Genomic DNA, 57,671 nt, shown 5'->3' on the forward strand with positions numbered 1-57,671 from the left:
CAAGAAACCCGCCCAATCTCATATAAGCGCAGAACGCCACTTGACCAGACAAGCGGATGAGAAGCATTATCATCCGCTGCTTTTCTCGGTCGAGTACTCCACGGTGAGTCAATCGCGTTTAAACGAAGTTTTTGTCTCTCATAGATCCATTCTGCTGCGCACTCTGCAGCGGATTGTCAGTAATCCCAGTACCGCAGAGGACCTGCTTCAGGAAACATATCTGCGGGTAACCGGTGCGTTGAGCAGCCGGGCCATCGAGCATCTGGAACCGTTCATTTTTCAGACCGCACGCAATCTGGCGCTGGATCACCTGCGCGCACGACGCGTACGAGACCGCACGCTCGCCGATGACGCGACGACGGCTGAGATGGAAAACGTCAGTGCCCCGATAACATCGCTGGAAGATGCAACCCACGCTAAACGCATGGTCGAAGGTCTCAGTAAAAGCCTCGCCACTTTGACGCCTCGCCAACAACGGATTTTCAGCCTCAGCCGCCTTCAGGGCCTCAGTTACGTGGAGATAGCGCAACAGCTTGGTGTGTCCGCGAGCACCGTGCAGAAGGAGCTGAAATTGATCATGGCGATCTGTGTGGCTGTTGCAACAAGGCTTGACCACCCTTGAACGTTGCAGCAGTCTGCGGCAAATCCGGCTTCGGCCGACACGTACAAGAACGACCGAGGACTTCCCGTGAAGGACCCTGAATTCCATCGCGCACGCGCCATCGCCGAAGAAGTGTTGAGCGACAGCGTGATGGATCAAGCCTTGAACTGGCTGATCGAGCTGGATGACAGCGACGAGCAACAACAGGCCCGCTTTCAGGCCTGGCTGGCAGCCGCCCCTGCCCATCGAGAGGCCTTTGCCAAGGTTCAGGCGATCTGGCACTCACAACCGGTTGCTCTGGCGGCAGTCGAATTGGACGCCAGCCAGCCATCACGCTGGCGCCGTCTGCGTTCCCGCTGGATACCTGTGGCAACCGCCGCAGTGCTGCTGATTGGAGTATTCAGCTTCAGTAATCTGGGTCTTCGCATGCAGGCTGATCACTTGACGGTAGTCGGTGAACGTCAGCGCCTGCAACTCGATGACGGCTCCAAAGTGTTGCTCAACACCAACTCAGCCTTTTCAAGCGATGTGACGGACACAAGCCGGGTTGCCAAACTGCTTCAAGGTGAAGCGTTCTTCGAAGTGCCGGTCAGTCAGGGGCCGCCGTTGGAGGTGCTTGCAGGCGCAGTTAGCATGCGCGCCAATGACAGCGCTTTTGCCGTGCGCTACCTGGATGGCGTTGCGCAAATCCAGGTGCAGCGCGGGGCACTGGATGTTCGTGCTTCGAAGGGTAACGACGCGGTAAAGCTCGCCGGTGGCGACAGTATCCGGGTAGGACCTGAAGGCTTCAGTCATCGACAAACGCTTGACCAGACCAAGGATCTGGCCTGGATTCAGGGTCGACTGGTGTTTGATAACTGCCCCATGGGCGAAGTCCTCGCAGAGCTGCGCCGCTACTACCCCGGCTGGATCGTCAACACCAACAGCAAACTGAACGGCGTTGCAGTGACCGGAAACTACCGTCTGGACAACCCGGTGGACGTGGTTCGCTCCCTGGCGCACATCACGTCAGCCCAACTGCATGAACTGCCTGCACTGGTCATTCTCAACTAAATAAAATTATTTTTACTCGATAGCCATCCGTCGCGCGTCTCGTCTTAGCCAATGCAACTGATTCGTATTAACGACAGCTGCAGAATACTAAAAAGACTGCACAACGGAGCCCCATCGACAATGCGTAATCCCGCCACGCCCCATGCGTCCCGCACCGCCGGGCTGCACAAGTCTGCACTCTCGCTGTTGACCCTGGCGATTATGTCCGCCGCTGGCTGGTCCGGCCCATTGCATGCGGCCACTGCCAGCGAAGCCGACACAACAGCGGCACCGACCCGGACTGCCGGGGTTTATGCATTCAACATCGCGCAGCAGCCACTGGCCTCGGCACTTAACGAATTCAGCCGCATTACCGGCTGGCAAGTAGGGGTTTCTTCCGAGCTGGCCAATAACGTCACCTCACCCGGTGTACGCGGCTCGCTGTCGCCAGCCAACGCACTGGAAAAAATGCTGGCCGGTTCGAACCTGAACTATCGCGCTGTGGGCAATAACAACGTGGTGCTGGAAAAGCGCAGCGCCGGGGTTGTCGCCCTGGACCAGATCACGGTCAGTGCAACGCGTCAGGCGCAGGATGTTGCCTCAGTCCCCAGCTCGGTGTCGGTGCATGAGCGCGCAGAACTGGATCGGCAGAACGTAAACACCATTCGCGACCTTGTGCGTTATGAGCCCGGGGTTTCCGTGGGCGGTGCAGGCCAGCGCTCCGGCACAACCGGCTACAACATCCGCGGAATCGATGGCAACCGGATCCTGACCCAGGTCGATGGCGTCGAAGTGCCGGACAACTATTTCTCCGGTCCGTATGCCAACACCCACCGTAATTACGTCGACCCGGAAATCGTCAAACGCGTCGAAATTCTGCGCGGCCCGGCGTCGGCGCTCTATGGCAGCAGCGCCATTGGTGGCGCGGTCAGTTACTACACGCTGGATGCCAATGACATCATCAAAGACGGCAAGGATGTAGGTGCGCGCCTGAAAACCGGCTACAGCTCGGCCGATGAAAGCTGGCTGACCTCGGGTACTTTTGCCGGCCGCCAGGGCGACTTCGACGGACTCCTGCACCTGAGCCAGCGCAACGGTCACGAGACCGAGTCCTATGGCAGTACTGGTGGCACAGGGCTGGAGCGCACTGAAGCCAACCCGGAAGATGCGCGTACCACCAACATTCTGGCCAAACTGGGCTGGAACTATGGCGAAGGCTCCCGCCTGGGCCTGACCTACGAAAAGTACAAAGATGATCGCGATACCAACCAACTGAGCGCAGTCGGTGGCCTGTTCACTGGCGGCGTAGGCACCGGCTTGAATTTTTACCGTGGGCGCACCGGGAACGACACTATCAGCCGTGAGCGGTTTGGTCTGGAAAACAGCTTCGAGCTCAATAGCCTGCTGGTCGACAACGTGAAGCTGAGTCTGAATTATCAGATCGCCAAGACCGACCAGACCACGCTGGAACGTTATTTCCCCATCACTCGCGATGTGTGGCGCTCACGGGAAACCACTTACAAGGATCGACAGTGGATTCTGGATGCTCAACTGGACAAGGCGTTCAGCATTGGCGATACCGAGCACTTGTTAACCTACGGCACCACACTCAAGCAACAGAAAGTCACCGGCCTGCGCACCGGCGGTGAAGTCTGCGCTTCGACAGCAGGTTTCGGTACTTGCAGAGCGGTGGGCCAGCCTCTTCCACAGAATACGCTGGCGCCCGCCAGTGATTTCCCGGATCCCACCATCAACACCTACAGCCTGTTTGCTCAGGATGAAATCCGCTGGAATAACTGGACGTTTTTGCCGGGAGCACGCTACGACTACACCCGTCTGGATCCGCACATCACCGAGGAATTCCTCACCACCGTTGGAGCAGATCGGGACAGTGTCAGCGACGAGAGCAAAAAATGGCACCGCGTATCACCCAAGCTGGGCATCACTTACGCCTTCAATGATCAGTACACCTGGTATGGCCAGTATGCAGAGGGTTTCCGGACGCCGAGCGCCAAGGCGCTTTACGGACGCTTCGAAAACCTGCAAAGCGGATACACCGTCGAGCCCAACCCTGACCTTGAGCCGGAAAAGAGCAAGAGCTATGAAACCGGACTGCGTGGCCGCTTTGAAGCTGGCTCCTTCGACGTTGCGGTGTTTTACAACAAATACCGCGACTTCATTGATGAAGACCAGATTCAGCCTGGCACTGCAACCGGAGCGAGCTTTCGGGCGAACAACATCGCTCACGCCACCATCAAGGGCGTTGAACTCAAAGGCCGCCTGAACCTGGATACATTTGGCGCACCACAAGGCCTTTATACCCAGGGCGCGGTCAGCTATCTGTATGGCCGTAACAACGACAGCGGAGAGCCGCTCAATAGCATCAACCCACTGACCGGCGTATTCGGTCTCGGCTATGAACAGGATAACTATGGCGGCCTGCTCAGCTGGACACTGGTCAAACGCAAGGACCGTGTGAGTGACCTTGATTTCAACGAGCCAGACGGTTCATCGAGCCCGTTCAAGACGCCAAGTTTCGGTGTTCTGGACCTCAGCGGGTACTACAAGGTCACCAACGATGTAACCGTGAATGCGGGCCTGTACAACCTGACTGACAAAAAATACTGGCGATGGGACGACGTGCGCGGCTATGACAACGCTGGCGAAGCGGCCGTCACCGCTCCGGCCAACCTGGATCGCCTGACTCAGCCCGGCCGCAACTTCAGCGTCAACGTGGTCTGGGATATCTGATTAAGCAATGCCCCCACGGACTGTACGTCGTGGGACCGGCTTCAGCCGGGAAGAGGCCCTTACAGTCACAGAAAATGATTCGTCGGGTATACCGCTTTCCCGGCTAAAGCCGGTCCCACGATTTTTACGCTTCAAGGGTGAGCCATACGTCTATTCAACAGCCTCTTCATTTTTTGCCAGGGAAGAACCCAAATGACCTCCGAACACAATCGCCCTGCCCTGCGTTCTCAGCGCCTGAACCAGATTACCCATGCGCCACACGAGCAACTCGACAAGGCAGTGAAAGCCAATGCGCCTTTTGAAACACTGGAAAGCTACAAGCGCTTCGTCGTTGCCCAGTATTTGTTCCAGGCTGAACTGCAGGATCTGTACAACGACGCAGAGCTAAAGAAAATCGTCCCTGATCTGCCTGCACGCTGCCGTGCAGAACAGGCTAAAGCCGATCTTGCCGACCTGAACACCGACACTCCCCCCGCAATCGCCGGTGCGGTGCAAAACCCGACCAAGGCCCAGGCCATGGGCTGGCTGTTCGTGTCAGAGGGTTCCAAACTCGGTGCGGCATTTTTGATCAAGCGTGCCGCTGCGCTGAACCTGAGTGAAACCTTCGGTGCGCGGCACCTGGGCGAGCCTGCGGGGGGCCGCGCGGAGGGCTGGAAAAGCTTCATCAGAACGCTGGACGGACTGGACCTTACCGAACAGGAAGAGGCTCAGGCGGATCAAGCTGCCATCGCCGCCTTCGAGCGTTTCAATGTGCTGCTGCAACACGCCTACGCCCACGCGCCAAAGGTCGAGTCGGTTCAAGCATGAAAAAACGCCCGGTGCTGTTAAGCTGGCCGGGCTTTCTGAACCTGCCTGTAGTGACCATGACCTCCAAACCACCCGGTTCCAGACTCTCGCGCCTTCTGTTTGGCATGCTCGCTTATATCAGCCTCGGTATAGGCATCGCGGCTATTTTCATCCCTGGCTTGCCCACCACCGAGTTCATCCTGCTGGCTGCGTGGGCGGCCACAAAAAGCTCGCCGCGGCTGAGTGCGTGGCTGGAAAACCATAAGCTGTTCGGGCCTATCCTGAGCAATTGGCGCAACGGACGCCGGGTCACGCGTAAAGCCAAGATCAGCGCAACTGTCAGCATGCTGGTCTGTGCAGCTGTGATGCTTTACCTGATGCACGGCTGGCCGGTATATGCAGCCATTGGTGGCATGGTACTAGGCAACCTGTGGATCTGGTCGCGACCAGAGCCGGTAAGCGACGTCCCCTGATCCACGTCATGCCCCTGTCACTCCCGGTGATCTAAGGTTGGTGCTCAACCGAACGTCAATAGACTCATAGGGTCTACCGGAACACTCACCGATCAATCAAGGGGCACTGACATGTTCGAACCAGGCCATTTGCACATTACCCGCGCGCCGCTGCAGGCGTCGGATTTTGGCTACGACATCCATATCCATTACGAGGTCAGCGAAAATCCTGAGGAAGGCAAGTGCATGCATTTCAAGATGCAGGGCGAAGTCGGGGGTAAAGCGTTTGAGGATGAGTTCGAACTGCCAAAAGACCTGGCTTGCAACTTTGCCCATAATGCCAACCAGATCGCGGTCAAACACGGAATGCCGCCCACGGCCCTGGTACCGCTGGCGATGCATGAGGAATATGACCGGATGTTCAAGGACGTTCACGACAAGCTGGGCATTGAACCGGGCGAGCCGGTGAAGCCTGAACATTTGGTTTGAAAATTTGCTCCTGATGAGTCGCCATCGCTGCATCGCGTTGCTCGTGAGCTCTTACAGAAATGATCTAGGAGCACACGAGCAACGCGAGGCAGCTATGGCAGCCGCTTAGTCAATACAGAATCTGGTCCCGGCAACCCAAACCCACTTCCTGACTCCGTAGCAATTGATTACTGGCATAATCGCCCCCCTCTTCGCCCAGAATCTTTAGCGTCCCATGCGTATACACGTCAGTTTCATCGACCGCGTCGGCATCACTCAGGAAGTCCTGGCCATTCTGGGTGGGCGCAATCTGAATCTGGATGCGGTAGAAATGGTGCCGCCCAACGTTTACATCGACGCTCCCACTCTCAGCCATCAAGTGCTGGAGGAACTCAAGGACGCGCTGTTCCGCGTGCGTGGCGTTGAAGCCATCACGGTCGTTGATATTCTTCCCGGCCAACGCCGTCACCTGCAACTGGATGCACTGCTGGCGGCCATGACCGATCCGGTATTGGCGCTGGACAGTGCCGGGCATGTGTTGCTGGCCAACCCGGCGTTGATCGCGCTGATTGGGCGCGAGCCTGCCGGTGAACCGGTGGCCGAATTGTTTGCCGATCCGGGTCTGCATAGCGCGCTGCTGGAAAACGGCTTTCGTTTACCCCTGCGTGAAGTCACCCTCAACGGCGAAGCTTTGCTGCTGGATGCCACGCCAATCACTGATGCAGGCGCGCTGCTTACCCTCTACCAGCCGAGCCGAATTGGCGAACGTCTGTCGGCATTGCACCACGACCATGCAGAAGGCTTCGACGCTCTGCTGGGCGAGTCTACGGCTATCCGCACGTTGAAGGCCCGTGCGCAAAGGGTTGCAGCACTGGATGCGCCGTTGTTGATCCAGGGTGAAACCGGCACCGGCAAGGAGCTGGTGGCTCGCGCCTGCCACGCGACCAGCGCCCGACACTCCGCGCCTTTCCTGGCGCTTAATTGCGCCGCCCTGCCGGAAAACCTCGCCGAAAGCGAACTCTTCGGTTACGCCCCCGGCGCGTTCACCGGCGCACAACGGGGCGGCAAACCGGGGCTGATGGAACTGGCGAATCAGGGCACAGTGTTTCTCGATGAAATCGGCGAGATGTCACCGTACCTGCAAGCCAAACTGTTGCGTTTCCTCAACGACGGCAGCTTCAGGCGCGTTGGCGGGGATAAGGAAGTAAAGGTCAATGTGCGCATCCTCAGTGCGACGCACCGCAACCTGGAGAAAATGGTCAGCGAAGGCACCTTCCGCGAAGACCTGTTTTACCGCCTGAACGTGCTCAATCTGGAAGTCCCGCCCTTGCGTGATCGCGGACAGGACATCCTGCTGCTGGCGCGCTACTTCATGGAACAGGCCTGCGCACAGATTCAGCGTCCAGTCTGCCGCCTCGCGACCGGCACCTACCCGGCATTACTGGGCAACCGCTGGCCGGGCAATGTACGTCAGTTACAGAACGTGATTTTTCGCGCGGCGGCGATCAGTGAAAGCAATCTGGTAGACATCGGTGATCTGGATATCGCCGGCACGGCCGTTGCCGGTGAAATTGATGGCGAAGTCGGCAGCCTTGAACAGGCCGTGGACTCATTCGAAAAAGCCTTGCTGGAAAAGCTCTACGCCGACTATCCGTCGACCCGACAACTGGCGGCGCGCTTGCAGACCTCGCACACCGCCATTGCCCATCGCCTACGTAAATACGGAATTCCCGCAAAAGCCTGATCGATGATCAGGCCTCGGCGAGCATGTTCCGATAGATCGGCAGGATCGTATCCCGGGTCAGTGGTGCAAGATTCAGTTGTCCATGACTGTCGGCGCTGACCCACACGATTTCTTCAATTTCGGCCGCGGGCACCACCTGGACATTGGTGCGCACTTCAAACAATTCGCAACGCACCTCGAACCCCGGTTCATTGGCGGCAGGTGCCGCGAAGGAGCCCAGGTAACCGGCGCTGGCCGGATCGATACGCAACCCAAGTTCTTCCTCAAGCTCACGAGCCAGCGCCTGGGCAGCAGACTCACCGGCGTCAATCTTGCCACCCGGCTGCATGAACGCCTGCGTGCCACGCTTGCGTACCAGCAAGGTCCGCCCGTCCGCCCCGATCAACAACGCCGCAGCGATATGAATCAGCTTCATGAAAAGATCTCGGTCTTGAGTTGTCGCGCTTCGTCGGCTCGCTCAAGTGCCAGCGCGATCAAACGATCAATCAGGCCGGAGTAGGACAAGTCTGTGGCCTGCCAGAGTTTGGGGTACATGCTGATCGAGGTGAAACCGGGAATGGTGTTCACTTCATTGATGATGATGTCCCGCGCGTCAGTGACAAAGAAGTCCACCCGTGCCAGACCGGCACAGCCCAGCACTTGATACGCACGCAGTGCAACGTCACGCACCTCGTCGCTGACATCGGACGCCAGTTCAGCAGGGATCGCGATACGCGCCTGATCACCGTTCAGGTATTTGGTGTCGTAGGCGTAGAACTCGTCATTGGCGATCACTTCACCGCAGACACTGACTTGCGGCTGACGGTTGCCGAGTACAGCGCATTCGACTTCACGTCCAACGATGCCTTTTTCGATCAACACCTTGTGGTCGTACTCAAAGGCCAGCGCCAGAGCGGCGACATAACCGGCTTCATCGGTGACTTTGCTGACGCCCACCGACGAGCCCTGGCTCGCGGGTTTGACAAATATCGGCAAGCCAAGCTGCGCAACGACGGTCGCGTACTCCACCGATTCCCCAGGACTGACCACCACGAATGGCGCCACAGCGATACCGGCATCGCGCAGCAACCGTTTGGTCACGTCTTTGTCCATGCAGGCTGCGGAGGCGAGTACGTCCGGGCCAACAAAAGGAATCGCCATCAAGCGCAACAGCCCCTGCAACGAACCGTCTTCGCCGAATGCACCGTGAATCAAAGGGAACACAACGTCGATGCGCGGCAACTCTACGCCCGACTCCACTTCCACAAATTGCCCACCCAGACTGCCCGGCAGTAACGACAGGCGCTTGCCCGAAGCACTTAGGCTGATCTTTGCCGGGTCGCTGGCATTGAGCAGGTAATCGCTTTCATCGAAGCGCAGCCAGCGGCCCGACTTGTCGATGCCGATCAACGTCAGATCGTGGGTGCCGCGGTCGATCGCATTGATCACGTTCCTGGCTGACTGCAGCGAGACTTCGTGTTCGCTGGATTGTCCGCCGAAGAGGATGGCGACTGATTTTTTCAAAGCGACAACTCCTGATTTACAGGCCGCAGAGTCAAAAGCAAATTCGCCTTTTAGTCCAGCGGCGATGCGTGCATCTGGTCGTCAGAAGTCAAAGAAAAGGCAAAAAAAATCTCACGCCATGGAAGATCAGGTTTTGATCATCCATGCCGTGAGACCGATACCGCGTCATTCAGCTTCGGCGGTGTCTTTCTTCGCGCCAGAGCCAAACGTGGCAAAGCGCTTATTGAAGCCCGCAATCCGGCCTTCAGTGGTGGTTTTACGCTGCTGCCCGGTGTACATCGGGTGCGAAGCGCTGGACACGTCGAGGGCTACGTAAGGATAGGTTTCGCCGTCGCTGTGTTTTTGCGTGCGATCGGTATCGACCGTCGAACCGATGAGGAAGAACACATCAGCCGCCGTGTCATGGAACAGCACTTGTCGGTAGGTTGGGTGGATATCAGGTCTCATGATGCCTCCAGCTAGTCAGTTGATATTTGAGTTACAACATAACATATCAGTCGTTCCCGACCAAAATCGATTGTTGTGACTTGCATCATTCGTGAACTTGATTAGGCCGACACTAGCCGCTAAGGTTCGCCCGCCGTTGCTGGATCAACGGTCCGGGACTGGTCTCCTGGCGTATTGGCCGGATGGAAACAAGCCATGTCTCAACCAGATCACTATCAAATACCCCTGCAAGCCTATAGCCGCCTGATCGAAGCAAGGGACTCGCTGCGTCTGCTCGACGGTTATGTCAACAAGACTGACGTGCTGTGCAACCCATCAATGTTGGTTGGATACGTATCGATGCTGCAAAGCGCACTCCAGGAAGTGATCGCTGCCAGCACGCCATCGCAACCTCGCGATACGTTTATGCGCAAGGCAGATGAGTTGGGCTTTGTCGCGCTCAACCCGAAAGAACAGACATTGATCGAACATCTGCGCTGGACCAGCCTTGAGGGGCGAGAAGATGTTTATGAAATGGCCGAACGCATGCGCCGCATCAAGCCGTGGGTGCTGGAGGACTGAATCAGCCCCTCGGCACCGCTCAATCCGCATCATTCAGCTATCCTCAATCCTGCCGATAGCTCTTCAGAAACCAGAAGGCAATTCCTGCTTTATTGCACCCTGACGCACAACCTGCTGAACAGCCGCAGCAGAGCTGCGCGACCAGGCAAAGCGCTGCGCCACGAATACAAAAAATCAAATCGAAAAACCGCCGTCATTAGCCCAGGAAACCGTATGAGTCTGTCGATTCTCAGTCGTTACGCCTTCTTCGTTGGTTGTGTGCTTTTCACCCTGTTGAGCATCCCGTTCTGGCACCACGAATGGCTGTGGCCCTTCACGCTGCTGACCGGTTTACTATCGCTGGTGGGGATAATCGATCTGCTGCAGTCGCCCCATTCGGTGCGACGCAACTACCCGATTCTCGGCAACATTCGCTACGCCGTAGAAGCCATACGCCCGGAGATCCGTCAGTACCTGCTGGAGTCCGACAGCGATGCCCTGCCCTTCTCCCGCGCACAGCGGTCGCTGGTCTACTCGCGGGCCAAGAACGAGTCGGCCGACCGGCCGTTCGGCACGCTGATTGATGTGTACCAGGCCGGCTTCGAATTCATCAGCCACTCCATGCGACCTGCACCGCTGAGCGATCCGAACGCTTTTCGGGTGATCGTCGGTGGTCCGCAATGCACGCAACCGTACTCGGCCTCGATTTTCAATATTTCGGCAATGAGCTTTGGGTCACTCAGCGCGAATGCCATTCGTGCCTTGAACCAGGGCGCGAAGCTTGGCAACTTCGCCCATGACACCGGTGAAGGCAGCATCAGCCCCTATCACCGCGAACACGGCGGAGACCTGACATGGGAGCTGGGCAGCGGGTATTTCGGTTGCAGGACGGCAGATGGTCGCTTTGATCCGCAACGTTTTGCCGCGCAGGCCAACGACCCTCAGGTGCGGATGATCGAAATCAAGATGAGCCAGGGTGCCAAGCCGGGCCACGGCGGTATTCTGCCCAAACACAAAGTCACCAAGGAAATCGCCGAGACCCGCGGCATCATGATGGGCGAAGACTGCGTGTCACCATCACGCCACAGCGCTTTCTCCACGCCGTGCGAACTGATGCAGTTCATTGCTCAGTTGCGCGAGTTGTCGGGCGGTAAACCGGTGGGCTTCAAGTTCTGCCTGGGCCATCCATGGGAGTTTATGGGCATTGCCAAGGCCATGCTCGAAACCGGCATCCTGCCGGACTTCATCGTGGTCGACGGTACCGAAGGCGGCACCGGCGCCGCCCCCGTGGAGTTTACCGATCACATGGGCGTGCCTATGCGCGAAGGCTTGCTGTTTGTGCACAACACGCTTGTTGGCCTGAACCTGCGAGACAAGATCAAACTGGGCGCAAGCGGCAAGATCGTTAGCGCCTTCGATATCGCCAGCGTATTGGCCATCGGCGCCGACTGGGCCAACTCGGCACGCGGCTTCATGTTCGCCATTGGCTGCATTCAGTCGCAATCGTGCCACACCAACAAATGCCCCACCGGAGTCGCGACTCAAGATGCTCTGCGTCAACGTGCACTGGTGGTGCCAGACAAGGCTCAGCGGGTCTTCAATTTCCATCGCAATACGCTCAAAGGTCTGGCCGAAATGCTCGCGGCAGCAGGCCTGGATCATCCTTCGCAACTGGAAGCCAAGCATCTGGTGCGGCGCATGTCAGCTACCGAAATCAAACTGTTTTCCCAGTCTCATGTCTTTCTGGAACCGGGGCAGTTGTTGACTGGCGAGGTGGACGGCAGTTTTTATTCAAACATGTGGCAGATGGCGCGGGCTGATAGTTTTGAGCCTAATGCGATTGCCTGACACGTACATCAACAGCGTCATTGGCCCCTCCGCTCAGGCTGGTAGGTGGTTACATTCTTCAATTGAATGTAACCACCGCCTTCCCCTTGGTAAATATCATAGAACCTGTTATCAACTACTTTTGTTTTTTCATTCAAGGCATTGAATACTGTGCTCGGCAGCCCCCTGACATTTTCGATACCCACAGCTGGAAGCTGCTCCGGGATAAACAGAACATTTCGATTCAAAACATAACTGAGTGCGGGCACCTCACGGAACGTATCGGCACTGGCTGGCAACCACTTCTGCGCACTCTCGGGAGGCACTAAATACAGATAGTTGATTTCCCGCAGTTCAACTCTGGAGTTGATATCGTAAGCTAACGAGTGCAGCACACTGTCTTCCAGTTTTTTTTGCGTGAGCAATACCCGGCCGAACATGAAAGAAAAAGAGAGCATACACAGCACTGGCACGATTAGCACATAACGTGCTGCGCCACTCACACGCCCCAAAAGTGAATGCGCAAAGAGCATAACGCCCATTAACAGGGAAGAGAGTCCAATCAAGACTCTCGCAGCAGGATCAAAAATCTTTAATAGCAACGTAAACCCCGGAACAGTCATAACCAAGAGCGGGATGGCCATGAAGTAGAGGCTCAGCAACACCGCTTTCTGGCTCGAAGGAATGGCACGTTTCAAGATACCGGGGACTGCAAAGAGATAACCAAGCGCAGCCGTTATAATTAGCGTCACACACAACCATTGATTACCCGGGTTTACCAACAGTGCAATCCGGTCAATCACAGTGTGCAGGCGTGTCATTATTTCCGTCAGCCAATGCGCATCAATCGGAACAAAAGGAATGCGTTCATCACTCATCAGCGGATACACGGTCATCCCATACATTACTAGAGCCATTACAACGTGCGCCGCTCTAAGATAGATTGACCTCATGACCTGATCAAACGGCAAACCGCGCGATATAGCGTACGCGGCCTCAACACAGTAAAGGCCAAGCAATATATTGAATGTCAACTGATTGATCGCCAACCCCACAACAATCAACAGTGCTGGAATCCACAATTTCAGGCTACTCCGTCCAGATTCATAGGCGACGGAGTAAATGACTGCGGATATTCCGATCATGACGGCAGGACCGTCGTACTGATAAATGAATATACCCAGTGAAAAAGGGCTATAAAACAACGGCAGTAACACCAGGCAATCCGTCAGCTTGCATTGCAAGAAATAATGGTATGCCAGCGCACGTAATCCAAAGGCAGCCGAAGGCACAGCGAAAAGGTAGGCGAGCGGGAACAGATTAGGGGTTTCGGAGGTAAAACTCAGCGCGCGATAAAAAAACTCTATCAATATTCTCCCTTCATTGCGCCAATTACTCTCAATCAACAACAAGGCCCGCTGATTATCGTCATAAAAAAGATAATCCACCTGAACAATCGGAAAAACAAAGACACTGACGGCAAACAGATAAAACCAGAATACCTCTCTCCGCGACAACTCCTTACTGAGTACGCTGCTCATTATCCATCTCCGCCTTACGCAGATTATTCATGAGCACCCACTGTGCTCTGCACGACGTAACGCGGCCTGTGTTTAACCTCCATATACATTCGGCCCACATATTCGCCGAGTATGCCAATACCGATGAGTTGAATACCGCTTAGAAGTAATAGTATGGTCATCAGCAGCGAATATTCCGGTATTTCGTGCCCTAGCACCCACCCGTCCACCGCACGGTAAACCCCATGGCAAACCGCAAATAACGAAAGCGTACAGCCGACATAGGTCCAGATTCGGAGCGGTAATGTGCTGAAAGAAGTGACGCCATCAAGTGCCAGATGCCACAGCTTCCTTGCATTGAATTTGGTTTCCCCCGCGATCCGCACGGCGCGATCATAGTCAACAATCACCGTGTGGAATCCGGCCCAGGAAAGTAAGCCTTTCATGAACAACTCATGCTCCGGCAGCGCTTTTATAACGTCCACAACCTTACGATCCATTAAACGGAAGTCACCGACGTTTGCTTCAATCCGTGTACTGCCGATGACATTCATAACGCGATAAAACAGCGCAGCTGTGTAACGCTTCAGACGACTGTCAGCTGAACGGTCCTGACGTCTGGCCAACACGACATCAGCACCTCGTTGCCACTCATTGATCATGCGTGGAATGACGCTTATCGGGTCCTGCAAATCCACATCAATAGGAATGACTGCATCGCCACTGGAATATTCGAGACCGGCTAGAAGAGCAGCCTCTTTACCAAAATTGCGGGACAAATTAACCAGCAACACGTCGTTGTCCTCGGCGATGAGCTGCCGGATCACTTGCTGCGTTGGATCGGTGCTGCCGTCGTTGATGAAGACAATCTCCAGAACAATCCCTTGCAACCCCGGTTCCTGGCGGACAGCCTGGTAAAACAGGGGAATAGACAAGGCCTCGTTGAAAACCGGCGCTATCAACGAGATTTTCAAGAGTGCCTCCTGAAAATCAAATACCTGGAACAGCAATAGCCAAGACCCAGGCTAAGCCCTGAAGAAACAACCACCGTCACTAGTAGCGGTGTTTGTTGCCGATCTGAAATATGGCCAACAATGAAGCTCAGCGCCCCCATGAGCGACATGAAAAGCAGATAGCCCGACCATGACAATCGTGCGCTGAAGGTATAAAGAGCATTGGCGTAAAACGAGAAGGACGCAGCAGCGACAAAGCCAGCGACATTGCCCAACGATTGAGGGGCGTGCCATCCAAGGCACAGGGCAAAAAACACCGTCCAATGGATGACGGTGTTGGAGATGCCCACCAACACGTAACGTAAAAACCCCTTCATATCTGGTGTCATTCGTGCCTCACCCTGGCTGTACTTAATGTACCGGCTTCCCTGACAACCGACAGCACAGCTGGATGACCCCCTAAGTAAAGAACAACGCCTTGAACGGCGTATGACCAATGGTCGGAGCCCCTATTGAGGGCATCACAGGCATCGAGACATTCTGTAATTAGCTTGCCTTTGCATTTGCGCTAAAAATCCTCCACCCTGCCGCGCCGCCGAACCCGTCAGGGACACCCTGAGTGACCGGCGGCGCGGAACCTAGAGCCCTCGCGGCTGATCTTTATCCATTACGACATTAAAGAGCCTACCGTTATGACTAACGGACGCGACCTGCGCATCGACTTCTTTCGGGGCCTGGCGCTGATCTTCATTTTCTGGGATCACGTGCCTGACAACCCTCTTGCCCAATTGACCGTACGCAACTTCGGCTTCAGTGACGCTGCGGAAATTTTCGTCTTCCTGGCGGGTTACGCCGCGATCCTTGCCTACGGCCGCATTGCCCAGCGCGACGGCTTTGTGGTTTCGACCGTACGAATATTGCGCCGGACATGGGTGCTCTACGTCGTGCACATTTTCCTGCTGACGCTGTTGATGGGCATTGTTTTCGTTGCCAATCATTACGTCGAAACCCGCGACATGATTCAGGAGATGGGCCTGCAACATTTTGTCGCTGACCCGCAGCAAGCCCTGGCTGATCAGTTGCTGCTGCGCTTCAAACCCAACCTGACCGACCCACTGCCGCTGTACATTCTGCTGTTGCTGGCCTTGCCGGTAATCCTGCCGATGATGTTACGAAACATGACCCTGACCGTCGGCCTGTCGATCGGGCTATACCTGATGGTGCCGCTGGAAGGCTGGAATATTTCCGCCTATGAGGGCGGCGGCGTCTGGTACTTCAACCCGGTGGCGTGGCAATTGTTGTTCGTGCTCGGCGGTGCCTGCGCGCTGACGTCCGAGGCCAAACCGGCAATCAAAGTCGATCAACGTCCCCTCACGCAACAGCCGCTGTTCATGCTTTGCGCCTTGTATGTGCTGGCTGCAGCAGTCATGGCGTTCTCCTGGAAATTTCCGGCATTGCATCCGGTGCTGATGCCGCAGTTCGTTGCCGACGGCTTGTATCCGATCAACAAGACTGATCTGGGGCCGATGCGTTTGCTGCATTTCCTGGCGCTGGCCTATTGCGTCGCCAAACTGCTGCCAGCCCGTAACACGTGGGTGCAGAGCTGGCCTGCGCAGCAGACGTGCCGAATGGGTCGCTACTCATTGGAAATCTTCTGTCTGGGAGTATTGCTCGCACCGATGGCGGACATGATCAACGCGCTGGCCGTTGACACCTGGCCGATGCAAGTCTGCACCGCCATCGTCGGTCTGGGGCTGATGATGTTGATGGCTGCCTGGCTCGACTTTAATAAACGTCTTGGCAAACCCAAACCCGCTAACGCGGTCGCTGTTTGAGAACAGCGTCTCAATAAGAGTCCCTCTCGGAAGTTTCCCACAGCGTTATCAGGCCAAGTTTTACAACAACCGGCCGCTACGCAAAGGGAGACAACCAACCAAGAGAGGGAATTCTCGTGAACATCAATGCCGTTGTATCAAATCCAGTAAAACTGCCCGTGTCTGTGCCTGTCCCCAACAAGGTTGAACAGGAGGTGAAAGCGACTGCCGTGAAGCCGGAGCGCATCCTGACGGGAGCGGAGAAATTTGCGAAGGAGTTTTATACGAAGGAGGAGGAGCCGTGGAAAAAACTGACGGAACCCGAGTCGTCAGGGTCAGGGAGTATCCCAACAACAAGAAAGGAATATGTGAAGGAACAGTATTTTCGATCAGACTTAGTGCTTAAAAAGCAGCACAGAATATTTAACGGGTTCATGGAAGAGCTTCACTTCATGGACCCTGACGTAGCAGTAAAAAACTGGAGTTACACGTTAGGACCTGATGGGGAAGTGAAGGTCCTGGACCCTAAAGGGAATCTTACTGATGCTGAAACCGATCGTTTGACCGCCGCGATGAATAAATTTAAAAACTTCAAAAGCAACATTCAAGACCACGCCAAAATAATCATGCGCATGGTCGACCATGACACCGAAACATTCGGCAACAAATATGATGTTAGCCTCCTTAACTTCCACAAAATCATTGACTACGGCACAATAAATTTCATAAAACTCGAGCGTAACGAAGACTGGAAAGATCAAATCCTGTCAAATCGGGAAATATTTAAAAATCCGCTAATAGATGAGCATGTATAGGAACGAGAAGCTCTACCCCAAAAGGGTAGAGCATCATGACACTTTAATACCTTTCCCAATTAACTAAAAAACGCTTACAAATATGCCCAAAACCGTGAGAATGCAGGCTATCAGCTAGTTCACCAAGCAGAACGTTAGCACCTGTATAAAAACCAACTTTGTACCGAGTCGCCCAAGTCGCTCGATTTTTATCTATTTTCTGTGTGAAATTATTAGCCAAGTCACCCCCCTCACACTTTCCAAACTCGAGCAATTTAGAAGCTTTACCATCACTACCAGAGATCAAAAAGATCGGATCTCGACTTCCCGTACCGTGGTGATTGAAATCCAGTTTCAACACTCCGCCCTCCAGAGGAGCACCTTTCGAGTCCCAGAATTTGACTTCAAGCAGTGCCTTTTCGATCGCTTGGGTAACAAGCAAAGTCGGAGTACCGTATGGAATCCTCAACAATCCGTCTTCGTGATGCAGGTTATAGTCACGCCACGGATAGGAACCAAGCACAACGCTATAAGCCGCATTCTCCACCTGCGCGCCCTCCACCGCGCTCACACGAATATTAACAACGGAGCCAGCATCCAGCCCGCGAAAGGCTTCTGGAAATGAAACAGCTTTGACCTTCCAGTCACTGCCGTTCACCTGATACTCGACTTTCCACAGCTGATTAAGCATCTTCGGCTCCGGCGTCCCCAGCAATACATCCTGACCCCGAATAGATGTAAAACTATAGTGGTGCACCGATCGGGCATTTTCCAGTACCTCTTGAATCTGGTGAATCTTGTCCGATAGCACAATAAACTCTGGTGCCTCTACCGCATTCTGTTCTTCGGGCACTAGCTCGGGCTCGATAGTCGACTGCGACTCCAGACCTAACTCAACAGGTTCGCTACCCATATTGATCTGCTCTTCGACGACCACGTCCGTAACAGTCGGATCATCGCAGTCAGCAGCCTGCGCCAATAGCTGGCACGAAGAAGCTAACAAAACTGCAGACGCGAGTGTGCTGAAAACCCATTTCTTGTTCATGATATTTCCTGAATAATTAAATTGCTATTTAGATGTTTTATGTCAAGCACTGTTGTTACTGACAAAATCGACGTAACCAGCGTTTAACATTCGAGTCAACAATCAACACCCAAAATCAGACACTTCCTACACAAGCGATTTATTAGCGTATTTTCCTACTCACTTACTCTTCGCTTACACCGTAAAGTTGCAGGGAAACGAAGAAGAGCGCTGTCATTCAGCTCGAGACTTTTATCAGCGCAAGCATTTAAAAAATCCCGGCCCCGGCCGATAAACCTTACGAGCCGCTGATGGACCTGCGGCCTGAGCACGCCAGGGATTGGTAAGCAGCCTGCCGCTGCTCAGGAAGCGCCCTAAAGCCCTAGACAATTTTTCCCGCAATCCCGGTCAGCGACTAAGCTTGAGTCAGGTGCGATTAACAGGTTTAACCGGGCCAATCGAAAATGGGCGTTTTACGGCATGCTGATACGAAACAGACGGTGATTACAGCGGACCGTAGCGACCGCGCTCCCATGCCGAAAGCCCCTCGCCGCAAAAGTTACGTGTGGCGCGTGTTTTGGGTTTTGCTGCTGATGGGGATTGCGGCGCTGGCTGTTGCGATGGTGATCGAGTCACGCAGCTCGCGCTTGCAGGCGCTGGAGTTCAATCGCTTTGCGGCAAACTTGAGCTACTCGATGCATCCGGGCCCGAGTGATTCGATGCTTTACCCTGGTGAAGGCCCCTTCGACAAGCGACTGGGTTACTCATCACTGAACGAGTTTCTACCGCGCCTGCTCAAGCGCGACTATCTGATCACCGAACAGGTCCGCTTTTCCCCCGATTTGTTGGCCTACGCCAGACGTGGCTTCTTCGTCCCTTATGAAGAGAAGATTCAGGCAGGGCTGTCGATCACTGATTGCCGCGGCGTCGACCTCTATCAATTCCGTTACCCGCAGCAGTTCTACTCAAGCTTTGCTGCCATCCCGCCGTTACTGGTACACAGCCTGCTGTTTATCGAAAACCGGGATTTGCTCGACCCACAAGAACCTATGGCCAACCCGGCGGTGGACTGGCCCCGTTTTGCCAAGGCAGCGATTTCTCAAGTCTCGAAGCTGATCGGTTTGCCGGGGCAATCAGCGGGCGGCAGTACGCTGGCTACGCAGTTGGAAAAGTATCGGCATTCCCCCGACGGGCTGACGCTGTCGGGTTCGGAAAAAATTCGGCAAATGATTTCCGCCAGCGTGCGCGCGTATCAGCCGGGCCAGCAAACCCTTGAGGCTCGTCAACGAGTAGTGCGCGATTACCTGAATAGCGTACCGCTGTCGGCAGTACCGGGGCATGGCGAAGTACATGGCATGGCGGAGGGGCTACGGGTCTGGTACGGGGCTGACTTCGTCAAGACCAATCAAGTACTCGCCTCCAACGCCAACGACCCGCAAAGTCTCGCGGCGCGCGGTCTGGCATTGCGTGAAGTGTTATCGCTGGTTATCGCTCAACGTCGGCCCTCGCACTATCTGGCGAAAGGTCGTACCGAGCTGGCGGAGTTGACGGACAGCCACATTCGTCTGTTGGCACAAAATCAGGTGATCGATAGCGCTCTGGCCAACGCTGCACTCAAGGCCGACCTGAACTATCGCAACTGGGCTGAACAACCGACTATTCAGCCCATCGAGACTAATAAAGGTATCAGCGTTGCCCGCAGTCGGTTATCGGGGCTGCTCAATCGTCCGCTGTACGATCTGGACCGCCTTGATCTTTCGGCCACCAGCACCTTGCAAAGCGAACTGCAAAACAATGTCAGTCAGTACCTGAAAGATCTCGCGGACCCGGCCTTTGCTGCACAAGTCGGGCTGCTGGGCGAGCGCTTGTTGACCCCCGCCAGTACAACCCAGGTGCGTTACAGCTTTACGCTGTTCGAACGCGGCCCGGATGGATCAAGGGTAAGGGTGCAGACCGACAGCACCGATCAACCTTTCGACATCAACGAAGGCAGCAAGCTGGAACTCGGCTCCACCGCAAAAATGCGGGTAATGACGACCTACCTGGAAATCATTGCCGAACTGCATGACCGGTATGCCGCACAAAGTGTCAGCGCGCTGAACAAGGAGCCGGTAGCGGACCAGGATCGTCTAACGCGCTGGGCGCTGGATTATCTGATCCAGAACAAGGATCGCGACCTGGCGAAGATGCTTTCAGCAGCCCTGGACCGGCGCTACTCGGCCAGCCCGGCAGAAAGCTTCTTCACCGGTGGCGGCATGCATCACTTCAACAACTTCCGCAAAGAGGACAACAACCGCTTGCCGACTTTGCGCGAATCACTGCGCGAGTCGATCAACCTGCCGTTCATCCGGCTGATGCGCGACATCGTGCGCTATAGCACCTATCAAGGGCCGAACAACAGCGCCGAGTTGCTCAAGGATGATGACGATCCGCGCCGTCAGGAATACCTGAGTCGTTTTGCTGATCGTGAAGGTTCGGTGTTCCTGCTGCGTTTCTGGAAGCGCTACAAGGATAAGACTACTCAGGAGCGGCTCGATACGTTCCTGGACGGTATCAATCCGACGGCGATAAGGCTTGCCGCTGTGCACCGTTACCTGCTGCCGGGTGCCAGTCAGGCTAACTTCAACACCTTCATCCGCGCGCACCTGGCCGAAGAGAAGGTGGGGCCGAAGCTGAGCGAGAAGCGTCTGGCTGATTTGTATGAAAGCTACGGCCCGGGCAAATACAACCTGCCGGATCAGGGCTACATCGCCAAGGCTCACCCGCTGGACCTATGGCTGGTGGGTTACTTGCTGCAACACCCGGATGCGCAATTCAAGGATGCCGTTGCCGCCAGCCGTTATGAGCGCCAGGAAGTGTACGGCTGGCTTTTCAAGAGTCGGCACAAGAGCGCTCGTGACAGCCGCATTCGCACCATGATGGAGGTCGAGGCCTTCCTCGATATTCATCAGCGCTGGCAGCGTGTCGGTTATCCGTTTGACCATCTGGTGCCGTCACTGGCCACTGCAATCGGCAGCTCAGGCGACCGCCCCGCTGCGCTGGCTGAACTGATTGGCATCATCCAGAACGACGGTATTCGCTTGCCAACCCTGCGCATCGACAGCCTGCATTTTGCTGCCGACACGCCTTACGAAACCCGATTGGCCAATAACCCGGAGCTGGGCCAGCGTGTCTTGCCTTCGGCAGTTGCCGCAGCAATGCGCGAGGCATTGTCGCAAGTGGTCGACAGCGGCACTGCCAAACGTGTGTCCGGCAGCTTCAAATTGCAGGACGGCTCAATCCTGGCTATGGGTGGCAAAACAGGGACAGGCGATAACCGTATTGAGAGCATCGGTTCTGGCGGACGTATTCTCAGTTCACGCGCGATCAACCGGACGGCCACTTTCGTGTTCTATCTGGGCGACAACCACTACGGCACCCTGACTGCGTTCGTTCCGGGCCGGGCGGCCGAGGGCTTCCGGTTCACCTCGGCGTTGCCCGTGCAAGTGCTCAAGGGCATGGCGCCAATCCTGAATCCGTATCTGGAGCCCGGCGGCCACACGCTCTGTAAGCCGACCACGCCACTGTAAGAGCTCACGAGCAACGCGAGGCAGCGATTGCGGTTTGCCCGACACACCGTCATCGCTGGCTCGCGTTGCTCGTGAGTTCCTACAACCATTCAATAAATTTTCTCAAGGCCGCAAACGAGAACCGTTCGTCTTTATCCCTTGCACAATCTTTAAGATATATCTTAAGGTATATCTAACTTGTACCAGGAGATGAAGACATGCGTGATGACCCTCACGACAATGACCACCGTCCATCTCATCGCGAGCATGGCGATGGGCGAGATGGTTTTGAAAAACGGCCTGGCCGGGAACGCGGTGGACGCGGGCCTCGCGTATTCGCGCCGGGCGATCTGAAATTGCTGCTGCTGGCGTTGATTGCCGAACAGCCTTGTCATGGCTACGACCTGATCCGCCAGATCGAAGGCATGTTCGACGGCGCCTATAGCCCAAGCCCTGGCGTGATCTACCCAACCCTGACCTTCCTTGAAGAAAGCGAGCTGATCGAAGGCGATGCCCAAGGCGGCAAAAAACACTACGCCGTTACCGACGCCGGTCGAGCCTCATTGGCAGAGCAGAAAGTCGCGCTCGATGGCGTGAAGATGCGCATCGACGTCAGCAAGCGTTCGTTGCGCGGTCATGACCGTCCCGCAGAAATCCATGAAGCCGTGCACAACCTGCGCCATGCCTTGCAACTGCATCACGGTCGCTGGAGCCCGGCAGAAATCATCCGGGTTCGCGACCTGCTCAATAACACCGCCAAAGCCATTGTTGATGGCCCCCACATCCATTCGGAGAAGCCGGTATGAATTCACAGCAATCCATTCATCGCGTCAGCCATGAGATCAAACGCCGCAAACTTGAAGTGCTGCGAGTGGTAGACGTAACACCTAAAATGCGCCGAATCACCCTGCACGGCCCGGATCTGGCCGGTTTCATCAGCCTGGGTACCGATGACCACGTGAAGCTGATTTTCGCCACCACGCCTGAAGAACAGGCCGCGCTGGATAATTTCATTCCGGGCTCGCCGAGCGATGGGCCAAAACCGGTCATGCGTGATTACACCCCGCGCCGCTACGATGCGCACAGTGGCGAACTGGACATCGATTTTGTACTGCACGGCGAAGGCCCTGCGGCGACCTGGGCAGCGCAGGCTCAACCGGGACAGTTCCTGAATATCGCGGGGCCACGGGGTTCGATGATCGTGCCGGATATCTTCGAGAGCTATCTGCTGATCGGCGATGAAACCGCCCTACCCGCCATTGCCCGACGTCTTGAAGCATTGCCTGCCAACCGCAGCGCGCTGGTCGTGGTCGAAGTTGCGGACTCAGGTGAACAACAGGTTTTCGACAGCCAGGCCCAGGTCGACGTGATCTGGATCGTCCGGGGCGAACAGGATCTGGTGGACGTCACCCGCCGCCTGGAAATGTCAGAAGGCAAGCTGTACGCCTGGATCGCAACCGAATCACTGCTATCGCGCAAACTGCGCCGCGTACTGCTCGGTGAGTTCGGACTGGAAGAAGAGTTTGTGAAGGCAGCAGGGTACTGGCGGCTGGATGGGAATGATGAGGGCTGATGGACATGTAGCTCTCATCGAACAAACTACAGCTAGCTGATTTGGAATGCTTTTTCTGTAGGAGCTGCCGAAGGCTGCGAAGCATTTCTGCTGATAAACCGCGATCGCACCTTCGGCAGCTCCTACAAGTCCTGTGTTTGCCGCGAAACTGTGCGGTGCAATAGAAACCGGGCCAGCTCTACAGGCTCAGCGTCTAGCGCTGAATCTGTCCACCCCAAGCAACACCAGCGCAATCACGATAAACCCGATCAGCACTCCACCCGCGTTGGTGAACGCCTGCACATAGCCGATGTTGCCAACGTTGATAAACGGATACATGTAATCGCCAATCGAGCTGCCGCGCAGCAGTACGTAAGAAAAGTAGATCACCGGGTAAAGAATCCACAGAAGCACGTGCTCGATCCGCAACATCCCCTTGGGCACGTACAGCCACCAGTACAGCAGGAACACCAACGGCATGACGTCGTGCAGCAACTCGTCAGCCACAAATTGCCAACCTTCCGGGTGCCACAGATGGCGCAGCAATACGTTATAAGCGAGCCCGACCAAAACAATGCTTGCCGCGATACCACTGCACACTACCGGGTGCCGGAAGAATCGATGCGCGGCCGAGGTTCTGGCACTTAGCGCACAGCTCAGAACCACCGCCACCAAGGTGTTGCTCCACACGGTGAAAAAGCTGAAAAACCGCACCAGCCCACCAATCAGGCTCGCGTCATCGGCCCAGCGTGCAATGAAAACAAGGTAGAGCTGAATGGCCAGTCCTGACCACCCGAGGCAGGCGGCAATCATCGTGTAACAGCGCTGTCCTTGCGCACTTTTCAGGTGTTGGAAGTACATCGTTTTTCCTTGAAGCCCAGTCTTCGAACCAGGCGAAATTACCAGCCTTTGCTGCGGTGCAACTTCACGTACAACGCCTCGACCTTTTCCCTGGCCCAAGGCGTCTTGCGCAGAAACGTCAGGCTGGACTTGATGCTTGGATCGCTCTTGAAGCAGCGAATATCAATGCGTTCAGCCAGACCCGACCACTCGTAGTGCTCAACCAGTGCGTTGAGAATTTGTTCCAGCGTTACGCCGTGCAAAGGGTTGGAGTGAGGTGTAGTCATGCGAAACCTTCAAGCTGAATGGATAGGGGGCACTTCCCGGAAGCTGCGCACCTTAGCCGAGCCTTCAGACAGCGGGAAGAGCTTAGCGTGCGAAGAGTTTGGCTCGGCAGTCAGCTAGCGCCCACTTCAAATGTAGGACGTGTCCGAAAAGTTCCCTTTTCAGCCGATAAAGAGATGTTATATTGTAACAACAACTTGCCATCTCAACGCTTCACCGGGCGCCTCAGAATGCGCTCGTCTGCCAAGGAACTTCGCATGTCTAGTCCCTCCAAATACTTGCTCTGGCGCCTCACGCCAATGGCGGCTGCCATGCTGCTTGCCTCAACTGCGCACGCTGCCAGCATCGTGGACCTAGAGCCGCAGGTAATTACCGCCAACCCGTTGGGCAGTGACCAATTGGCATCTCCGGCAACGGTGCTGGAGGGCGATAATCTGACGCTCCAACAAAAAGGCAGCCTGGGCGAAACACTCAACAAACAGCCGGGGGTTTCGTCTTCCTGGTTTGGGCCCGGAGCCAGTCGACCGATTATTCGTGGGCTGGACGGCGACCGGATTCGCATCCTGCGCAATGGTGTCGGTGCGCTGGACGCCTCGTCGCTGTCCTACGATCACGCCGTCCCGCTGGACCCGGTGAACGTCGAGCGTATTGAAGTCGTGCGGGGGCCGGCGGCACTGTTGTATGGCGGCAGCGCCATCGGCGGCGTAGTGAACACGTTCGACAATCGCATTCCGACTGAGGCCATTGAGGGCATTCACGGTGCCGGTGAACTGCGTTATGGCGGTGCGGACACAACTCGCAGCAGCGCGGGCAAGCTGGAAGCCGGTAATGGTCAGTTCGCGTTGCACATCGACGCCAATGCTCGAGAGTTTAACGACCTGCGCATCCCGGGCTATGCCCGTACCAGCGAGCAAGGTGCTGCCGAAGAAGGCAACGACAAGAAACATCGACTGAACAACAGCAACGGTCGTCAGGATGGCGGCGCGGTGGGCGGTTCCTACACATGGGACGACGGCTACGCGGGTGTGTCCTACAGCAACTACGACTCCAATTACGGCTCGCCGGCAGAAGAAGATGTGCGCATTCGCATGGAGCAGGAGCACTACGCTTTTGCCTCGGAAATCCGTAATTTGTCGGGCCCGTTCAGCTCGGTAAAACTGGACGCCGGGTACACCGAATATGAACACCGTGAAATTGAAGGCGGCGAAGTCGGCACTACGTTCAGGAACAAAGGTTACGAAGCCCGCGTCGAAGCGCGTCATCAACCCATCGGCCCACTTGAAGGCGTGATCGGCGCGCAAGTGACCCGTGGCGAGTTCTCTGCGCTGGGCGAAGAAGCATTCGTGCCGCAGACCGATACTGACGCGGGCGCGCTGTTCATCCTCGAAGAACTGCAAGCGACCGAGCGCCTCAAGCTGAGTCTGGGCGGTCGCATCGAGCACACCACTGTCGACCCGGACGCCAAAGGTAACGAGCGCTTCGCCAGCACCGACAACTCCAGCAGTTTCACCGCTGGCAGTCTGTCATCCGGCGCGGTCTACACCCTGACGCCCGTCTGGTCGCTGGCCGCAACTCTGGGTTATACCGAGCGCGCACCGACCTTCTACGAGCTCTACGCCAACGGCGCGCACGTTGCCACTGGCACATACGAACGCGGCGATGCAGGGCTGTCCAAAGAAAAAGCCGTGTCCAGCGATCTGGCCTTACGTTTTGACAATGGCACCCACAAGGGCAGCGTTGGTGTGTTCTACAGCCACTTCTCCAATTACATCGGCCTATTGAGCACAGGTCGGACGCTGAATGACGACGGCGAAGAGGACGCAGACGGGATCCCTGAATACAACTACTCAGGCGTTCGTGCGAGGTTCAGCGGCGTTGAAGCGCAGGACCACTGGAAGCTGGGAGAAAATCAGTACGGCAGCCTGGCGCTGGAGCTTTCCGGTGACTACACACGCGCGAAAAACCTGGACACAGGAGAAGCCTTGCCGCGTATTGCTCCGTTGCGCTTGAACAGTGGCCTGCTGTGGGAGCTGGACAAGTGGCAAGCGCGGATAGATGTGGAACACGCCAGCTCACAGCGTAGAGTTCCAGATAATGAAACCGGCACGGATGGCTACACATCGCTCGGCGCCAGCGCCGGGTACAATTTCAATCTGGGCGGCAGCCAGTGGCTGGCCTTTGTCAACGGCGAGAACCTGACTAACCAGACAGTGCGCTACGCCAGTTCAATCCTGCGCGACATAGCTCCGGCGCCGGGGCGCAGTGTAGAAGTGGGATTGCGGACGACGTTCTGATAAATCCGCGCCCCTGTTGGAGCGGGACTTGCTCGCGATAGCGTCAGATCAGACGATGACTTGTTAAAAGAAAATCGAATCGCGAGCAAGCTCACTCCACAGGACATCGTTGCAGTTGGACAGCTCGGGCCGTGGACCTCTGGTGCTATCGGCCCGGCGTAGCCTTTGCCGCACTGTTGCAATCCCCGCAATGATCCATGTCAGTTTTGTTGCTGTTTACTAACTCGTTAGCCCCCTATCATTACACCCCGCCAGCTGAACCGATTTTGCAACTGCTTTCGCAGTGCAGAACCGCGGCATAGCGCCGCACGCCTTTCCTGAATAACTCAAAAGAACGATACCTATGTCTGCCGACCCGAGACGTTTTTTGGCTTTTGCCCTGCCCTGCCCTTCACGCCTTAACTTTGCCGCAAGGCTCTGTGGACTTGCCGTCGCAGGTCTGGCCAGTTGCGCACAGGCTGCACCTGCATTTGACAGTGATTCGCCATGGATGCTGGGCGACTGGGCAGGCAAGCGAACCGAGCTGTCGCAACAGGGCTACGATTTCAAACTCGATTACACCGCAGAGATGGGTTCCAACCTGCATGGCGGTTACAGCCACGACAACGCTGTGCGTTACAGCGATCAATACGCCCTCGGCGCCCATCTCGATCTGCAGAAGATCCTCGGCTGGCATGATGCCGAGTTCCAGTTGACGGTGAATAATCGCAACGGCGACAACATCAGCAACGACCGCGTCAGTGACCCGCGCACGGGAACGCTGTCTTCCTCACAGGAAGTCTGGGGCCGTGGCAGCGTTACGCGTCTGACGCAGCTGTGGTATCAGCAAAAATTCCTTGATCAGGCCTTGAGCGTGAAGCTCGGCCGATTCAATCAGGGCGAGGATTTCGGCAGCTTCCCCTGCGACTTCCAGAACCTTTCACTGTGCGGTTCCCAGGTGGGTAACTGGGATGGCGGTACTGTGTACAACTGGCCGATAAGCCAGTGGGCAATGCGCATCAAATACCAAATCACCCCGGAATTTTTCGCCCAGGTCGGCGCATTCGAGCAAAACCCTTCGAATCTGGAAAACGACAACGGCTTCAAACTCAGTGACAGCGGCACCCAAGGGGCGGTCTTGCCCGTCGAGCTGGTCTGGTCGCCCAAGGTCGATGGTCTGCCGGGTGAATATCGCGCAGGCTATTACTACAGCACCGCCGACAGCCAGGACGTTTACAAGAGCAGCAATGGCCAGTCGGCAGCGCTTACTGACGGTACCTATCGCAGTGCATCGAGCAAACACGGCATGTGGTTGAACCTGCTGCAGCAGGTTACCAGTCGCGACAACGACCCAAGCCGCGGCTTGAGCGTATTCGCCAACGGCACGATGCACGACAAGAAGACCAACATGGTCGACAACTACGTAGCGCTCGGTGCGTTCTACAAAGGCCCGTTTGATGCCCGCCCCAAAGACGACATCGGCCTTGCTGTCTCGCGCATCCACGTCAACCCGGCCTACCGCAAAAACGCCGCCGCCCTTAATCAGGCAGCCGCCGTTTACGACTACAACGATAGGGCTTTCACGCCCCTGCAGGACACCGAATACAACGCCGAGCTGTATTACGGCGTGCACCTGACCAACTGGCTGACGGTGCGCCCGAATCTGCAGTTCGTGCGCCATCCCGGTGGGGTCGACAAAGTGGACGATGCGCTGGTGGCAGGCCTAAAAATTCAGTCGTCGTTCTGACCGACGGCTGATTTCTGCTGTCATTAGTTCGTATCAACAACTAGTTTCAAAGTATTGCAGAGAATTCTTCAGCGAATCCTGCGCGAATAACAAAGCTTCATCACTTAAATCTGTCCTTGGAGATTCACACTATGAGCACTGACGGTGCTTTGAGTAAAAATCGCCTGCTACCGACGTTGCTCGGGCTGGTGATACTGCTGATGGGCCTGGTCCTGCTGGGTCTGGGCGTCAAACTGCTGCAACTGGGCGGGTCGCTGTATTACCTGCTGGCCGGCATTGGCTTCGCGGTGACGGGCATTCTGCTCATCACTGGACGCCGTGCGGCTTTCGGCCTGTACGCAGCAATCCTGTTCGCCAGCACCGTCTGGGCATTGTGGGAAGTGGGTCTGGACTGGTGGCAACTGGTGCCGCGTCTGGCACTGTGGTTTGCCTTGGGCATCGTGATGCTGCTGCCATGGTTCCGTCGTCCGGTACTGCGTGGTCAGCCAGGCGGTAAAGGCACCGGCGCACTGACCGTTGCGGTAGTGCTGGCAGGTCTCACTGCATTGGCCAGCCAGTTCACCAACCCTGGTGAACTCAAGGGCCAACTGGACCGCGACACTGCGGGCACGACAAGCGCCGCGCCAGCCATGCCGGACGGCGACTGGCAGTCTTACGGCCGCACCGCTTTCGGCGACCGTTACTCACCACTGGCGCAGATCACTCCGGATAACGCCAACAAGCTGGTACCCGCCTGGACTTATCGCACTGGCGACATTCCAGGCCCGAACGATCCGGGCGAAACCACAGCTGAAAACACGCCGCTCAAAGTCAACGGCATGCTCTACGTGTGTACGCCGCATAGCCAGGTGATTGCTCTTGATCCGGACACCGGCAAGGAAATCTGGCGCTACGATCCGAAGATCAGCACTCAGAATGCTGCCAACTTCAAAGGCTGGGCACACATGACCTGCCGTGGCGTGTCGTACCACGATGACGCTGCCTATGCCGCAGCGCCAGCGCAGAGCCCGGCAACACCGGCTGTCGCTTCCAACGCGAGCAACGTTTGCCCACGTCGCATCTTCCTGCCGACTGCTGATACCCGCCTGATCGCGCTGAACGCCGACACGGGCAAGGTCTGTGAAGACTTCGGCAACAAAGGCGCCATCGACCTGAGCGCCAACATCGGCACTTTCGCGGCGGGCGGTTACTACTCCACGTCGCCACCTGCAGTGACCAAGGACCTGGTGGTAATTGGCGGTCACGTGACCGACAACGTCTCCACCGACGAGCCTTCCGGCGTGATCCGTGCATTCGACGTCCACACCGGTCGTCTGGTGTGGAACTGGGACAGCGGCAACCCGGACGATACGACTCCGCTTGCTGAAGGCAAGTCCTATACACGTAACTCGCCTAACATGTGGTCGATGTTCGCCGTCGACGAGAAACTCGGCATGCTCTACTTGCCGATGGGTAACCAGACTCCAGATCAGTGGGGCGGTGACCGTACTGACGAGTCGGAGAAATACAGCGCCAGCATCGTCGCCCTGGACATCGCTACCGGCAAAGTCCGCTGGAACATGCAACTGACTCACCATGACCTGTGGGACATGGACGTGGGCGGTCAGCCGACCCTCATGGACATGAAAACAGCCGACGGCATCAAGCCTGCGGTATTGGTATCGACCAAGCAGGGCAGCATCTACGTGCTGGACCGCAGCAATGGTCAGCCGATCATCCCGATCAATGAGATACCGGTTCCCGGCGGCGCAGTGGCGGGCGACCGTACCTCGCCAACCCAACCCAAGTCCGACCTGAACTTCATGCCGCCGCCGTTGAAAGAACGCGACATGTGGGGCGTAACGCCGTTCGACCAGGCGCTGTGTCGGATCGACTTCAAATCCCTGCGCTACGAAGGCCCGTTCACTCCGCCATCGCTGCAAGGTTCGATCGTTTATCCAGGTAACTTCGGCGTATTCGACTGGGGCGGCATTTCGGTTGACCCGGTGCGTCAGATCGCCTTCGTCAACCCGAGCTACATGGCGTTCCGCTCCAAACTCGTGCCGGCCGCAGAAGTGGAAGGCGGGCCTGGTCGTAAAAGCGAAACCGAAGGCGTACAGCCGAACAAAGGCGCGCCATACGGCGTGATTCTCGAAGCGTTGCTGTCGCCAATGGGTCTGCCTTGCCAGGCACCTGCGTGGGGTTATGTGGCTGCCGTGGATCTGACCAATCATCAAACCATCTGGAAACACAAAAACGGCACCGTGCGTGACAGCTCGCCGGTTCCGATCCCGTTGAGCATGGGCGTTCCAAGCCTGGGCGGTACGTTCACCACCGCCGGTGGCGTCGCCTTCCTCAGCGGTACGCTTGATCAATACCTGCGTGCTTACGACGTTCGTAACGGCAAGCAACTGTGGGAAGGTCGTCTGCCAGCAGGCGCGCAAACCACACCGATGACCTACACCGGCAAGGACGGCAAGCAATACGTGCTCGTCGTGGCCGGCGGTCATGGCTCGCTGGGCACCAAGCAAGGCGACTACGTGATGGCGTTCAAACTGCCGGATTGATGTTTCGCTGACGCAATAAAAAGGCGGCCATCGAAAGATGGCCGCCTTTTTTGCGGACGATTTTTACCCTGCCTGAAATTGTTGCCCGGCTTATTCCCACAGAGGCTGTAGCAGGTTGACCGCGCTATCGTGCTTCGCGAGCAAGGTCGGCTCCCGCACCCTGGCTTGAATGGTGAGTTACTGCCTGTCTCTACCGCGTTTTTCGCCCTGCCCGCAGGATATCGCTCCAGCGCCTGACCAGATAATTGTGCTCATCCATCACCGAATTCCACACCGCAATATGGCCCATGCGCTGTTCATAGGAGCCGCCATCACGTACCTCTCCGGCGTCAATCAGCGGCAGGCCGTCGCTGCCGAGCAGTTGCTCACGGGCAGGCAGGCCCTCGTACCAGTAATCCCATTCTGCCGCACTCAGGTGATCGCGGCTGCGTGCCGGGTTACCGATGTAATAACCCTGGCGTGCCATGACTGCACCCGGCCAGCCGGACAGCCACCAGTTGAGGTACGCGTAGGCAGCATCGAGTACCGGACCTTTGGCATGGCGCGAGAGCGACAAACCGCCGAACCAGCCGCGATAGCCTTCACGGGGCACCGCAACGCGGTACTTCACGCCAGCTCGATGCAGCCGCACCAGGGTGGGCGACCAGAGGCTTTGAATATCAATGGTCGGGCTGAGCATCAACTCTGCAGCCTCTTCATCATCGGACCAGAACGCGCCGAAATGCCCTTCCTGCTGTTTGCGCACCAAGACATCGGCAAGTACGTCGATTTCCTCGATGCTCATGTTGCCGATGTCTTTGAACTGCGCCAGGCCTGCGCCCTGCAACGCCAGCGCTGCATCCAGCGCACCAATGGCCGCATCGCTTTGCAGGGCGATACGTCCCCCCCAGGCTGGATCAAGTAGCCAGCCCCAGCTCTCATGATCACTGTCCAGCCCGACGGGCACGCGCTCCGGGCGATAGGCAAAGCTATCGGCATTGTGTGTTAGCGGCAGCATACTGATGCGCTCGCTGACCGTACTTCCCAGCGTGCCATCATGCTGCACGAACAGACGCTCGCTGGGGACGCTGCCACTGCCAAGCCGATCCGAGGGCCGCAATCGCCCGCGCTTGGGCAAGTCATTGATCTCATGCCAGAGAGCGATGCGCCGGGTATCGATGGGCTGGATGGCACGCGCCGGCCACACAAAGTCGACGTTGTGGAACCACTGATCGTAAAGGTCATAGCTGTCGGGCTGCATCACCGCAATGCGTTGCGCGGTCTGCACGTCGTGCACCTGATACTCCAGGCAGATACCCAGTTCCTGCTCGGCACGCTCACGGATTGATTCAAGCAACGTGACCGATGTACCCAGGACGCGAAGCGTGATGGTCATGCTGCGGTCTCGCTGATGGCCGGAGCGAAGCAGCGGGCAAAGACATCAAACGAACGGCGCAACAGCTCAGGGTCGAGGCCGCGCAGGATAAACACCAGCCGCGAACTGTGATCGTCCCCTGGCCAGGCCGACAGGTGCACGGGTGCATGCAGGCAATGCTGCACACCATGAATCACGATAGGGGCTTGGCTGGCATTCACGTTGAGCAGTCCTTTGACTCGAAGGATTCGTTCACCGTGGCATCGTAACATCATCGACAGCCAGACCCCGAAACCGACCCAATCCAGTGGCTGCTCGAACCTCAAGCAGCACACTTGCGCATCACCATGCTTTGACGCGGTGGATTGCACGCGATGCAACTGCCAGCGTGCCACCTCCTGGGCAGGCTCTACATCGAGCACACCTTCGCCCAGCAATAACTGATCGCCGCTGTGAACCTGCGCGGTATCCATCATGAGCGCGGAGAAATTCAGTGCCTGCAGATGTGCTCGCAACTCAGTCAGCGATGGCTCATCCACCAGATCAGTCTTGCTCAGTAACAAACGATCCGCCGCAGCCACCTGCGCCAGCCACTCCGGGTGCAAACGCTCCTGCAGGGTGGCGTGACAGGCATCTACCAGGGTCACAATCAGCCCCACATGAAAACGCCCGCGCAGTTGCGGATCGTTGCTCAGGGTCGCGAGGATCGGCGCCGGGTTCGCCAGGCCAGTGGTTTCCAGAATCACGCGGCGAAACGGCGGGATCTCGCCCTTGGCGCGCCGGGCAAGCAGGCCCATCAACGCGTCCTTGAGTTCGCCGCGAATGGAGCAACAGACACAGCCACTGGGCAGCAATACGGTGTCGGGCGCGACTTCCTCAACCAGCAGATGATCGATACCCACGTCGCCGAATTCATTGATCAGCAACGCTGTATCACCGAGGTTTTCGTCCTGCAACAGTCGCTTGAGCAAGGTGGTCTTGCCGCTGCCGAGGAAGCCGGTAATAACGTTCAACGCGATGCTCATGATGACCTCTGCAAATGATCCAGCACGAGGGGGTCAAGCGGGTCCAGCTGTCGACCGATCAGCAGTTCGGCTTTCTCCAATAGCTGATCGAGGCCTGACGCCAGCTCCTGCTTGCCGGTGGCACCAAGCAACAGGTAAGACGAGCCCTGAAAGTCTTCAACCTTGAGGCGAAACGGCGCCACCACTCTGTTGATCGCCGCGATACGGCGCAGGCGTTCACGCCGCCGGGGCAATTCACCGCCCAGCGGGTCGCTCCAGTGCACGTCTTCGCCCAGCAGGCCGCACAATCCACACATCAGGTGATCCTCATTTGCTCACTAGGGCATCACATCGCCAGAATTCGGCCCGAGCGTCTGGCCGACAAAAAGATTGCCGCCTGGCTCACTGGCCAGAAGCACCGCTACTGGCGCGACTTCTTCGGCCAGACCGAAACGTCCCAGGGGCAACTCGGCAGCCTTGGCGATTTTCCAGGCGCTGCTGATCCCCGACACCAATGGCGTTTCAATCGGGCCAGGCGCGATGGCGTTGACCAGCACGTTGTCCTTGGCCACTTCCAGCGCCAGCGACTTGGTAAAGCCGATCACCCCGGCTTTGGCCGCAGCGTAGTGAGTGAGCTCGGCGCCGCCCTTGATACCCAGTTGCGAAGCAACGCTGATGATGCGCCCCCACCCTTGGGCCAGCATGTGCGGCAGTGCACGCTGACTCGCCACGAAGACACTGGTCAGGTCTACACGCAACATGTCGTTCCACATCTCGATGCTCAAATCGACACAGCGCGCCTGGGTGAGCATGCCTGCGTTATTGACCAGGATGTCGATGCCACCGAAGTGCTCGACGCAGGCGTCGATACTGGCTCGCGCGCCTTCGACACTGCCGACGTCGGCGACGCACTCGTGCACCTGCGCGCCCAATTGACGGCACTCCTGGGCGACTTTCGCCAGGCTCATCGGATCGCGATCGCCCAACAGCAATTGTGCGCCTTCGACTGCATAGGCGCGGGCGATGGCAGCACCAATCCCGCTGCCTGCGCCCGTGATGACGGCGCGTTTGTTGATCAGTTGTTGCATACGCGGATTTCCTGTTCAGTTCTGCAGGAGCGACCGGGGTGGCGCTCCTACAGAAAAAGCATTTCCAGTTCAGATCGTTTTTCGTGTTTGATTCCGCGATTCGGACTGGCGAATTACTCAGGCCAACGCACCGTCAGCCCTCCATCAATCACAATGCTTTGTCCGGTCAGGTAGCTGGCCTCGTCGCTGCACAGGAAACGCACCAGTGAGGCGACTTCATCGGCCCGCCCCACTCGGCCAAGCGGGATCGCTTTGGCTGCCTGAGCGAGGCCTTCCGGGCCCAGGGAATTTTTGCTGTCCAGGGATTGCGGCGTCTCGATCAAGCCGGGAATCACCGCATTGCAGCGAATACCCCGGCCAGCCAACTCCACCGCCAATGAACGGCACAGCCCGGGCACGCCGGCCTTGGCGGCGGCGTAGTGAGCATGGTCCTGCCAGCCGTATACCCCGCCGGCAATAGACGAAATCGCCACCAGCGCGCCGCCCTCGCTCATGTGCCTGACTGCGGCGCGGAAGGTACGCATCACGCCGGTCAGATCCACATCGAGCATCTCGTTCCAGAGCTCGTCTGTCATTTCCAGCAGAGGCGCACGGCGCAGCAGGCCTGCGTTGGCCACGGCGTAATCGATGCGGCCGAAGGTTTTGAACGCCTGATCGGCCAGCGCATCCACCGATTGCGTGCGGGTGACGTCTAACGCCACCATCAGGCACTCACCACCCACTGCTTCCACCAGGCGAACCGTTTCCTGAGGATCGTGAGGATCAGCTGGATAAAAACCGCCCATCACTGCCACGCCCTTTTGCGCGAACGCGACGGCCAGCGCTTGCCCGATGCCGCTGGCGGCACCGGTGATCACTGCAACTTTACGGGTCATGTGCAATTCCTTATTTCACGGTTTCCGGACGGACATGTCGGGCGGCAAACATCAGCGCACCGGAGAGGAAGCAAGGCAGCGCGCCGAAGTACAAAGCGGAGGTCTGCCAGTCGCCACCAGCGCTCAGTACAGACGTGGCGCCGAAACCGGCAATGACCGCGCCGATAGGCCCCATGGCGTGGATGATTGCGCCGCCAGTAGCGCGGATGCTGGTGGGGAAGCTTTCGCTGATGAAGAACAAGGCCGCCGAGTAAGGGCCGATCAGGAAAAACAGACCCAGGCTGTAAAGGCCGATCACCGTAGGCATGTTGCTCGGGCCGTAGAGCATCGCGGCAAAGGACAGCCCGCCGAGCATCCAGCCCAGACCGATGACGTTGCGACGACCAATCTTGTCGCCCATCCAGCCGTGGCTCAGATAACCGCAGTAACCCACCAGGTTGGACAACACCAGAATGATCAGCGAGTTCTCGAAGGACACGTGATGCACACTGACAATCACTGACGTACCGAGCACGCTGAACACCTGGATCGCTGCCCAGTTGAGCAGAATGGCCGCACCAATCACCAGAGTTGCACGGCGCGATGTGCCACGAAACGCCGCGGCAAGCCCCGCCGTGCGGTGCTCTTCGTAATCCACGCCATAAGTCAGCGCCACGGCTTGAGCCTGGCTCACATCACCGGCTTTACGCAGTTGGGTAATGCGCTGATGGATCTGGAACTGCGGACTCTCCTTGAGTTTGCGCGCCAGAATCGCGATGACGATGGCCGGGATCGCCGCAAAAACGAAGCAGCCTTGCCAGCCGATGATGGGCAACAACACCGCAGTCAGGCCCGCAGCAATCAATGCCCCGACCGGCCAGCCACCTTGCACCAGGCTGTAAATAAAGCCGCGACGTTTAGCCAGACGCGGGTCGTCGGAGGCCGCGTAGATTTCACTCAGGTAAGTCGCGTTGACCGTTTCTTCCGCATAGCCCAGGCCACCCAGTGAACGGATCAGAATCAACGGCGATTTCCCCCACGAACCACCAATCGCCGTCAGCGCCGAACAAATTGCCGAACCGCTGACGGTGAAGATAATGCCCATGCGTCGACCCAAGCGATCTACCAACGGCCCGATGGCCAGGGCGACTACTGCGGTCCCCACCGCCACCCAGGTGGCAATCTCGGCTTGCTCGACTTCACTCCAGGCAAAATGCCGACCGATTTCCGGCAACAGCGTGCCAAACAGAATGAAATCGTACACCGCAAAAACCCACGCGAAGAATGCGATCCAGGTAGCGAATCGCACTTCGTCTGGAGTCAATTGCTGGGGTTTCCAGCCAGTCAGGTCAAGCTTGTTGTAAATAGACATGAGTGACGCCTCGGACAGGCCAATGAATCAGCGGTTACGTGGGTTACGGCGGATAAAGTCGTCGGCGATTTCGTCGAAGGTGACGAACTTGACGCCCTCATGGCTCTGAATGTGTTCGATCAAACGCTCCAGCATCAACAGCACCTGCGGGCGACCGGAGACGTCCGGGTGGATAGTCATGGTGAACACCGCGTGCTCGTGTTCGCGATAGACCCAGTCGAACTGGTCGCGCCACATTTCTTCCAGATGGCGGGGGTTGACGAAGCCATGGCTGTTGGGAGCTTTCTTGATGAACATCATGGGCGGCAGGTCATCGAGGTACCAGTTGGCCGGAATCTCCACCAGATCGGTTTCTTCACCGCGCACCAAGGGTTTCATCCAGGTGTCGGGATGCTGGCTGTAATCAATACTGGTCCACTTGTCGCCAACCCGGACGTAGTACGGATGGAAATCGTTGTGCATCAGGCTGTGGTCGTACTTGATGCCTTTTTTGAGCAGCAATTCGTTGGTGACGTTGCTGAATTCCCACCAAGGTGCGACGTAACCGGTCGGACGTTTGCCGGTCATTTGCGTGATCAGCTCGATGGACTTGTCGAGGACGATCTCTTCCTGCTCCGGCGTCATGGCAATCGGGTTTTCGTGGCTGTAACCGTGCACACCGACTTCATGACCGGCATCGACCACAGCCTTCATTTGCTCGGGGAAGGTTTCCATGGAATGGCCGGGAATGAACCAGGTGGTGCGCAAGCCATAACGCTCGAACAGTTTAAGCAGACGCGGCGCACCCACTTCACCCGCGAACAAGCCACGGGAGATGTCATCCGGAGAATCCTCACCGCCGTAGGAACCCAGCCAGCCCGCTACCGCATCAACATCGACACCAAATGCACACAAGATCTCTTTAGCCATTTTGCTACTCCTGCTTGTTGATCAGACCGGCGCTAACCCATTCAGTACTGGCTGCCGGGGTTTCAGTGATTGCTGTTCGAGTTCACTCAGGCCTTGGCCATTGCCGCTTCGACGGCCAGCGCGGCGCGCAACAGACGCGCGTCTTCCCCCGCTGGCGCGCTGAGCAACAGCCCTGTCGGCAAACCGCGCTCGTCATGGCCGCTGGGCAAGGAAATGCCCGGCATGTTCAGCAGGCTGCCGGGCATGGTCAGGCGCAAGGTGGCCAGATTGGTCTGGAAAAACAGCTCGTCGTCCGCCAGCAAAGGCGCCAGCGGCGGGGCCACATGGGCCACGCTCGGGGTCAGCAGAAAGGCGCCGTCGAGTTCCAGGCTGAGTTGCTCCTGTAATTGCTCACGGCGGCTATAAAGTTTGAGTAGCTGGCTGGCGGGCATGTGCCGGGCCGTCTCAAGGCGTATGCGCACCCGGGGATCGAGCTGGCTGGCCGCATCGCTGTCGAGCAGGTTCTGGTGCAACGCGAACGCCTCAGCAGCGCCCAGCCAGCCGTGCTGTTGAATCAGCTGCAAGGTGGCCTGGAAGGCGGCGCACGGCCGCATCTCGACCAGCGCACCGGCTTCATGCAACCGCGCAACCGCCTGCATCAGGTTGTTGCGCACAGCAGGCTCGACACGTTCGTCCTGCAAAACCACCTCATCGACCCAGAAGCGCTGCCCGACCAGGCTGCGCGGTATCTGCGAAGTCGGCTTGTTACGGGCACGCAGCACATCATCAATAACGATGACGTCACGTACGCTGCGGGTCAGCGGACCGACGCTGTCCAGGGTATGGGCCAAGGGAAAAACACCCTCCCGACTGTAACGTCGAGTGGTGCTGCGGAACCCTACCAGGCCATTGAAAGCGGCCGGAATGCGGATTGAGCCCGCGGTGTCGGTCCCCATGGCGATAGGCACAATGCCCGCAGCGACGGCGACCGCCGAACCGGAAGACGATCCACCGGGAATGCGAGGTTGATCATCGCTGCACGGATTGATCGGCGTGCCGAAATGCGGGTTGAGGCCCAACCCCGAGTAAGCAAACTCACTGAGGTTGGTTTTCCCCAAACTGACCATGCCCGCCCGCGCCAGGAGGCCAGTGGTGGGTGCATCCAGCAGCGCAGCCCCAAGGTTGTTACGCACAGCGGCACCGGCGGTGGTGACGGTACCAGCGACATCAAACAAGTCTTTCCAGGCAACGGGTATTCCATCGAATGGGCTTAGAGGCTGCCCCGCCTGCCAACGAGCCGCAGAGGCCTTGGCCTCACGACGAGCACGTTCGACGCTCAGGGAGATAAATACGTGATCAGTGCGCTGGGCCTGTTGCAAGGCCAGCTCGAGTGCCTGCACCGGATCATTGCGACCCGATGCAAATTCCTCAGCCGTTGCACTGGCATCCGTCGACCTGCCTTGGCTAGTGCTTTTGATCATCAGCATTCAGCCTCGATAAAAATGTACTAATTAATAAAATGTACATTTAACAAAGGCAGAATCCATGCCAAAGATGAGTCAGCTTTTCAGCGTTGGTAGGATCAGAACGTCCCAAAACATCGCAAACGATTACGCCAGAGCGCTTTCAATCTTGTGGATGACTGAATATTTGAGTGAGCATTTTTGCAAAACGTATCTTCATCGCAAAAAATGTACTTTTCATAAAAGATACGTTTAGGTGCATATTAGTAACAGTGAGCCCCACGAATGTGCATCGCACGTAGCCCGAGGTGACAAACGGACTTATGTGCGAGAATCCGCCGTCGATCATTTAGAGAAACTCAGGAAACCGATGTCAGGAGACGATTCGCGCACGGCTTCACGCTATGCCACGATCCGGCAGGTGTTACGCGACGCCATTGTCAGCGGAGCGGCGAGCACCGGCCTGGTGCTGCTTGAAGCACCGCTTGCCGACCTTTTCGGCACCAGCCGAGTGCCGGTGCGCAAGGCGCTGAACCTGCTGCATGACGAGGGGTTGATCTGTCGATTTGATGGCCGTGGGTATCTGGTCAATCCAGAAGGCACGGAGGTTGAGCCACTGCGCCTGACCCTCAGTCATAAACAGTTTGGTCTGGATAGCAGTGAAGAGCTGGTCGATACCCGCCCGTTGGGCGAGCGCATTTACGATGAAATCAGCGCGGCGATTTCAAGCTGCATGGCCTTCGGACACTACCGGCTGGACGAAAAAAGCGCAGCGCAGTATTACGGCGTCAGCCGCGCCGTGGTGCGTGAGGCGCTGATGCGTTTGCGTGATCGCGGGCTGGTGGAAAAGGAACCCTACTCGCAATGGCTGGCCGGCCCGCTGACGGCGCGCGAAGTGACTGAAGACTACGAGCTGCGTGCCTGCCTGGAGCCCGAGGCCTTGCGCCAGACTGCCCCGGGCCTGAGTCGCGAAACGCTGGAAGCGATGCTTGAGCGGATCGTCCAGGCGCAAAACGCCGAACACTGCAGCCTTGAAGATATCGAGCGCATAGAAGAAGACCTGCACCAGCATTGCCTGGCCGACCTGCAGAATCGCAAGATCGCCACGCTGATTCGCCAGGGGCAAAGTCCGATGATTATCAGCCGGATCTTCTACCGGCTCCTGGGCATCGGTGCCGACGAAGCGATGCTGGCCGAACATCGCCTGATTATCGAACTGCTGCTGCATGGCGCGTTCGACGCCGCAGCACTTAACCTCAAGGAACACCTGCAACGCGCGCGACAGCGCATGCTGCAACGCCTTAAAGTGCTGTCGGTATTGCCGGAACAGGAAGTGCCCGGGTATTTGACGCGGTTGAGTTGAGGTCCGGCTTCAGCCGGGAGAGCCATTCTGCCTAGCTGGCGCCTTCCCGGCTAAAGCCATTACTACTTCTCGATCACTTCCCCGCGCATCGGTGCCAGCCGGGCAATCAAACGATTCTGGTCTGGTACCGAAATACCTTCGGCGTCCATGGCATCGATCAGGTCCTCAACCAGCGCATTGAAATCACTGCGCGTCAGGTTCTGACCCTTGTGGGCTTCAGCCATGGTGTCGCCTGTGTATTTGCACGGGCCACCGGCCTCGACACACAGCTGCTCAACCAGCTTGTCGCGCAGGCGCACGATATCGATTTTTTTGAAGCGCTCGCCGATGCGCTCATCTTTTACCGCAATGATGAGCATGCCTTCGACAATGCGCTGAATCCCGGCGCGCTGTCCAAGCGCCTGATAAAGGCTGTCATCCTTGGGCGGTTGCTGAGCGCAGCCAGCTAACAACACAATCAAAAAAAAGCTGAGCAGGCGCATGATCAGAAACTCCCCTGAATGGACAGATAAGCTCCGTTCTGGTTTTCCAGCGTGGCGATTTCTCCCAGCTTCGCGTAAGCCAGTACCACGGAGAGGTGTTTGTTAGGGAAATATCCCACGAACAAATCAGCCCAATCACTCTCACCGGCGAACGACAGGTTGTCCGGCTTTTCACGGTATTCAACTCCGACAGCCCAGCGCGGGTTGAACAGTACTGCGACCGAACCTTCCTTGAGCACGCTACGGGTATCGCGACGATCACCGCCGAAGCCAAGCAGACCGGTTTCATTGGCGCGGCTGTAGCGCACGCCACCATTGACCACCAGGTTGTAGCCGAATGCAGCGCCCATGAAGAGGCGACTGGCGGTCAGATAGCCCTCGACATCCGAATCGCGTTTGGCACCAATAAGGCTGGGGATCAGGAAGTCATTCTGCTTCTTGTATTCGATGCCCAGCGACACCTGCGGCAGGCTGTCGTAAATCAGGTCGCCGAACAGGCGCACCTTCACGCCAAAGATATCTTGAGTCAGGTTGTCTTCCGGCAGGCTGAGGTCCTTCTGCAACGTGCCCAGATCAAAGCGCTGGTGAGCGTAGGACAGCTCCACGCGGTTGTCATACGCGACCGACATGCCTGCCACGTCCAGCGTGTAATCCGGCAGGTCTACATGAGTCGCGAAAACGCTGGTGCCCCACTCGTCCTGTTCGCCATAACCGGTGAGCACGGCCCACGGCGTAATACCGCCACCCGCTGCGCCTTCGATGCTTGAAGCGCCTCCCGTAGCGATCAAACGACCATTGTCAGCCTCTGCAAACGGTATGAAGGCACTCAGAACACAACTCAGCACAACTGAAGTTTTTTTGTAATTCATAGCTTAATGAACCATCAGACTGGGTGAAGACAAGGACTTGGCCATCCAGGCTTCGAAGGCGACCGCAGGCAACGGACGGCTGATCAGATAGCCCTGAGCCGTGTCGCAGTGCCAACGCTCCAGTAACTTGAGACTGTGTTCGTATTCAACGCCCTCGGCGACCACCTTGAGACCCAGGTTATGGCTCATCTCAATGGTGGAACGCACGATCACTGCGTCTTCACTGGTTTCATCCAGGTTACGCACGAACGATTGGTCGATTTTCAATTCCTGCACCGGCAGACGCTTGAGGTGCGCGAGCGACGAGTAACCGGTACCGAAGTCATCCACCGAGAGGCTGATGCCCAGATCGCGCAGGCGATTGAGCACGATCAGCGCCTGTTCAGGCTCGCGCATCACAGCGCTTTCAGTGATTTCGAAAATAAGCTGATCGGCAGGCACGCTGTGCAGTTTGAGCAGTTTGATGACACGTTCGACCAAGTGCTCACCGAGCAAGTCATCGGCAGAGATATTGACCGACACCTGCAAGTACAGACCGCGTTTGGACCATTCAGCCAACTGACGCATGGACTCTTCAATCACCCAGTTGGTCAGCAACTGGATGCTGCCCGTGCGCTCGGCCAGCACGATGAATTCGGCTGGCGAAACGTTACCGAACTGCGGATGCGTCCAGCGCAACAGGGCTTCTGCCTGACGTACAGTGCCTTGCCGAATATCCAGCTTGGGCTGGTAATGCAGCATCAGCTCGCCTTTTTTCGCAGCATGACGCAGGTCGCGAATCAGGCTGATCTGACGCTGGTGGGCGAGATCGCGACCGTCTTGATAGACCTGCAACCGGCCTGGCAGATTCGCAGCATCCTGACGGGCGATGGCGGCGCGTTTGAGGAGTTCTACCGCGCAATCGCCGTGCGCGGGATAGCTGGCAATGCCGATGCTGCATTCCAGCGTGACGTCGTTGCTGTCGACATGCTGAGGCTGATCCAACATGCGCTGCAATTGGTCGGCGCGACCTACCGCGCCGTCACTGCCGATATGGTCCAACAGCACCAGAAATTCATTGGCTGTCAGCCGCGCCAGGGTGTCACCGGGTTGCAAAGTGCCCTGCAAGCGCTTGCCGATCTGTTGCAGCAGTTGGTCAACACCGGCAGAACCGCACGCGTCACTGATCTCCAGATAGTTATCGATACTCAAATACAGCAAGGTCATGGCACGCTGCGCAGCGATGGAGCTGCTCAGGCGCTCCATCGCGAGTGCCCGATTAGGCAAACCGGTCAGTGGGTCATGCAGAGCGTTGTGCGCAAGTTGATCTTCGCGAACAGCAATGCCTTGCTGCATGTTGTTGATGGCCACAGCCAATTGACCCAGTTCGTCACTGCGAGCCAATGTGACGGGGGTTTTATAATCGCCTTCACCAATACGTCTGGCAGCTCCGGCCAGTACCTGAACAGGCTGGGAAACACTGCGCGCCAGTCCCAAAGTGCCGATCAGCGAAGCCAGCAACGCAATAATCGAGATCCAGAAGATTTTTTCATCCAGCGGAGCGAAGGCCAGCATGGCTTTATCAATCGGGCTTTGCAGTAGCGCGAATACTTGCTCCTGACTCCCGTCAATGCTGTCCAGCACCATGGTCTGGCTCAAGAAGCTCAGGCCACCATGCTCGGTCATGTGCATCCGACCTTCAGCCGGGTTGAGCATAAGCGCTATCAGGCTGTCCTCCAGCTCTGCAGGTTGCGTGCTGATCAAGTGTCCGGGCTTACCGTTTTCGACGGTGAGGAATGACACCTCAAGACCACTGAGCGAGCGCAGGGACTGGGCAAGTTCGGCATCCATGCTGAAACCCATGACCACTCGACCGATGGGCAATGGCGCCAGAACGGTACTTTCCACTAGCAGATGTGGTACGCCGCCACCCGGGACGATGACCATGGACTGACTTTTGCGGCGAGCATCGCGCAACGTCTGATCAAACGGGAATTTGGTGCCCTCAACGATTTGCGGGATGGTACTGGCGACGACTGTACCGTCCATGCTCAGCAGGAACATGTCGCTGGCATTGATCCGGCTACCGTGATTGAGCAACACCGAACGGATGGTCGAAGCATCGGAACTGGCGACTGCATCGCGAAAGCCGAAATCAGCCGAGACCAGTTGCACGCCGTCACGCAGACGCTTGCCACGCATGTCCATGACATCGGCGAACACGCGAGTGCCCACCTCCAGCTGGGTCTGCGCTTGAGAGCGAACAGCGTCGCCGGTTGCCGCTTTGACAGCGAGAAACACCGCTACCACTACAACCAGCAGCAATGCGATAAGCACGCAGGCAATTCGCGCCTGAAAACTTGTACGCAGATTCATTGGTGAGCAGCTTTATGGAAAGCATCACCAAATGCGCTGGGGGCAGCGCCGTCCGGCTTTTCGTCAGTACTCGGCTCTACCTCCAGCTTGAAGTCCTTGCTCAGCCCCGCAGCAGGAACATCAAATTCGCCGCCGCTGGCAGGCTGCATATCGATGGTCTTCGGGTGCCACAGGGTTGCCGAATAATGCCCGGCGGGCATGTCGTCAAACTTGACTACACCGCTGGCGTCGCTGACTGCGAACCAGGGTTCGTCTGTGACATAGATATAGCCGACCATCCAGTCATGGATGTTACAGCCCAGTACGACGACGCCTGGTTTATCGAACAATTGCGGATCGGACGGAGTGCCGCTGTACAAGCGCAGTTCAAAACGCTTGGCGGGAGAAAAGGAATAAACCTGATGGCGAATGTTGTCGCTGTTGGGGAATTTGACTTCAGTGTTGCTGTGCACGGCCAATACACGCGGCACGAACTCCTGATCACGCTGATCCATGTCGGCCTTTAGCGCAATACTCTTGCCGGGAGGCCCCTGCAGGGTCAGCACGGCATTGCTCAGTGGCTTGCCTTGTTGATCGAGAATCCGGGCGGTCAGCGTGGCAGCGGAAGTTGAAGCCGCGCCCAAAGCCCAGCAACCGGTCAAAACGATCAACGACAATAATTTGCTCATAAGCTAATCCACAACGGCAAAGCCGGATAAAACAACGCCAGCCTTGGCAACGAAGGGTCTCACTCGCAGAGTAGCTGCGGTCAGACGGAAGATCACGCACTGAGGAAAGGCATTTAGCCATCATCGATGAAGTTTCGACGAAAGGTCGTTCCGGGGCCTTGGATGGCTTGTTTTTTCTTCCTCTCAATAGGCTATCGACAGCTGCCATTGAAACCTGAGGGCGACTGCCCCATCTAAGCACCATGTTCAATTGTGCAGGTGCCCCATGAGCGACCAGCAAGCAGACTCACAAGATTTGCCAGAAGACGTAGAAGCCGAGCTCGAAGTAACGCTGAACTCCAGCAGCACCACGCTCGCTTTGCCTGGGCAGAACCTGCCGGACAAGGTCTATATCATCCCGATTCACAACCGCCCTTTCTTCCCGGCTCAGGTATTGCCGGTGATCGTCAATGAAGAGCCCTGGGCCGAAACCCTGGAGCTGGTCAGCAAGTCCGACCATCACTCTTTGGCGCTGTTCTTCATGGATACGCCTCCCGAGGACCCACGACACTTCAATACCGCTGCGCTACCGGAGTACGGCACGCTGGTCAAGGTGCACCACGCCAGCCGTGAAAACGGCAAACTGCAATTCGTCGCCCAGGGCCTTAGCCGGGTGCGGATCAAGACCTGGCTCAAACACCATCGCCCGCCCTATCTGGTGGAAGTCGAATATCCGCATCAGCCCAACGAGCCGACCGACGAGGTCAAGGCTTACGGCATGGCCTTGATCAACGCCATCAAGGAGCTGCTGCCGCTCAACCCGCTGTACAGCGAAGAGTTGAAAAACTATCTCAACCGCTTCAGCCCCAACGATCCTTCGCCGCTGACTGACTTTGCCGCAGCGCTGACCTCGGCCACTGGCGTCGAGTTGCAGGAGGTCCTCGACTGCGTGCCCATGCTCAAACGCATGGAAAAAGTCTTGCCCATGCTGCGCAAGGAAGTCGAAGTAGCGCGTCTGCAAAAGGAAATCTCCGCCGAGGTGAACCGCAAGATCGGTGAGCACCAGCGCGAGTTCTTCCTCAAGGAGCAGCTCAAGGTCATCCAGCAGGAGCTGGGCCTGAGCAAAGACGACCGCAGCGCCGACATCGAGCAGTTCGAGGCCCGTCTGAAAGGCAAAACCTTGCCCGCCCAGGCCCGCAAGCGCATTGATGAAGAAATCAACAAACTCAAAGTGCTGGAAACCGGCTCTCCGGAATATGCGGTTACCCGTAATTATCTGGACTGGGCCAGCTCCGTGCCTTGGGGTGTCTTTGGCAAAGACAAACTGGATCTCAAGCACGCCCGTAAAGTGCTGGACCAGCACCATGCAGGTCTGGACGATATCAAGACGCGCATCCTCGAGTTCCTTGCGGTGGGTGCTTACAAAGGCGAGATCAGTGGTTCGATCGTCTTGCTGGTTGGCCCGCCGGGCGTTGGCAAGACCAGTGTGGGCCGCTCGATAGCCGAATCACTTGGGCGGCCGTTCTATCGCTTCAGTGTCGGCGGCATGCGCGACGAGGCGGAGATCAAGGGTCACCGCCGTACCTACATCGGCGCTCAACCGGGCAAGCTGGTGCAGGCGCTCAAGGATATGGAGGTCATGAACCCGGTCATCATGCTCGATGAAATCGACAAGATGGGCCAAAGCTTCCAGGGCGACCCGGCGTCGGCGCTGCTGGAAACCCTCGACCCGGAACAGAACGTCGAATTCCTCGATCACTATCTGGATTTGCGTCTGGATCTGTCGAAAGTGCTGTTCGTTTGCACCGCCAACACCCTGGACTCGATTCCCGGCCCATTGCTGGACCGGATGGAAGTGATTCGCCTGTCGGGTTACATCACCGAAGAAAAAATGGCCATCGCCAAACGCCACCTGTGGCCCAAGCAACTGGAAAAGGCTGGCGTGTCCAAGGGTAGCCTGAGTATCAGCGACACGGCATTGCGCTCGATCATTGAAGGTTATGCGCGGGAAGCCGGGGTCCGGCAACTGGAGAAACAGCTGAGCAAAGTCGTGCGCAAGGCGGTGGTGAAGTTGATCGACGCGCCCAAGTCGACGATCAAGGTTGGCCCGAAAGACCTGGAAGCCTCACTGGGTATGCCAGTCTTCCGTAACGAGCAAGTGCTGGCCGGTACCGGCGTTATCACCGGTCTCGCATGGACCAGCATGGGCGGCGCGACCCTGCCGATTGAAGCGACGCGAATTCACACACTCAACCGTGGTTTCAAACTCACGGGGCAATTGGGTGACGTGATGAAAGAGTCGGCAGAAATCGCTTACAGCTATGTCAGCTCGAACCTCAAGCAATTCGGCGGTGATCCGACCTTCTTTGACGAAGCGTTCGTGCATTTGCACGTTCCCGAAGGTGCAACGCCAAAAGACGGCCCGAGTGCGGGCGTGACCATGGCCAGCGCTCTGCTGTCCCTGGCCCGTAATCAGGCGCCGAAGAAAGGCGTGGCCATGACCGGCGAACTGACGCTGACCGGGCATGTTCTGCCCATTGGCGGCGTTCGGGAGAAAGTTATCGCGGCGCGTCGGCAGAAAATCAATGAACTGATCCTGCCGGAGCCTAACCGGGGTAACTTCGAGGAGCTGCCGGACTATCTGAAGGAAGGGATTACCGTGCACTTCGCCAAACGCTTTGCTGATGTGGCGAAGGTGCTTTTTTAACAGGTAATCATTTTCTTGCTGGGAGCTTGGCTTGCCCGCTCCCACAAGAGAGATGACATCTCAAGTATTTGCGTCGTGGGACCGGCTTCAGCCGGGAAGACTGAATCTCTGACGGTACAAAAGCGTTGAATGTACCGGCGCCTTCCCGGCTAAAGCCGGTCCCACGTCGTACCGCGCGCTGTCACAAACTCGCCCCATCAATTAATCATCGGTTATGCTCCGGTTTCGTATGAAAGACCGGAGCCACTATGCCCCCTGCGCGTCTGCTAGCCCTGTTCAGCCTGTCACTGCTCGCCGCCTGTGCGCAGCACCCCAGACAAATCGTCACCCTCGAAGATCAAAGCGACTGCCCGCTGCCCCTTAAAACGGGTCAGACACTGATGCTGAGCTTGCCCAGCTCGCCCACAACCGGTTATCGCTGGCAGATCCAGGACGCTGCGCCCTCAATCCTGCGCAGTCTCGGTCCTGAGGTTTACAACAACTCAGGCGACAAAAACATGGTTGGCAGTGCCGGGCAATCGGTGTGGCGCTATCAGGCATCAACCGCCGGAACTGGCCGCCTGCTGATGGTTTATCAACAGCCCTGGGCCCCGGAAGTGCCACCGGAACAGACGTTCGATTGCACTATTACCGTCAACTGAACAGGTTTTGCTGTCGTTCGATGAGATGAGGTTTCAGCCGAGGCGCGGATTTGGCTAAAATGCCGCACTTTTCAGCCCCTGCCGGAACCACCGTGAGCAAAGAACCCGACCGCATTTTCGCCCAGCCGCTTGCCCAGGTGCCGGACTTCGCCTTCAACGAAGATGTAGTGCGGGTGTTCCCGGACATGATCAAGCGCTCGGTGCCCGGCTACCCGACGATTGTCGAGAACCTCGGCGTACTTTCGGCGCAATTCGCCCAACCCAACAGCGTGCTCTATGACCTGGGCAGTTCACTCGGCGCTGTCACTCAAGCCTTGCGCCGCCATGTGCGGGTCGAAGGCTGCAAAGTGATCGCGGTGGATAACTCGGCCGCCATGGTCGAGCGCTGCCGTGAATACCTGAATGCGCAGGATTCGATGTTTCAGGAGTTGCTGCCGGTACAAGTGATTGATGGCGACATTCTGGCCCTTGAGTTTCAGCCTGCTTCGGTGGTCGCACTCAACTTCACCCTGCAATTCATCGCGCCTGAAGAGCGCCTCGCATTGCTGGGCCGTATTCGCCAGGCTCTGGTGCCGGGTGGCGCGCTGATTCTGTCTGAAAAGCTGCGTTTCAATGATGAGCAGGAACACACGTTGCTCACCGATCTGCACATCGCCTTCAAGCGCGCCAACGGCTACAGCGAGCTGGAAATTGCCCAGAAGCGCAGCGCCATCGAAAACGTGATGAAACCCGACAGCCTCGAAGAACACCGCCAACGCCTGCTCGACGCGGGCTTTTCCAAGGTGGTGCCGTGGTTCCAGTGCCTTAACTTTGCCTCGTTGATTGCCCTGCCATGATTGATCTCGCCCCACTGGTCCGCCGTCTGGCGGGCACTCCTCTGGCTGAATGGGCCAACGGCCTGCAGGCCCAACTCGACACAAAAATGGCCAAGGGTCATGGCGACCTGGAACGCTGGCAAGGCGCACTCAATGCGCTGCCGGATTTGAAACCGTCACGTGTCGAACTCAAGGACAGCTTCACCCTGGAAGTCGATTGCGACGATCAGACCAGAACACAAACCCACGCTGCGCTGATGGGGCTCTCTCCCTGGCGCAAAGGCCCGTTCGATGTTTTCGGCGTGCACATTGATACCGAGTGGCGTTCTGACTGGAAGTGGTCGCGTGTCTCGCCACATCTGGACCTCAAAGGTAAACGCGTGCTGGATGTGGGTTGTGGCAACGGTTACTACCAATGGCGCATGCTGGGTGCCGGGGCTGACAGCGTGATCGGTGTCGATCCGAACTGGCTGTTCTTCTGCCAATTCCAGGCCATGCAGAAATACTTGCCCGAGTTACCGGCGTGGCATCTGCCGTTTGCTCTTGAAGACTTGCCGCCCCGGCTGGAAGGCTTCGACACGGTGTTTTCCATGGGCGTTTTGTATCACCGGAAGTCGCCGATTGATCACTTGCTGGCACTCAAGGATTGCCTGGTCAAAGGTGGCGAACTGGTGTTGGAAACCATGGTGGTTGAAGGCGACGTGCACCAGGTGCTGGTCCCGGAAGACCGTTACTCGCAGATGCGCAACGTATGGTTCCTGCCGTCGGTAGCCGCTCTGGAGCTGTGGTTACGCAGGGCAGGCTTCGTTGACGTGCGTTGCGTGGATGTCAGCGTGACGACTGTTGAGGAGCAGCGCAGCACCGAGTGGATGCGTTACCAGTCGCTGAGTGACTTCCTCGATCCGCAAGACCACAGCAAAACCGTGGAGGGCTTGCCCGCGCCGATGCGCGCAGTGATCGTGGGGCGTAAGCCGTAAGAACCCGCCGACAGGACCCTGTAGGAGCGCACGAGCTCCTACATGTCAGGTTGTTATTCTGACTCAGGCTTTATGCGCAGCCGCCACAATCAACGCCTTCATCTCTGCCACCGCCGCCTTGAACCCCACAAACAGCGCATGCGCCACCAATGCGTGGCCGATGTTCAGTTCGTTGATGCCCTTGATCGCGGCCACGGCCTCGACGTTGTGGTAATGCAAGCCGTGACCGGCATTGACGATCAAGCCTTCGCCCAAGCCGAAAGCCACGCCATCAGCGATCCGCTTCAGTTCTTCAGCGACTTCGGTCGGCGTTTGAGCATCGGCGTAGCGGCCAGTGTGCAATTCGATGGCAGGTGCGCCTACACGCTTTGAAGCAGCGATCTGCTGCTCATCAGCATCGATGAACAACGACACTTCGCAACCCATCTTGCTCAAGCGCTCGACTGCGGCCTTGATACGGGCTTCTTGCCCCGCTACGTCGAGACCACCCTCAGTGGTCAGTTCCTGACGGGTTTCCGGTACAAGGCAAACATGAGCCGGACGAATGCGCTCGGCAAACGCCAGCATCTCTTCGGTGACGCCCATTTCGAAGTTCATGCGGGTCTGCAACACGTCCTTGAGCAGCAGTACGTCGCGCTCCTGAATGTGACGGCGGTCTTCACGCAAATGCACGGTGATGCCATCAGCACCCGCCTCTTCCGCGTCCAGCGCGGCCTTGACCGGGTCCGGATAACGCGTGCCACGGGCCTGACGCAAAGTGGCAACGTGATCGATATTCACGCCAAGAAGGATGCGAGTGCTGTGAGTCACGGGTGTCTCCTGAAATATGATCGAAACAGGTCGGTGAGCATAAAGCCTGATTAGGGCTTGCGAAACAGTTCGCGACTAACCAATGGACGGCCGCCCAGATGCACGGCCAGCGCCTGACGCATCAACCGCTTGGCGGCGGACAAGGCGCCTGGGGCACTCCAGTCAGCCTCAGCCATGGCCAGCAGTTCAGTGCCATTGAACAAACCTGGCTGTAACAGATACACCTGCTCCAGCCCCGCATCCACTTGCAGTCGATACATGCCCTTGGCGTCCAGTGGTTCACCGTTGATGTCGACGTCCAGCGCGAAGCCGTAACCCAGTTCGTCCAGCAGACGCCATTCGAACGAGCGCAGCAATGGCTCCAACGGCCGCCCTTGGGCGAGCGCCTGCAACGTTGCAGCATAGTGATCGAATACCGCGGGATGGGGATCTTCGGCAGGCAGCAGGCGAATCAACAGTTCGTTGAGGTAGAGCCCGCTGAATAGCGCATCACCGACCATCCAGCTGGCGACGCCGGAGCTTTCCATACGGCCGACGTTTTTCAGCTCGCCACGGCCACGGAATTCTACTTCCAACGGGACAAACGGCCGAGCCAACGTGCCCGCCTTGCCTCGCGCACTACGCAGCACGGCACGCAACCGGCCCTGAGGCGTGAGGAAGTCCACCAGTGCGCTGTTTTCACGGTACGCCCGGCTATGCAACACGTAAGCAGGTTGGCCGATTGGCACGCTGGTCATTCAGGCTGCTCTAGGAAAGCAAAGGCACGAGAACGGCGCGACCAGAACAGTCGCGCCGTTGAATCAGGCTTACAGGTCGCCGTAACCCAACGAACGCAGGGCGCGTTCGTCATCGGACCAGCCACCTTTGACTTTAACCCAAAGGTTGAGCATGACCTTGGAGTCGAACAGCAGCTCCATGTCACGGCGCGCTTCGGTACCAATACGCTTGATACGCTCGCCTTTGTCACCAATGATGATTTTCTTCTGACCATCACGCTCGACGAGGATCAGCGCGTGAATATGCAGGGTTTTGCCCTGCTGCTTGAACTCTTCAATTTCCACGGTGATCTGGTACGGCAGCTCGGCACCCAACTGACGCATGATCTTCTCGCGAACCAGCTCCGCGGCCAGGAAACGGCTGCTGCGGTCTGTGATCTGGTCTTCCGGGAAGAAATGATCGTTTTCTGGCAGGTGCGAGGCAATGAGACTTTCCAGCGCGTCCAGGTTGTGCCCGTGCTGCGCGGAGATTGGCACGATTGACGCATTCGGCAGTTGGCCTTGCAGCCACTCCAGATGCGGCATCAATTCAGCCTTGTCTTCGATACGGTCGGTCTTGTTGATCGCCAGGATCAGCGGGCCCTGTACGTACTGAATACGCTCCAGAACCATCTGGTCTTCATCGGTCCAGCGGGTACGGTCAACCACGAAGATCACAACATCAACGTCTTTCAACGCCGCCGACGCCGTTTTGTTCATGTAGCGATTGAGCGCTTTCTCGCCATTTTTGTGCATGCCCGGAGTATCAACGTAGATGGCCTGCACAGCGCCTTCGGTCTTGATGCCCAGCATGTTGTGGCGAGTGGTCTGCGGCTTACGCGATGTGATCGCCAGCTTCTGACCGAGAATGTGGTTAAGCAGCGTGGATTTGCCCACGTTCGGGCGGCCGACGATGGCAACATAGCCACAGCGTGTTGCGATTGAATCAGTCATGGCCGTTCTCCACGCCAAGGGCAATGAGTGCTGCAGCCGCTGCTACCTGTTCGGCAATACGACGGCTGACACCCTGACCCCGGCTTTTTTCATTCAATAAGGTGATCTCGCATTCGACGAAGAATGTCCGGCAATGCGGTTCGCCCTGGATATCCACCACTTCGTAACGTGGCAGTTCGCAGGCACGCGACTGCAGAAACTCCTGCAATCGGGTCTTTGGATCTTTGTTGGTGTCGACCAGCGTCAGGCTGTCGAACTCGGTAGTCAGCCAGGCCAGCACGCGCTCGCGCGCCATCTCCATGCCTGCATCCAGATAAATCGCACCAATCAGCGCCTCAAGGGCGTCGGCCAGAATCGACTCGCGACGGAATCCGCCGCTCTTCAATTCGCCAGACCCCAGACGCAGGTATTCACCCAGATCAAAACCGCGAGCCAGCAAGGCGAGGGTTTCACCCTTTACCAGACGCGCTCGCAGGCGCGACAACTGGCCTTCGCGGGCCTGCGGGAAGCGATCGAACAACGCTTCACCGGCGACAAAATTAAGAATGGCATCACCGAGGAACTCCAGGCGCTCGTTATTGCGCCCAGCGAAGCTGCGGTGGGTCAGGGCCAGGACCATCAGTTCCTGATCCTTGAAGGTATAGCCGAGCTGACGCTCCAGGCGACTCAAGGAAACGCTCACGGTTTACCCACGCTGAAGGTGTCATCGAACATCACCACCAGATCAATATTCTGGATCAGTGATTCACGTTTTTCATATTTCAAATGGGCAAGGAACCTGTTGTTCTCTACCGTCACGCTTAACGCCTTATTCAAATCCACATCCCGAATACTGTTGACCTGCATGCTCTTGCCGACATAACTGTAAAACTCGCTGACCGTACTGATTTCCAGAGCCCGGTTGCTATCAACCGCATTGATGATTTTTTTCATCTCTCTGTTATCGAGGTAGTGCGGGACCAGCTTGAAAGCCACGCTCAGTACAAATATTCCCAGCGCTATCGCCAGCAATACTCCTGTAAACGACCATCCCTTTTGCGAGCTGGCGAACGTCATGTACGACCCCAAGGATAGCTCGTCATCGCACACGCAGATGGTTTCATCAGTCGCGGTACATTTTCGAGCAAGCCCAAATGACATACGGCGCTGTAGAACACAGCGCCGCATTGATTACTTGATCAACCCTACTCGCGAGAAGTTAGGGAAGTGACTCAGTTTCGGCTCAGGCCAGCTCATCCACACAGCAAAAGCCTTACCGACAATGTTCTTGTCCGGAACCATGCCCAACTCATCCTTGGGAATGTTGGGATCATCCCAGTAGCGGCTGTCGTTGGAGTTGTCGCGGTTGTCGCCCATCATGAAGTAATGGCCCGCCGGCACAGTCCACTCACGGTCAGGCGGCGCACGATAGCGGCTCATTTCCTGGCGGATCTGATGCTCAACTTCACCCAGCTTCTCACTGTAAAGCTCAGCGCTGCCCAGCGTTCCAGGCTCGGTGCCGATCAACTGCTTGGCCACCAGCTCACCGTTGACGAACAGCTTCTTGTCACCGGTGTAGCGAATCTGGTCACCCGGCAAACCGATTACACGTTTGATGTAATTGACGCTTGGGTCGCTTGGGTAGCGAAACACCATTACATCGCCGTGTTTCGGCTCACCAATCGAAATGACCTTTTCATCAATGACTGGCAAGCGAATCCCGTAGGAAAACTTGTTCACCAGGATGAAGTCGCCGACCCGCAGCGTCGGGATCATCGATCCTGACGGTATCTGAAAAGGCTCGACCAGAAACGAACGCAAAACCAGCACGATGAACAGTACCGGGAAGAACGATTTGCCGTATTCAACCAGCAATGGCTCTTTGTTCAGGCGCTCGACCACCGCAACATCCGGCTGGCTGACACTGCCCTGATACATCGTGATGGCAGTCCGGCGACGAGGTGCCAGGATGACCAGATCGAGCAACGCCAGCAAACCGCAGACAAAAACAGCGATGACCAGCAACAGCGGGAAATTTAGTGACATAGGACCTGACTATTCCAACCTGAGCACTGCAAGGAAAGCTTCTTGTGGAATTTCCACGTTGCCGACCTGCTTCATGCGTTTCTTACCGGCCTTTTGCTTCTCGAGCAATTTACGTTTCCGGCTGACGTCGCCGCCGTAACATTTGGCCAATACGTTCTTTCTGAGAGCCTTGACGGTTGTACGCGCAATGATCTGACCGCCAATGGCCGCCTGAATCGCTACATCGAACATCTGCCGAGGAATCAGCTCCTTCATCTTTTCGGTCAACGCACGGCCTTTGTAAGCCGCGTTATCACGGTGCACGATCAGCGCCAGTGCATCGACCTTCTCGGCGTTGATCAGCACATCCAGCTTAACCAGATTGGCAGACTGATAACGGTCGAAATGATAGTCCAGCGATGCGTAACCACGACTTACGGATTTGAGACGGTCAAAGAAGTCCAGAACCACTTCATTCATCGGCAAATCGTAAGTCACCTGCACCTGAGTCCCCAGGAACAGCATGTCATGCTGAACACCGCGTTTCTCGATGCACAGCGTAATGACGTTGCCCAGGTGCTCCTGCGGCACAAGAATATTTGCCCGGACAATCGGTTCGCGCATGTCTTCCACGGCCGAAATGTCTGGCAACTTGGACGGGTTATCGACGTAAATCGTTTCGCCTGTCTTGAGCAACAGCTCAAAAATAACGGTAGGCGCAGTCGTGATCAGGTCCAGATCGTACTCACGCTCCAGACGCTCCTGGATGATTTCCATGTGCAGCATGCCGAGGAAGCCGCAACGGAAGCCGAAGCCCAGTGCGTCAGAGCTTTCTGGCAAGTACTGCAAGGACGAGTCATTCAGCGTGAGCTTTTGCAGCGCTTCGCGGAAGTCTTCGAAATCATCGGAACTGACCGGGAACAGACCGGCATAAACCTGAGGCTGGATACGCTTGAAACCCGGCAGGACTTCAACATCAGGCGTGGTGCTCAAGGTCAGCGTGTCACCCACCGGCGCACCGTGAATGTCCTTGATACCTGCAATGATGAAGCCTACTTCACCGGCTTTCAGATCAGCAGTGGCCGTGTGCTTGGGAGTAAACACACCCACGCTGTCGACCAGATGCAACTTGCCAGTGGACTTGACCAGGATCTTGTCGCCCTTCTTCACCCGGCCGTGACGCACACGAACCAGGGAGACGACGCCCAGATAGTTGTCGAACCACGAGTCGATGATCAACGCCTGCAGCGGATCTTCAATGTTACCGGTAGGTGCAGGAATGGTCTGAACCAGACGCTCCAGCACTTCATCGACGCCCATACCGCTCTTGGCGCTGCACGCTACGGCGTCAGTGGCATCAATGCCGATAATCTTCTCGATTTCGTCTTTGACGCGATCCGGATCGGCCTGCGGCAAGTCCATCTTGTTCAGTACCGGCATGACCTCAAGGCCTTGCTCGATGGCGGTATAACAGTTGGCAACGGACTGGGCTTCAACGCCTTGACCGGCATCCACAACCAGCAACGCACCTTCGCACGCTGCCAGGGAGCGGCTGACTTCATAGGTGAAGTCAACGTGGCCTGGGGTGTCGATGAAGTTCAGCTGGTAGGTTTTGCCGTCATTGGCCTTGTAGTGCAGCGTGACGCTGTGGGCCTTGATGGTGATCCCGCGCTCACGCTCGAGATCCATGGAGTCAAGTACCTGAGCTTCCATTTCGCGCTCGGACAAGCCACCGCACATTTGAATGAAGCGGTCGGCCAGCGTCGACTTGCCATGGTCAATGTGGGCGATGATGGAGAAATTACGGATATGACTCAAATCACTCACGGATCAACACTCAAAAAGGATGCAGGCAGATTACCCGCCAAAAAATAGCCGGGAATTGTACCTGAACTAACGCTGGGGCGTCACGTTAAGAGGCGACTGGTTAAGCATCAGGGCACACTCCGGATACAAAAAAGGGCGGTCAGCGCCGCCCTTCCTTGTTAATCAACCCTGCTATTCAGGGAGCTTGAAGGTAATGAAGCTCGCACGGCCCTGACGCAATACACGCATGGAGACAGAACGATTCTTCGGCAGGGCTTTGGCTATTTCGGTGAAGTTTTTCGCCGAGCTGATGGCCTGATTGTTCAAGTGGGTAATCACATCGCCAGCTTGCAGACCGATGAGAGCCGCCGGACCGTCGGTCACTTCCTTGATGATCACACCGCCCTTGAGCTCAAGAGTCTTCTGCTGCTCAGCGGTGAGATCTGCAACCGAAACACCCAGACGATTGCTACTGCGTTCAACACCAGCGGCAGCACCGGAGCCCATCTCCTGACCTTCATCGGGCAACGCGCCCACCGTAACAGTCAGGTTTTGACGCTTGCCGTCACGAATGATGCCCAGCTCAGCCTTACTGCCATCCTTGAGGTTGCCAATCAAGTGCGGCAGATCAGCCGACATCACGATAGGCGTACCATTGGCAGTCAGGATGACGTCACCAACCTGCAGACCACCCTTCGCAGCCGGACCGTTGTCGAGCACCTGAGCAACCAGCGCACCGGCAGGCTTGTCGAGACCGAAGGATTCAGCCAGGTCTTTGTTAACCTCCTGAATCACAACGCCCAGCCAGCCACGGTTTACCTTGCCGCTAGCCTTGATCTGATTCGCAACGTCCAGCGCTACATCGATAGGAATCGCGAACGACAGGCCCATGAAACCACCGGAGCGGGTGAAAATCTGCGAATTGATACCGACCACTTCGCCCGACATGTTGAACAGCGGACCACCGGAGTTACCCGGATTGATCGCCACGTCAGTCTGGATAAACGGCACATAAGTATCGTTCGGCAGGCTACGGCCTTTGGCGCTGACAATACCTTTGGTCACCGAATGATCGAAGCCGAACGGTGAACCGATCGCCAATACCCACTCGCCGACTTTAAGTTTCTCGGAGTTGCCGAGCTTGACCGTAGGCAGGTCTTTTCCTTCGATTTTCAAAACGGCAACGTCAGTGCGCGGATCCGTACCGACCAGTTTGGCTTTCAACTCACTGCGATCAGACAGACGAACCAGAATTTCATCAGCCCCGTCGATCACGTGATTATTGGTCAGGACATAGCCGTCAGCCGAAATAATGAAACCTGACCCCAGCGATTGCGCTTCACGCTGACGGTCTCCACGACCCGACCCAGGCGGACGAGAACCTGGCGGCACGCTGCGCTCAAGAAACTCGCGCAA

General features: G+C 57.0%; 51 protein-coding genes (1 of these 51 cut by a window edge). 22 read left to right on the forward strand and 29 right to left on the reverse strand.

The annotated features are described in order from the left end of the window. Nucleotides 1-103: 103 nt before the first annotated feature. From AUC60_RS03185 to AUC60_RS03215, 7 genes are all read left to right on the forward strand, one after another. Entirely contained in the window at nt 104-622 is a 519-nt protein-coding gene (locus tag AUC60_RS03185; RefSeq protein WP_087264953.1) for an RNA polymerase sigma factor, read from the forward strand. Between the two features lie 66 nt (nt 623-688). Then, on the forward strand, nt 689-1,654 hold the full coding sequence (locus AUC60_RS03190) for a FecR family protein (protein WP_405623333.1): 966 nt from the start codon (nt 689-691) through the stop codon (nt 1,652-1,654). Between the two features lie 120 nt (nt 1,655-1,774). After that, on the forward strand, nt 1,775-4,384 hold the full coding sequence (locus tag AUC60_RS03195; RefSeq protein WP_087264644.1) for a TonB-dependent receptor: 2,610 nt from the start codon (nt 1,775-1,777) through the stop codon (nt 4,382-4,384). A 192-nt stretch (nt 4,385-4,576) separates the two neighbouring features. Beyond that, nucleotides 4,577-5,191 carry a biliverdin-producing heme oxygenase gene (locus AUC60_RS03200; RefSeq protein ID WP_087264645.1) on the forward strand — a complete coding sequence of 205 codons (615 nt, stop codon included), beginning with the start codon at nt 4,577-4,579 and terminating at the stop codon, nt 5,189-5,191. Further along, nucleotides 5,188-5,643 carry a YbaN family protein gene (locus AUC60_RS03205; protein WP_087264646.1) on the forward strand — a complete coding sequence of 152 codons (456 nt, stop codon included), beginning with the start codon at nt 5,188-5,190 and terminating at the stop codon, nt 5,641-5,643. The genes AUC60_RS03200 and AUC60_RS03205 overlap by 4 nt, the downstream gene beginning before the upstream one ends. Before the next feature lie 111 nt (nt 5,644-5,754). Further along, nucleotides 5,755-6,111, forward strand: a complete 357-nt coding sequence (locus tag AUC60_RS03210; protein WP_087264647.1) for a DUF5064 family protein — start codon at nt 5,755-5,757, stop codon at nt 6,109-6,111. Between the two features lie 214 nt (nt 6,112-6,325). Beyond that, nucleotides 6,326-7,834 (forward strand): sigma-54-dependent transcriptional regulator, encoded by a 1,509-nt coding sequence (locus AUC60_RS03215; protein ID WP_087264648.1) that lies wholly within the window; start codon nt 6,326-6,328, stop codon nt 7,832-7,834. 7 nt (nt 7,835-7,841) lie between these two features. On the opposite strand, the gene AUC60_RS03220 is transcribed toward AUC60_RS03215, so the two are convergent. From AUC60_RS03220 to AUC60_RS03230, 3 genes are all read right to left on the reverse strand, one after another. Continuing rightward, nucleotides 7,842-8,249 carry an NUDIX hydrolase gene (locus AUC60_RS03220; protein ID WP_087264649.1) on the reverse strand — a complete coding sequence of 136 codons (408 nt, stop codon included), beginning with the start codon at nt 8,247-8,249 and terminating at the stop codon, nt 7,842-7,844. Continuing rightward, nucleotides 8,246-9,337, reverse strand: coding sequence for a D-alanine--D-alanine ligase (gene ddlA / locus AUC60_RS03225; protein ID WP_087264650.1), 1,092 nt, complete (start codon nt 9,335-9,337; stop codon nt 8,246-8,248). Before ddlA ends, AUC60_RS03220 begins: the two co-directional genes overlap by 4 nt. 165 nt (nt 9,338-9,502) lie before the next feature. Next, a complete protein-coding gene (locus AUC60_RS03230; protein ID WP_087264651.1) occupies nt 9,503-9,784 on the reverse strand; it encodes a type B 50S ribosomal protein L31 in 282 nt (93 codons plus the stop codon). 195 nt (nt 9,785-9,979) lie between these two features. Between AUC60_RS03230 and AUC60_RS03235 the strand changes: the two genes are divergently transcribed. Both AUC60_RS03235 and AUC60_RS03240 read left to right on the forward strand, forming a co-directional pair. Beyond that, nucleotides 9,980-10,345 (forward strand): hypothetical protein, encoded by a 366-nt coding sequence (locus AUC60_RS03235; RefSeq protein WP_087264652.1) that lies wholly within the window; start codon nt 9,980-9,982, stop codon nt 10,343-10,345. Nucleotides 10,346-10,558: 213 nt separating this feature from the next. Continuing rightward, nucleotides 10,559-12,172 (forward strand): FMN-binding glutamate synthase family protein, encoded by a 1,614-nt coding sequence (locus AUC60_RS03240; RefSeq protein WP_087264653.1) that lies wholly within the window; start codon nt 10,559-10,561, stop codon nt 12,170-12,172. A 17-nt stretch (nt 12,173-12,189) separates the two neighbouring features. Here AUC60_RS03240 and AUC60_RS03245 read toward each other — a convergent pair whose 3' ends face one another. Genes AUC60_RS03245 through AUC60_RS03255 form a run of 3 tightly spaced genes read right to left on the reverse strand, consistent with a single transcriptional unit; the run spans nt 12,190 to nt 15,013 of the window. Next, nucleotides 12,190-13,692, reverse strand: coding sequence for a hypothetical protein (locus AUC60_RS03245; RefSeq protein ID WP_087264654.1), 1,503 nt, complete (start codon nt 13,690-13,692; stop codon nt 12,190-12,192). 23 nt (nt 13,693-13,715) lie between these two features. Continuing rightward, the gene (locus AUC60_RS03250; RefSeq protein WP_087264655.1) at nt 13,716-14,645 is read right to left on the reverse strand and encodes a glycosyltransferase family 2 protein; all 930 of its coding nucleotides are present in this window, start codon (nt 14,643-14,645) and stop codon (nt 13,716-13,718) included. Next, the gene (locus AUC60_RS03255) at nt 14,642-15,013 is read right to left on the reverse strand and encodes a GtrA family protein (protein ID WP_087264656.1); all 372 of its coding nucleotides are present in this window, start codon (nt 15,011-15,013) and stop codon (nt 14,642-14,644) included. Before AUC60_RS03255 ends, AUC60_RS03250 begins: the two co-directional genes overlap by 4 nt. A 303-nt stretch (nt 15,014-15,316) precedes the next feature. On the opposite strand from AUC60_RS03255, the gene AUC60_RS03260 reads away from it, so the two are divergent. Further along, nucleotides 15,317-16,459 carry an OpgC family protein gene (locus AUC60_RS03260; protein WP_087264657.1) on the forward strand — a complete coding sequence of 381 codons (1,143 nt, stop codon included), beginning with the start codon at nt 15,317-15,319 and terminating at the stop codon, nt 16,457-16,459. 116 nt (nt 16,460-16,575) lie between these two features. After that, the gene (locus AUC60_RS03265) at nt 16,576-17,253 is read left to right on the forward strand and encodes a hypothetical protein (RefSeq protein WP_087264658.1); all 678 of its coding nucleotides are present in this window, start codon (nt 16,576-16,578) and stop codon (nt 17,251-17,253) included. 43 nt (nt 17,254-17,296) lie between these two features. Here the strand turns inward: AUC60_RS03265 and AUC60_RS03270 are convergent, their stop codons facing one another. Further along, nucleotides 17,297-18,277, reverse strand: coding sequence for a hypothetical protein (locus tag AUC60_RS03270; protein ID WP_087264659.1), 981 nt, complete (start codon nt 18,275-18,277; stop codon nt 17,297-17,299). A gap of 443 nt (nt 18,278-18,720) precedes the next feature. On the opposite strand from AUC60_RS03270, the gene AUC60_RS03275 reads away from it, so the two are divergent. The 3 genes from AUC60_RS03275 to AUC60_RS03285 all read left to right on the forward strand — a co-directional run bounded on the left by AUC60_RS03275 (nt 18,721) and on the right by AUC60_RS03285 (nt 23,377). Beyond that, complete coding sequence (locus tag AUC60_RS03275) at nt 18,721-21,825, forward strand: biosynthetic peptidoglycan transglycosylase (RefSeq protein ID WP_087264660.1); 3,105 nt, start codon at nt 18,721-18,723, stop codon at nt 21,823-21,825. Nucleotides 21,826-22,022: 197 nt separating this feature from the next. Continuing rightward, nucleotides 22,023-22,610 carry a PadR family transcriptional regulator gene (locus AUC60_RS03280; protein WP_087264661.1) on the forward strand — a complete coding sequence of 196 codons (588 nt, stop codon included), beginning with the start codon at nt 22,023-22,025 and terminating at the stop codon, nt 22,608-22,610. Then, a complete protein-coding gene (locus AUC60_RS03285) occupies nt 22,607-23,377 on the forward strand; it encodes a siderophore-interacting protein (protein WP_087264662.1) in 771 nt (256 codons plus the stop codon). The genes AUC60_RS03280 and AUC60_RS03285 overlap by 4 nt, the downstream gene beginning before the upstream one ends. 186 nt (nt 23,378-23,563) lie before the next feature. Here AUC60_RS03285 and AUC60_RS03290 read toward each other — a convergent pair whose 3' ends face one another. Further along, nucleotides 23,564-24,217, reverse strand: coding sequence for a Pr6Pr family membrane protein (locus AUC60_RS03290; RefSeq protein ID WP_087264663.1), 654 nt, complete (start codon nt 24,215-24,217; stop codon nt 23,564-23,566). Nucleotides 24,218-24,255: 38 nt separating this feature from the next. Further along, nucleotides 24,256-24,483: a VF530 family protein gene (locus AUC60_RS03295; RefSeq protein WP_087264664.1), complete on the reverse strand. Its 228-nt coding sequence runs from the start codon at nt 24,481-24,483 to the stop codon at nt 24,256-24,258. Between the two features lie 255 nt (nt 24,484-24,738). Between AUC60_RS03295 and AUC60_RS03300 the strand changes: the two genes are divergently transcribed. The 3 genes from AUC60_RS03300 to AUC60_RS03310 all read left to right on the forward strand — a co-directional run bounded on the left by AUC60_RS03300 (nt 24,739) and on the right by AUC60_RS03310 (nt 31,047). Continuing rightward, nucleotides 24,739-26,775 (forward strand): TonB-dependent receptor, encoded by a 2,037-nt coding sequence (locus tag AUC60_RS03300; RefSeq protein WP_087264665.1) that lies wholly within the window; start codon nt 24,739-24,741, stop codon nt 26,773-26,775. Between the two features lie 343 nt (nt 26,776-27,118). Then, nucleotides 27,119-28,501 (forward strand): carbohydrate porin, encoded by a 1,383-nt coding sequence (locus AUC60_RS03305; protein ID WP_087264666.1) that lies wholly within the window; start codon nt 27,119-27,121, stop codon nt 28,499-28,501. Nucleotides 28,502-28,632: 131 nt separating this feature from the next. Then, the gene (locus AUC60_RS03310) at nt 28,633-31,047 is read left to right on the forward strand and encodes a glucose/quinate/shikimate family membrane-bound PQQ-dependent dehydrogenase (protein ID WP_087264667.1); all 2,415 of its coding nucleotides are present in this window, start codon (nt 28,633-28,635) and stop codon (nt 31,045-31,047) included. Nucleotides 31,048-31,237: 190 nt separating this feature from the next. On the opposite strand, the gene AUC60_RS03315 is transcribed toward AUC60_RS03310, so the two are convergent. The 8 genes from AUC60_RS03315 to AUC60_RS03350 all read right to left on the reverse strand — a co-directional run bounded on the left by AUC60_RS03315 (nt 31,238) and on the right by AUC60_RS03350 (nt 39,088). Further along, nucleotides 31,238-32,422: an ABC transporter substrate-binding protein gene (locus AUC60_RS03315; protein WP_087264668.1), complete on the reverse strand. Its 1,185-nt coding sequence runs from the start codon at nt 32,420-32,422 to the stop codon at nt 31,238-31,240. Further along, the gene (locus AUC60_RS03320; RefSeq protein WP_087264669.1) at nt 32,419-33,426 is read right to left on the reverse strand and encodes a CobW family GTP-binding protein; all 1,008 of its coding nucleotides are present in this window, start codon (nt 33,424-33,426) and stop codon (nt 32,419-32,421) included. Before AUC60_RS03320 ends, AUC60_RS03315 begins: the two co-directional genes overlap by 4 nt. After that, nucleotides 33,423-33,722: a hypothetical protein gene (locus tag AUC60_RS03325; protein WP_087264670.1), complete on the reverse strand. Its 300-nt coding sequence runs from the start codon at nt 33,720-33,722 to the stop codon at nt 33,423-33,425. The genes AUC60_RS03320 and AUC60_RS03325 overlap by 4 nt, the downstream gene beginning before the upstream one ends. Nucleotides 33,723-33,743: 21 nt before the next feature. Continuing rightward, a complete protein-coding gene (locus AUC60_RS03330) occupies nt 33,744-34,493 on the reverse strand; it encodes an SDR family NAD(P)-dependent oxidoreductase (RefSeq protein WP_087264671.1) in 750 nt (249 codons plus the stop codon). A gap of 113 nt (nt 34,494-34,606) precedes the next feature. After that, nucleotides 34,607-35,368 (reverse strand): SDR family NAD(P)-dependent oxidoreductase, encoded by a 762-nt coding sequence (locus tag AUC60_RS03335; RefSeq protein ID WP_087264672.1) that lies wholly within the window; start codon nt 35,366-35,368, stop codon nt 34,607-34,609. A 10-nt stretch (nt 35,369-35,378) separates the two neighbouring features. Then, nucleotides 35,379-36,719: an MFS transporter gene (locus AUC60_RS03340; RefSeq protein ID WP_087264673.1), complete on the reverse strand. Its 1,341-nt coding sequence runs from the start codon at nt 36,717-36,719 to the stop codon at nt 35,379-35,381. 27 nt (nt 36,720-36,746) lie between these two features. Next, on the reverse strand, nt 36,747-37,628 hold the full coding sequence (locus AUC60_RS03345; RefSeq protein ID WP_087264674.1) for a polysaccharide deacetylase family protein: 882 nt from the start codon (nt 37,626-37,628) through the stop codon (nt 36,747-36,749). A gap of 86 nt (nt 37,629-37,714) precedes the next feature. After that, entirely contained in the window at nt 37,715-39,088 is a 1,374-nt protein-coding gene (locus tag AUC60_RS03350; protein WP_087264955.1) for an amidase, read from the reverse strand. A gap of 352 nt (nt 39,089-39,440) precedes the next feature. Here AUC60_RS03350 and AUC60_RS03355 point away from each other — a divergent pair, with 352 nt between their 5' ends. Next, the gene (locus tag AUC60_RS03355; RefSeq protein WP_087264675.1) at nt 39,441-40,433 is read left to right on the forward strand and encodes a GntR family transcriptional regulator; all 993 of its coding nucleotides are present in this window, start codon (nt 39,441-39,443) and stop codon (nt 40,431-40,433) included. A gap of 62 nt (nt 40,434-40,495) precedes the next feature. Here the strand turns inward: AUC60_RS03355 and AUC60_RS03360 are convergent, their stop codons facing one another. The 4 genes from AUC60_RS03360 to AUC60_RS03375 are packed head-to-tail and all read right to left on the reverse strand — an operon-like array spanning nt 40,496 to nt 44,807. After that, a complete protein-coding gene (locus tag AUC60_RS03360) occupies nt 40,496-40,915 on the reverse strand; it encodes a group I truncated hemoglobin (RefSeq protein WP_372488972.1) in 420 nt (139 codons plus the stop codon). A gap of 2 nt (nt 40,916-40,917) precedes the next feature. Continuing rightward, a complete protein-coding gene (locus AUC60_RS03365; protein WP_087264677.1) occupies nt 40,918-41,784 on the reverse strand; it encodes a DUF3034 family protein in 867 nt (288 codons plus the stop codon). A gap of 3 nt (nt 41,785-41,787) precedes the next feature. Continuing rightward, on the reverse strand, nt 41,788-44,139 hold the full coding sequence (locus AUC60_RS03370; RefSeq protein WP_087264678.1) for a bifunctional diguanylate cyclase/phosphodiesterase: 2,352 nt from the start codon (nt 44,137-44,139) through the stop codon (nt 41,788-41,790). Next, nucleotides 44,136-44,807 carry a methylamine utilization protein gene (locus AUC60_RS03375; RefSeq protein WP_087264679.1) on the reverse strand — a complete coding sequence of 224 codons (672 nt, stop codon included), beginning with the start codon at nt 44,805-44,807 and terminating at the stop codon, nt 44,136-44,138. The genes AUC60_RS03370 and AUC60_RS03375 overlap by 4 nt, the downstream gene beginning before the upstream one ends. Before the next feature lie 265 nt (nt 44,808-45,072). Between AUC60_RS03375 and lon the strand changes: the two genes are divergently transcribed. The 4 genes from lon to cmoB all read left to right on the forward strand — a co-directional run bounded on the left by lon (nt 45,073) and on the right by cmoB (nt 49,926). Next, a complete protein-coding gene (gene lon, locus AUC60_RS03380; protein WP_087264680.1) occupies nt 45,073-47,493 on the forward strand; it encodes an endopeptidase La in 2,421 nt (806 codons plus the stop codon). A gap of 248 nt (nt 47,494-47,741) precedes the next feature. Further along, complete coding sequence (locus AUC60_RS03385; protein ID WP_087264681.1) at nt 47,742-48,134, forward strand: protease inhibitor I42 family protein; 393 nt, start codon at nt 47,742-47,744, stop codon at nt 48,132-48,134. A gap of 59 nt (nt 48,135-48,193) precedes the next feature. Further along, a complete protein-coding gene (gene cmoA / locus AUC60_RS03390) occupies nt 48,194-48,970 on the forward strand; it encodes a carboxy-S-adenosyl-L-methionine synthase CmoA (protein WP_193441838.1) in 777 nt (258 codons plus the stop codon). Next, nucleotides 48,967-49,926, forward strand: a complete 960-nt coding sequence (cmoB, locus tag AUC60_RS03395; RefSeq protein WP_087264682.1) for a tRNA 5-methoxyuridine(34)/uridine 5-oxyacetic acid(34) synthase CmoB — start codon at nt 48,967-48,969, stop codon at nt 49,924-49,926. Before cmoA ends, cmoB begins: the two co-directional genes overlap by 4 nt. A 63-nt stretch (nt 49,927-49,989) precedes the next feature. Here the strand turns inward: cmoB and pdxJ are convergent, their stop codons facing one another. The 8 genes from pdxJ to AUC60_RS03435 form a co-directional block, all read right to left on the reverse strand. Further along, nucleotides 49,990-50,736 (reverse strand): pyridoxine 5'-phosphate synthase, encoded by a 747-nt coding sequence (gene pdxJ / locus AUC60_RS03400; RefSeq protein ID WP_087264683.1) that lies wholly within the window; start codon nt 50,734-50,736, stop codon nt 49,990-49,992. A 50-nt stretch (nt 50,737-50,786) separates the two neighbouring features. Next, nucleotides 50,787-51,473, reverse strand: a complete 687-nt coding sequence (recO, locus tag AUC60_RS03405) for a DNA repair protein RecO (RefSeq protein ID WP_087264684.1) — start codon at nt 51,471-51,473, stop codon at nt 50,787-50,789. A gap of 69 nt (nt 51,474-51,542) precedes the next feature. Further along, a complete protein-coding gene (era, locus tag AUC60_RS03410) occupies nt 51,543-52,445 on the reverse strand; it encodes a GTPase Era (RefSeq protein ID WP_087264685.1) in 903 nt (300 codons plus the stop codon). Continuing rightward, a complete protein-coding gene (rnc, locus tag AUC60_RS03415; protein WP_027899778.1) occupies nt 52,438-53,127 on the reverse strand; it encodes a ribonuclease III in 690 nt (229 codons plus the stop codon). Before rnc ends, era begins: the two co-directional genes overlap by 8 nt. Next, entirely contained in the window at nt 53,124-53,501 is a 378-nt protein-coding gene (locus tag AUC60_RS03420) for a DUF4845 domain-containing protein (protein ID WP_087264686.1), read from the reverse strand. Before AUC60_RS03420 ends, rnc begins: the two co-directional genes overlap by 4 nt. Before the next feature lie 114 nt (nt 53,502-53,615). Continuing rightward, nucleotides 53,616-54,470, reverse strand: a complete 855-nt coding sequence (gene lepB / locus AUC60_RS03425) for a signal peptidase I (protein WP_087264687.1) — start codon at nt 54,468-54,470, stop codon at nt 53,616-53,618. Between the two features lie 9 nt (nt 54,471-54,479). Continuing rightward, the gene (gene lepA, locus AUC60_RS03430; protein ID WP_087264688.1) at nt 54,480-56,276 is read right to left on the reverse strand and encodes a translation elongation factor 4; all 1,797 of its coding nucleotides are present in this window, start codon (nt 56,274-56,276) and stop codon (nt 54,480-54,482) included. Between the two features lie 171 nt (nt 56,277-56,447). Beyond that, nucleotides 56,448-57,671: the 3' portion of a DegQ family serine endoprotease gene (locus AUC60_RS03435; protein WP_372489462.1), read on the reverse strand. Its footprint extends 165 nt past the window's final position; 1,224 of the gene's 1,389 nt are visible here — the last part of the coding sequence; its start codon lies off the right edge, out of view — the gene reads right to left on this strand; its stop codon occupies nt 56,448-56,450.

Origin of the sequence: Pseudomonas caspiana, from assembly GCF_002158995.1 — a bacterium.
Classification (GTDB): domain Bacteria; phylum Pseudomonadota; class Gammaproteobacteria; order Pseudomonadales; family Pseudomonadaceae; genus Aquipseudomonas; species Aquipseudomonas caspiana.

What these genes read in the sequence shown, in the direction of transcription:
- AUC60_RS03385 (WP_087264681.1), top strand. Translation starts at nt 47,742, where the DNA reads ATGCCCCCTGCGCGTCTGCTAGCCCTGTTCAGCCTGTCACTGCTCGCC.
- lepB (WP_087264687.1), bottom strand. Translation starts at nt 54,470, where the DNA reads ATGTCACTAAATTTCCCGCTGTTGCTGGTCATCGCTGTTTTTGTCTGC.
- AUC60_RS03340 (WP_087264673.1), bottom strand. Translation starts at nt 36,719, where the DNA reads ATGTCTATTTACAACAAGCTTGACCTGACTGGCTGGAAACCCCAGCAA.
- AUC60_RS03235 (WP_087264652.1), top strand. Translation starts at nt 9,980, where the DNA reads ATGTCTCAACCAGATCACTATCAAATACCCCTGCAAGCCTATAGCCGC.
- AUC60_RS03230 (WP_087264651.1), bottom strand. Translation starts at nt 9,784, where the DNA reads ATGAGACCTGATATCCACCCAACCTACCGACAAGTGCTGTTCCATGAC.
- AUC60_RS03350 (WP_087264955.1), bottom strand. Translation starts at nt 39,088, where the DNA reads ATGATCAAAAGCACTAGCCAAGGCAGGTCGACGGATGCCAGTGCAACG.
- AUC60_RS03290 (WP_087264663.1), bottom strand. Translation starts at nt 24,217, where the DNA reads ATGTACTTCCAACACCTGAAAAGTGCGCAAGGACAGCGCTGTTACACG.
- AUC60_RS03355 (WP_087264675.1), top strand. Translation starts at nt 39,441, where the DNA reads ATGTCAGGAGACGATTCGCGCACGGCTTCACGCTATGCCACGATCCGG.
- AUC60_RS03245 (WP_087264654.1), bottom strand. Translation starts at nt 13,692, where the DNA reads ATGAGCAGCGTACTCAGTAAGGAGTTGTCGCGGAGAGAGGTATTCTGG.
- era (WP_087264685.1), bottom strand. Translation starts at nt 52,445, where the DNA reads ATGACTGATTCAATCGCAACACGCTGTGGCTATGTTGCCATCGTCGGC.
- AUC60_RS03275 (WP_087264660.1), top strand. Translation starts at nt 18,721, where the DNA reads ATGGGCGTTTTACGGCATGCTGATACGAAACAGACGGTGATTACAGCG.
- AUC60_RS03315 (WP_087264668.1), bottom strand. Translation starts at nt 32,422, where the DNA reads ATGACCATCACGCTTCGCGTCCTGGGTACATCGGTCACGTTGCTTGAA.
- AUC60_RS03345 (WP_087264674.1), bottom strand. Translation starts at nt 37,628, where the DNA reads ATGGCTAAAGAGATCTTGTGTGCATTTGGTGTCGATGTTGATGCGGTA.
- AUC60_RS03360 (WP_372488972.1), bottom strand. Translation starts at nt 40,915, where the DNA reads ATGCGCCTGCTCAGCTTTTTTTTGATTGTGTTGTTAGCTGGCTGCGCT.
- AUC60_RS03195 (WP_087264644.1), top strand. Translation starts at nt 1,775, where the DNA reads ATGCGTAATCCCGCCACGCCCCATGCGTCCCGCACCGCCGGGCTGCAC.
- AUC60_RS03305 (WP_087264666.1), top strand. Translation starts at nt 27,119, where the DNA reads ATGTCTGCCGACCCGAGACGTTTTTTGGCTTTTGCCCTGCCCTGCCCT.
- AUC60_RS03205 (WP_087264646.1), top strand. Translation starts at nt 5,188, where the DNA reads ATGAAAAAACGCCCGGTGCTGTTAAGCTGGCCGGGCTTTCTGAACCTG.
- cmoA (WP_193441838.1), top strand. Translation starts at nt 48,194, where the DNA reads ATGCCGCACTTTTCAGCCCCTGCCGGAACCACCGTGAGCAAAGAACCC.
- AUC60_RS03310 (WP_087264667.1), top strand. Translation starts at nt 28,633, where the DNA reads ATGAGCACTGACGGTGCTTTGAGTAAAAATCGCCTGCTACCGACGTTG.
- lon (WP_087264680.1), top strand. Translation starts at nt 45,073, where the DNA reads ATGAGCGACCAGCAAGCAGACTCACAAGATTTGCCAGAAGACGTAGAA.
- AUC60_RS03320 (WP_087264669.1), bottom strand. Translation starts at nt 33,426, where the DNA reads ATGAGCATCGCGTTGAACGTTATTACCGGCTTCCTCGGCAGCGGCAAG.
- AUC60_RS03255 (WP_087264656.1), bottom strand. Translation starts at nt 15,013, where the DNA reads ATGACACCAGATATGAAGGGGTTTTTACGTTACGTGTTGGTGGGCATC.
- AUC60_RS03330 (WP_087264671.1), bottom strand. Translation starts at nt 34,493, where the DNA reads ATGCAACAACTGATCAACAAACGCGCCGTCATCACGGGCGCAGGCAGC.
- AUC60_RS03370 (WP_087264678.1), bottom strand. Translation starts at nt 44,139, where the DNA reads ATGAATCTGCGTACAAGTTTTCAGGCGCGAATTGCCTGCGTGCTTATC.
- cmoB (WP_087264682.1), top strand. Translation starts at nt 48,967, where the DNA reads ATGATTGATCTCGCCCCACTGGTCCGCCGTCTGGCGGGCACTCCTCTG.
- AUC60_RS03200 (WP_087264645.1), top strand. Translation starts at nt 4,577, where the DNA reads ATGACCTCCGAACACAATCGCCCTGCCCTGCGTTCTCAGCGCCTGAAC.
- AUC60_RS03420 (WP_087264686.1), bottom strand. Translation starts at nt 53,501, where the DNA reads ATGACGTTCGCCAGCTCGCAAAAGGGATGGTCGTTTACAGGAGTATTG.
- AUC60_RS03295 (WP_087264664.1), bottom strand. Translation starts at nt 24,483, where the DNA reads ATGACTACACCTCACTCCAACCCTTTGCACGGCGTAACGCTGGAACAA.
- AUC60_RS03210 (WP_087264647.1), top strand. Translation starts at nt 5,755, where the DNA reads ATGTTCGAACCAGGCCATTTGCACATTACCCGCGCGCCGCTGCAGGCG.
- AUC60_RS03300 (WP_087264665.1), top strand. Translation starts at nt 24,739, where the DNA reads ATGTCTAGTCCCTCCAAATACTTGCTCTGGCGCCTCACGCCAATGGCG.
- AUC60_RS03325 (WP_087264670.1), bottom strand. Translation starts at nt 33,722, where the DNA reads ATGTGTGGATTGTGCGGCCTGCTGGGCGAAGACGTGCACTGGAGCGAC.
- AUC60_RS03220 (WP_087264649.1), bottom strand. Translation starts at nt 8,249, where the DNA reads ATGAAGCTGATTCATATCGCTGCGGCGTTGTTGATCGGGGCGGACGGG.
- AUC60_RS03280 (WP_087264661.1), top strand. Translation starts at nt 22,023, where the DNA reads ATGCGTGATGACCCTCACGACAATGACCACCGTCCATCTCATCGCGAG.
- AUC60_RS03215 (WP_087264648.1), top strand. Translation starts at nt 6,326, where the DNA reads ATGCGTATACACGTCAGTTTCATCGACCGCGTCGGCATCACTCAGGAA.
- AUC60_RS03375 (WP_087264679.1), bottom strand. Translation starts at nt 44,807, where the DNA reads ATGAGCAAATTATTGTCGTTGATCGTTTTGACCGGTTGCTGGGCTTTG.
- AUC60_RS03270 (WP_087264659.1), bottom strand. Translation starts at nt 18,277, where the DNA reads ATGAACAAGAAATGGGTTTTCAGCACACTCGCGTCTGCAGTTTTGTTA.
- recO (WP_087264684.1), bottom strand. Translation starts at nt 51,473, where the DNA reads ATGACCAGCGTGCCAATCGGCCAACCTGCTTACGTGTTGCATAGCCGG.
- AUC60_RS03260 (WP_087264657.1), top strand. Translation starts at nt 15,317, where the DNA reads ATGACTAACGGACGCGACCTGCGCATCGACTTCTTTCGGGGCCTGGCG.
- AUC60_RS03240 (WP_087264653.1), top strand. Translation starts at nt 10,559, where the DNA reads ATGAGTCTGTCGATTCTCAGTCGTTACGCCTTCTTCGTTGGTTGTGTG.
- AUC60_RS03335 (WP_087264672.1), bottom strand. Translation starts at nt 35,368, where the DNA reads ATGACCCGTAAAGTTGCAGTGATCACCGGTGCCGCCAGCGGCATCGGG.
- AUC60_RS03365 (WP_087264677.1), bottom strand. Translation starts at nt 41,784, where the DNA reads ATGAATTACAAAAAAACTTCAGTTGTGCTGAGTTGTGTTCTGAGTGCC.
- AUC60_RS03285 (WP_087264662.1), top strand. Translation starts at nt 22,607, where the DNA reads ATGAATTCACAGCAATCCATTCATCGCGTCAGCCATGAGATCAAACGC.